Origin of the sequence: Halorientalis litorea (assembly GCF_023028225.1) — an archaeon.
Classification (GTDB): domain Archaea; phylum Halobacteriota; class Halobacteria; order Halobacteriales; family Haloarculaceae; genus Halorientalis; species Halorientalis litorea.
Genome location: NZ_CP095482.1, coordinates 656803 through 714473, shown reverse-complemented (window position 1 = coordinate 714473; position 57671 = coordinate 656803). Strand labels below are relative to the sequence as shown.

At 61.4% G+C, this 57671-nt stretch carries 51 protein-coding genes, 1 tRNA gene and 1 pseudogene (1 of these 53 running past the window's edge); 23 read left to right on the top strand and 30 right to left on the bottom strand.

Annotated elements, in window-relative coordinates; all coding sequences use genetic code 11:
• Window positions 1-233, top strand: the 3' portion of a protein-coding gene (locus MUG95_RS03860; protein WP_247009759.1) for a helix-turn-helix domain-containing protein. It extends 475 nt beyond the left edge of the window; the window shows 233 of its 708 coding nt (coding positions 476-708); its start codon lies beyond the left edge, outside the window; the stop codon is at window positions 231-233.
• Here the strand turns inward: MUG95_RS03860 and MUG95_RS03855 are convergent.
• From MUG95_RS03855 to MUG95_RS03825, 7 genes are all read right to left on the bottom strand, one after another.
• Window positions 225-1424, bottom strand: a complete 1200-nt coding sequence (locus MUG95_RS03855; protein ID WP_247009758.1) for a hypothetical protein — start codon at window positions 1422-1424, stop codon at window positions 225-227. The genes MUG95_RS03860 and MUG95_RS03855 overlap by 9 nt on opposite strands.
• A gap of 111 nt (window positions 1425-1535) precedes the next feature.
• Window positions 1536-2873, bottom strand: a complete 1338-nt coding sequence (gene hmgB / locus MUG95_RS03850) for a hydroxymethylglutaryl-CoA synthase (RefSeq protein WP_247009757.1) — start codon at window positions 2871-2873, stop codon at window positions 1536-1538.
• Between the two features lie 89 nt (window positions 2874-2962).
• Entirely contained in the window at window positions 2963-5026 is a 2064-nt protein-coding gene (locus tag MUG95_RS03845; protein ID WP_247009756.1) for a hypothetical protein, read from the bottom strand.
• A 62-nt stretch (window positions 5027-5088) separates the two neighbouring features.
• Entirely contained in the window at window positions 5089-5508 is a 420-nt protein-coding gene (locus tag MUG95_RS03840; protein ID WP_247009755.1) for a type IV pilin domain-containing protein, read from the bottom strand.
• Window positions 5509-5829: 321 nt separating this feature from the next.
• Window positions 5830-6411 (bottom strand): DUF2150 family protein, encoded by a 582-nt coding sequence (locus tag MUG95_RS03835; protein WP_247009754.1) that lies wholly within the window; start codon window positions 6409-6411, stop codon window positions 5830-5832.
• Window positions 6412-6485: 74 nt separating this feature from the next.
• Window positions 6486-7331 (bottom strand): TatD family hydrolase, encoded by an 846-nt coding sequence (locus MUG95_RS03830; RefSeq protein WP_247009753.1) that lies wholly within the window; start codon window positions 7329-7331, stop codon window positions 6486-6488.
• A 55-nt stretch (window positions 7332-7386) separates the two neighbouring features.
• Window positions 7387-7830 carry an NYN domain-containing protein gene (locus MUG95_RS03825; protein WP_247009752.1) on the bottom strand — a complete coding sequence of 148 codons (444 nt, stop codon included), beginning with the start codon at window positions 7828-7830 and terminating at the stop codon, window positions 7387-7389.
• 400 nt (window positions 7831-8230) lie between these two features.
• Between MUG95_RS03825 and MUG95_RS03820 the strand changes: the two genes are divergently transcribed.
• Window positions 8231-8890, top strand: coding sequence for a helix-turn-helix domain-containing protein (locus tag MUG95_RS03820; RefSeq protein WP_247009751.1), 660 nt, complete (start codon window positions 8231-8233; stop codon window positions 8888-8890).
• 5 nt (window positions 8891-8895) lie between these two features.
• Here the strand turns inward: MUG95_RS03820 and MUG95_RS03815 are convergent, their stop codons facing one another.
• Both MUG95_RS03815 and MUG95_RS03810 read right to left on the bottom strand, forming a co-directional pair.
• On the bottom strand, window positions 8896-9207 hold the full coding sequence (locus MUG95_RS03815) for a HalOD1 output domain-containing protein (RefSeq protein WP_247009750.1): 312 nt from the start codon (window positions 9205-9207) through the stop codon (window positions 8896-8898).
• A gap of 170 nt (window positions 9208-9377) precedes the next feature.
• Window positions 9378-9530, bottom strand: coding sequence for a hypothetical protein (locus MUG95_RS03810; RefSeq protein WP_247009749.1), 153 nt, complete (start codon window positions 9528-9530; stop codon window positions 9378-9380).
• A gap of 255 nt (window positions 9531-9785) precedes the next feature.
• On the opposite strand from MUG95_RS03810, the gene thiC reads away from it, so the two are divergent.
• The 6 genes from thiC (at window position 9786) to gcvPB (ending at window position 17602) form a co-directional block, all read left to right on the top strand.
• On the top strand, window positions 9786-11237 hold the full coding sequence (gene thiC, locus MUG95_RS03805) for a phosphomethylpyrimidine synthase ThiC (RefSeq protein WP_247009748.1): 1452 nt from the start codon (window positions 9786-9788) through the stop codon (window positions 11235-11237).
• A 58-nt stretch (window positions 11238-11295) separates the two neighbouring features.
• The gene (gene gcvT, locus MUG95_RS03800) at window positions 11296-12408 is read left to right on the top strand and encodes a glycine cleavage system aminomethyltransferase GcvT (protein ID WP_247009747.1); all 1113 of its coding nucleotides are present in this window, start codon (window positions 11296-11298) and stop codon (window positions 12406-12408) included.
• Window positions 12405-12788 carry a glycine cleavage system protein GcvH gene (gene gcvH / locus MUG95_RS03795; RefSeq protein ID WP_247009746.1) on the top strand — a complete coding sequence of 128 codons (384 nt, stop codon included), beginning with the start codon at window positions 12405-12407 and terminating at the stop codon, window positions 12786-12788. The genes gcvT and gcvH overlap by 4 nt, the downstream gene beginning before the upstream one ends.
• 85 nt (window positions 12789-12873) lie before the next feature.
• Window positions 12874-14724, top strand: coding sequence for a cation:proton antiporter domain-containing protein (locus MUG95_RS03790; protein ID WP_247009745.1), 1851 nt, complete (start codon window positions 12874-12876; stop codon window positions 14722-14724).
• 86 nt (window positions 14725-14810) lie between these two features.
• Window positions 14811-16148 (top strand): aminomethyl-transferring glycine dehydrogenase subunit GcvPA, encoded by a 1338-nt coding sequence (gene gcvPA / locus MUG95_RS03785; protein ID WP_247009744.1) that lies wholly within the window; start codon window positions 14811-14813, stop codon window positions 16146-16148.
• Complete coding sequence (gene gcvPB / locus MUG95_RS03780; RefSeq protein ID WP_247009743.1) at window positions 16145-17602, top strand: aminomethyl-transferring glycine dehydrogenase subunit GcvPB; 1458 nt, start codon at window positions 16145-16147, stop codon at window positions 17600-17602. Before gcvPA ends, gcvPB begins: the two co-directional genes overlap by 4 nt.
• Before the next feature lie 3 nt (window positions 17603-17605).
• Here gcvPB and MUG95_RS03775 read toward each other — a convergent pair whose 3' ends face one another.
• From MUG95_RS03775 to MUG95_RS03750, 6 genes are all read right to left on the bottom strand, one after another.
• Complete coding sequence (locus MUG95_RS03775; RefSeq protein WP_247009742.1) at window positions 17606-17908, bottom strand: amphi-Trp domain-containing protein; 303 nt, start codon at window positions 17906-17908, stop codon at window positions 17606-17608.
• A gap of 590 nt (window positions 17909-18498) precedes the next feature.
• Entirely contained in the window at window positions 18499-20109 is a 1611-nt protein-coding gene (locus tag MUG95_RS03770) for an ATP-binding protein (RefSeq protein ID WP_247009741.1), read from the bottom strand.
• Window positions 20106-21824, bottom strand: coding sequence for a PAS domain S-box protein (locus tag MUG95_RS03765; RefSeq protein ID WP_247009740.1), 1719 nt, complete (start codon window positions 21822-21824; stop codon window positions 20106-20108). The genes MUG95_RS03770 and MUG95_RS03765 overlap by 4 nt, the downstream gene beginning before the upstream one ends.
• An 890-nt stretch (window positions 21825-22714) precedes the next feature.
• Window positions 22715-22885 (bottom strand): DUF7838 family putative zinc beta-ribbon protein, encoded by a 171-nt coding sequence (locus tag MUG95_RS03760; protein WP_247009739.1) that lies wholly within the window; start codon window positions 22883-22885, stop codon window positions 22715-22717.
• Between the two features lie 150 nt (window positions 22886-23035).
• Entirely contained in the window at window positions 23036-23410 is a 375-nt protein-coding gene (locus MUG95_RS03755) for a hypothetical protein (protein ID WP_247009738.1), read from the bottom strand.
• Between the two features lie 58 nt (window positions 23411-23468).
• Complete coding sequence (locus MUG95_RS03750; protein WP_247009737.1) at window positions 23469-24044, bottom strand: rhomboid family intramembrane serine protease; 576 nt, start codon at window positions 24042-24044, stop codon at window positions 23469-23471.
• A gap of 76 nt (window positions 24045-24120) precedes the next feature.
• Here MUG95_RS03750 and MUG95_RS03745 point away from each other — a divergent pair, with 76 nt between their 5' ends.
• Window positions 24121-24657 (top strand): cob(I)yrinic acid a,c-diamide adenosyltransferase, encoded by a 537-nt coding sequence (locus MUG95_RS03745; RefSeq protein ID WP_247009736.1) that lies wholly within the window; start codon window positions 24121-24123, stop codon window positions 24655-24657.
• On the opposite strand, the gene MUG95_RS03740 is transcribed toward MUG95_RS03745, so the two are convergent.
• Window positions 24651-25601, bottom strand: coding sequence for an MBL fold metallo-hydrolase (locus MUG95_RS03740; RefSeq protein WP_247009735.1), 951 nt, complete (start codon window positions 25599-25601; stop codon window positions 24651-24653). The two genes, MUG95_RS03745 and MUG95_RS03740, sit on opposite strands and share 7 nt — an antisense overlap.
• 237 nt (window positions 25602-25838) lie before the next feature.
• On the opposite strand from MUG95_RS03740, the gene MUG95_RS03735 reads away from it, so the two are divergent.
• The 3 genes from MUG95_RS03735 (at window position 25839) to MUG95_RS03725 (ending at window position 26777) form a co-directional block, all read left to right on the top strand.
• Window positions 25839-26099: a DUF7553 family protein gene (locus MUG95_RS03735; protein WP_247009734.1), complete on the top strand. Its 261-nt coding sequence runs from the start codon at window positions 25839-25841 to the stop codon at window positions 26097-26099.
• 49 nt (window positions 26100-26148) lie between these two features.
• Window positions 26149-26223: transfer RNA gene (locus MUG95_RS03730), tRNA-Val, on the top strand.
• A gap of 407 nt (window positions 26224-26630) precedes the next feature.
• On the top strand, window positions 26631-26777 hold the full coding sequence (locus MUG95_RS03725; protein ID WP_247009733.1) for a hypothetical protein: 147 nt from the start codon (window positions 26631-26633) through the stop codon (window positions 26775-26777).
• A 177-nt stretch (window positions 26778-26954) separates the two neighbouring features.
• Here MUG95_RS03725 and MUG95_RS03720 read toward each other — a convergent pair whose 3' ends face one another.
• The gene (locus MUG95_RS03720) at window positions 26955-28604 is read right to left on the bottom strand and encodes a PGF-CTERM sorting domain-containing protein (RefSeq protein WP_247009732.1); all 1650 of its coding nucleotides are present in this window, start codon (window positions 28602-28604) and stop codon (window positions 26955-26957) included.
• 124 nt (window positions 28605-28728) lie between these two features.
• Here MUG95_RS03720 and MUG95_RS03715 point away from each other — a divergent pair, with 124 nt between their 5' ends.
• The 7 genes from MUG95_RS03715 to MUG95_RS03685 all read left to right on the top strand — a co-directional run bounded on the left by MUG95_RS03715 (window position 28729) and on the right by MUG95_RS03685 (window position 35879).
• Window positions 28729-29787, top strand: a complete 1059-nt coding sequence (locus MUG95_RS03715; protein ID WP_247009731.1) for a PGF-CTERM sorting domain-containing protein — start codon at window positions 28729-28731, stop codon at window positions 29785-29787.
• A gap of 60 nt (window positions 29788-29847) precedes the next feature.
• Window positions 29848-30123, top strand: coding sequence for a DUF8044 family membrane protein (locus MUG95_RS03710; protein WP_247009730.1), 276 nt, complete (start codon window positions 29848-29850; stop codon window positions 30121-30123).
• Window positions 30123-31211, top strand: a complete 1089-nt coding sequence (locus MUG95_RS03705) for a DUF4350 domain-containing protein (protein ID WP_247009729.1) — start codon at window positions 30123-30125, stop codon at window positions 31209-31211. Before MUG95_RS03710 ends, MUG95_RS03705 begins: the two co-directional genes overlap by 1 nt.
• 45 nt (window positions 31212-31256) lie before the next feature.
• On the top strand, window positions 31257-31832 hold the full coding sequence (locus tag MUG95_RS03700; RefSeq protein ID WP_247009728.1) for a metal-dependent hydrolase: 576 nt from the start codon (window positions 31257-31259) through the stop codon (window positions 31830-31832).
• 80 nt (window positions 31833-31912) lie between these two features.
• Window positions 31913-32932 carry an AAA family ATPase gene (locus tag MUG95_RS03695; protein ID WP_247009727.1) on the top strand — a complete coding sequence of 340 codons (1020 nt, stop codon included), beginning with the start codon at window positions 31913-31915 and terminating at the stop codon, window positions 32930-32932.
• Complete coding sequence (locus MUG95_RS03690) at window positions 32929-35109, top strand: hypothetical protein (protein ID WP_247009726.1); 2181 nt, start codon at window positions 32929-32931, stop codon at window positions 35107-35109. Before MUG95_RS03695 ends, MUG95_RS03690 begins: the two co-directional genes overlap by 4 nt.
• Before the next feature lie 281 nt (window positions 35110-35390).
• Window positions 35391-35879 (top strand): hypothetical protein, encoded by a 489-nt coding sequence (locus MUG95_RS03685; protein ID WP_247009725.1) that lies wholly within the window; start codon window positions 35391-35393, stop codon window positions 35877-35879.
• 9 nt (window positions 35880-35888) lie between these two features.
• Here MUG95_RS03685 and MUG95_RS03680 read toward each other — a convergent pair whose 3' ends face one another.
• The 3 genes from MUG95_RS03680 to MUG95_RS03670 are packed head-to-tail and all read right to left on the bottom strand — an operon-like array spanning window position 35889 to window position 38670.
• A complete protein-coding gene (locus MUG95_RS03680) occupies window positions 35889-36755 on the bottom strand; it encodes a DUF7982 domain-containing protein (protein WP_247009724.1) in 867 nt (288 codons plus the stop codon).
• A complete protein-coding gene (locus tag MUG95_RS03675) occupies window positions 36752-37246 on the bottom strand; it encodes a DUF8163 family membrane protein (protein WP_247009723.1) in 495 nt (164 codons plus the stop codon). Before MUG95_RS03675 ends, MUG95_RS03680 begins: the two co-directional genes overlap by 4 nt.
• The gene (locus tag MUG95_RS03670; protein ID WP_247009722.1) at window positions 37243-38670 is read right to left on the bottom strand and encodes a DUF58 domain-containing protein; all 1428 of its coding nucleotides are present in this window, start codon (window positions 38668-38670) and stop codon (window positions 37243-37245) included. The genes MUG95_RS03675 and MUG95_RS03670 overlap by 4 nt, the downstream gene beginning before the upstream one ends.
• Window positions 38671-38824: 154 nt before the next feature.
• On the opposite strand from MUG95_RS03670, the pseudogene MUG95_RS03665 reads away from it, so the two are divergent.
• Together MUG95_RS03665 and MUG95_RS03660 are read left to right on the top strand one after the other, a co-directional pair.
• Window positions 38825-38977, top strand: a pseudogene (locus tag MUG95_RS03665) (hypothetical protein); the annotation flags it as partial.
• A 176-nt stretch (window positions 38978-39153) separates the two neighbouring features.
• The gene (locus MUG95_RS03660) at window positions 39154-40389 is read left to right on the top strand and encodes a glycosyltransferase family 2 protein (protein WP_247009720.1); all 1236 of its coding nucleotides are present in this window, start codon (window positions 39154-39156) and stop codon (window positions 40387-40389) included.
• A gap of 1086 nt (window positions 40390-41475) precedes the next feature.
• Here the strand turns inward: MUG95_RS03660 and MUG95_RS03655 are convergent.
• The 9 genes from MUG95_RS03655 to MUG95_RS03620 form a co-directional block, all read right to left on the bottom strand.
• The gene (locus tag MUG95_RS03655) at window positions 41476-43968 is read right to left on the bottom strand and encodes a type IV secretory system conjugative DNA transfer family protein (RefSeq protein ID WP_247009719.1); all 2493 of its coding nucleotides are present in this window, start codon (window positions 43966-43968) and stop codon (window positions 41476-41478) included.
• The gene (locus tag MUG95_RS03650) at window positions 43965-45239 is read right to left on the bottom strand and encodes a hypothetical protein (RefSeq protein WP_247009718.1); all 1275 of its coding nucleotides are present in this window, start codon (window positions 45237-45239) and stop codon (window positions 43965-43967) included. Before MUG95_RS03650 ends, MUG95_RS03655 begins: the two co-directional genes overlap by 4 nt.
• Window positions 45240-45543: 304 nt before the next feature.
• Complete coding sequence (locus tag MUG95_RS03645; RefSeq protein ID WP_247009717.1) at window positions 45544-47199, bottom strand: hypothetical protein; 1656 nt, start codon at window positions 47197-47199, stop codon at window positions 45544-45546.
• Window positions 47200-47616: 417 nt separating this feature from the next.
• Window positions 47617-48885, bottom strand: a complete 1269-nt coding sequence (locus tag MUG95_RS03640; RefSeq protein ID WP_247009716.1) for a sulfatase-like hydrolase/transferase — start codon at window positions 48883-48885, stop codon at window positions 47617-47619.
• Window positions 48882-49820, bottom strand: a complete 939-nt coding sequence (locus MUG95_RS03635; protein WP_247009715.1) for an NAD-dependent epimerase/dehydratase family protein — start codon at window positions 49818-49820, stop codon at window positions 48882-48884. Before MUG95_RS03635 ends, MUG95_RS03640 begins: the two co-directional genes overlap by 4 nt.
• Before the next feature lie 7 nt (window positions 49821-49827).
• Window positions 49828-50973, bottom strand: coding sequence for a glycosyltransferase family 4 protein (locus tag MUG95_RS03630; RefSeq protein WP_247009714.1), 1146 nt, complete (start codon window positions 50971-50973; stop codon window positions 49828-49830).
• Window positions 50974-50990: 17 nt separating this feature from the next.
• Window positions 50991-51221: a hypothetical protein gene (locus tag MUG95_RS03625; RefSeq protein ID WP_247009713.1), complete on the bottom strand. Its 231-nt coding sequence runs from the start codon at window positions 51219-51221 to the stop codon at window positions 50991-50993.
• 57 nt (window positions 51222-51278) lie between these two features.
• The gene (locus MUG95_RS17015; protein ID WP_372608184.1) at window positions 51279-51779 is read right to left on the bottom strand and encodes a metal-dependent hydrolase; all 501 of its coding nucleotides are present in this window, start codon (window positions 51777-51779) and stop codon (window positions 51279-51281) included.
• Window positions 51772-52182, bottom strand: a complete 411-nt coding sequence (locus MUG95_RS03620) for an OB-like fold-containing membrane protein (RefSeq protein WP_247009712.1) — start codon at window positions 52180-52182, stop codon at window positions 51772-51774. Before MUG95_RS03620 ends, MUG95_RS17015 begins: the two co-directional genes overlap by 8 nt.
• Window positions 52183-52562: 380 nt before the next feature.
• Between MUG95_RS03620 and MUG95_RS03615 the strand changes: the two genes are divergently transcribed.
• Window positions 52563-53699: a glycosyltransferase family 4 protein gene (locus MUG95_RS03615; RefSeq protein ID WP_247009711.1), complete on the top strand. Its 1137-nt coding sequence runs from the start codon at window positions 52563-52565 to the stop codon at window positions 53697-53699.
• A 128-nt stretch (window positions 53700-53827) separates the two neighbouring features.
• Window positions 53828-55969, top strand: coding sequence for a DUF2206 domain-containing protein (locus tag MUG95_RS03610; protein WP_247009710.1), 2142 nt, complete (start codon window positions 53828-53830; stop codon window positions 55967-55969).
• A gap of 48 nt (window positions 55970-56017) precedes the next feature.
• Here MUG95_RS03610 and MUG95_RS03605 read toward each other — a convergent pair whose 3' ends face one another.
• The gene (locus tag MUG95_RS03605; protein WP_247009709.1) at window positions 56018-57349 is read right to left on the bottom strand and encodes an arylsulfotransferase family protein; all 1332 of its coding nucleotides are present in this window, start codon (window positions 57347-57349) and stop codon (window positions 56018-56020) included.
• Between the last annotated feature and the right edge of the window lie 322 nt (window positions 57350-57671).

Genomic DNA, 57671 nt, shown 5'->3' with positions numbered 1-57671 from the left:
ACGGTCAATCGACCAACCGCGCGCTGGTGTTCACCAGCGTCACGCGCGGCGAGTCACCCCTCGTGGCGATGCGCGTCGTCACGCCGACGCCCAACGCCGTCGTCCTCCACGGTATCTCCGAGGACGACCTCTGGGAACACGCGCCCGACTTGGCCCGCATCGACGGCTTCTCGCTCGCCGTCACGACGCTCGACCTCCCGGACCTGCTGGACGGCCTCGGGGAGCTACCGTGAGCAGAGTTCGTTCTGGAAGTACCCCGACCCGACGAACCCGTTCTGGTTCAGTTGGGACCTCGTCGTCTCGCTCATCTGTGTGTCGTCGCCCGACACCGTGGGGGCGAGCCATCCCTGCTGGACGTGGCCGCTCTGTGTGTGTTGGCCGACGACGTTGTGCAGGAGTTCGTGAGTGATGATGATGACCCGCGGTTCGAGTTCCGTCTCGTGTTCGCGACGCTCGTCCTCCACGACGGCGGCGTAGCCCGGCGTCGTCGCGATGCCGCTCACGTCGGCACGCCCGATGTCACCGAACACGACCTGCTGGTAGCGACACAGCCGCTGTCCCATGTACCGCCGGTTGTAGTACTGGTGAATCTCGCCGTAGTCGTCGCCGCTGATGGCCACCTGCTCTCCCACCGGGCCACCCCGTGACCCCGAATCAACGATGTGGAGGTCGATACCCTGTGACCCGTCGGGATTGTCGATGGACATGTTCCCCCAGATTGTCTGCAGTTGCCGTTTCTCCCTGTCGGTCAGTGGTATCGTCCCGCCGCCGTAGTTGAACTGCACGTACAGGTCCATCCGCTCTGGGTCCGCGTCGGGGAGCGGGACGCCTTGGGGCGTCTCCCCGGTCTCTTCCCACGAGTCTTTCAGCCTGTCCCCGTCGGTGTCGGGTGACGGCCGTTCGTAGGCCACCGCGTCAGAACTCGGACCGGACGGGGATGGCCCCGCCATCACGTCCCGCTGACTGAACGAGATGGGGTCTAAGTCGTTCGCCTGCTCGACGAGGTCGTCGGCCTGACTGACGGAACTGTTCTCGTCGAGGTCACCGACGGCGGCCGGGAGTCCCCAAATAGACCCGAACACGACGAACAGGAGCAGCATGATACCGGTCGCCATCTTCCCGATGGGCGTATCCGGCGTCACGAAGTCGTAGAACCGCTTCGTCCGTGGTCCCGCGTACTGCACGAGCGGGTAACACGCCCGGGCCAACGCGATGACGAAGAGGATGGTCGTAACGGTCAGCACCGCGAAAATCAACAGCAGAAATGCCGGTTGTGGCAGCATCTCGTTCGCCCACCTGATGCCTGCCACGAGTCCCGACGTGACCGGTGCAAACGCCGCGCCGACTTCCGCCGGGAGGACGGCGTACGCCACCGCAATCGCGCCGACGAGCGCGACAACCCCCTGTTCGACAATCCGACTCATACCCCGCTTTCACCCCCACCGGATTTGAATCCCTCGAGAGGCATATTTTAAATTACGTGTTGTTTCGAGGAGGGAAACGCATGTCGGTCGTCCCGCACAGCAAACACGTGGTTACTCGACGTAGCGATACTTCCGCTCGCCCATCCGGCCCCAGCCGTCGAAGACGAACTCACCCTCGGGCGTCGTGAGCGGGTCCGCCTCCGTCTCCTTGTCGTGGTTGTGGATGTCGTGGACGCGCTCGTACTCCTCGAAGCTGAGTTCGTACCGGTCGGCCATCTGCTCCTCGATGTCCAACTGTGCTATCTCCGCTTCCCAGCCGGGTTGGACGGTTTCGGCGTGGACCTCCGCTTGGGCACCGCTCCCGTAGGAGGCGACGCCGAGACGCTTGCCCGTCAGGTCCAGCCCCGCCTCCAGCGCGTGTTTGAGGCCGCTCACGCGGGCGACGTGGACACTCCCGGTGTACCAGTTGCCAACCTCTCGGCTGATGTCGAGCGTCGGGTCGACGGCCCGGTCGTACCACTCGGTGTACTGCTCGGTTTCGACTAGCTGGTCGGTGTACTCGCCCATCGCGTCGAGGTACGCTTCCTCGGTGTCGAACGCTTCCGGTCGGGGCTGGCGGCCGATGTCCTCGGCGAGCGTCTCCTCGATTTCGGTGTCGCGAATCATGTGCCGGTAGGCCAGCGCGGCGGCTTTCCGAACCATCCCGGGGAACGGCGTGTGGAACGGGAGCAACTCGAAGTCGTCGGGGTGGATGGTCCCGGCGACGCTCTCGAAGTCCTCCACCGCCTCGCGCATGCGTGCGAGGTACACTTGGACTGACCGCTTGCCGTCTACCGAGGGGAACTGCTGGTTGGGCTTGAGGAAGTCCGTCTCGTCGGCACTCCCGTAGCCCTGTTCGGTCGAGAGTTCGACCAAGTCGGGGTCCTCGCTGATGAGCATCGCCACCGCGCCCGCACCCTGCGTGGCCTCGCCCGGGTCACCGCGCGCGTACAGCGCGGTGTCGGTACAGACGACCAGTGCCGACCGCCCGCGGTTCCGCCCCGCACGAATCCAATTGTAGGCGTCGTCCAGACTCTGCGTGCCCGCGATGCAGGCGAACTTGCGTTCGCCCTTGTTGGCGTGGTGGAAGTCGCCGTCGAACACCTGCTCCAGACACCCGGCGATGTACGTCGAGACGGGTTTGGAGTTGTCGAACGCGCTCTCGGTGGCGACGTCGATGCGGCCGATGTCGGCCGGTTCGAGCCCCTTCCGCTCCATCAGTTGGTGGGCGGCGTTGGCACCCATCGTCACGATGTCCTCGAACTCGTCGGGGAACGAACTCGCGTGCAGTCCCAACCCCTTCGTGTACTTGCCGGGCTCCTCGCCCTTCGCTGGCGCGAACGTCTCGGCGAGGTCCAGTTTCAGCTTCCCGGTGCGTATCTCGACGGCGTCGATACCGACCCCTGTCATACCAGCAACTCACCTAGCCTCCTATAATATATTGTCGACTATACTATCGATGATTGTCGAAATAAACGCTTCCGGCCACTGACCACGGGTCAAGTCGACTGCTCGGCGGTGTCGCTCGCGCCCTGCGTGTCTGTGACGGTCACGACCACGTAGTAGGGGGAGCTTCCCGCGTCTGGCTGGTTCGCGCTGTCCGTATCGCTGACCGTCACCGTCTGGGAACCGCCAGTGTACGACGTCGAGCTAGCCGAGTCCAGCTGGTCCGTCTTGCTACTACTGTCGTACAGCTCGACGGTGTAGCTGTCTAGATTCCCGTCGGGGTCACTGCCGGTGAAATCCACCTGAACGTCTGCTGTCCGGGGACCAGTGGAGGTCTCCGTCACCGAGTCGATGGTCACCGACGGCGCGGTGTTGCCACCACCACCCGACGCGGTGGGCGTCACCGTGTAGGTCTTCTCCCCGGTGAGGCCGTTTTCGAGTCGGTAACTCAGGGTGATTTCGACGGTTTCGCCGTCCATGTTGACGTTCGTCGCGCCGTCGTAGAACTCGTACAGGTAGACGGTCAGCGACGACCCGGCGGAGACGACCGGATTCCCGTTGTTCAGGAAGCCGTCGTCGTCGACGTCGATGGTCGTGGGCAAATCGTATCCACCGTTGATGTCCACGTATCCGTCCTGTACGTCACTCCTGACGAAGAGTTCGTTCCGCCCCGGCGCGGGCGGCGTGTTCGTCCCTACCGTGTCGTCGAGTCCGTCGATGCTTGGGTTCTGCGGCACGACTCTGATGTCCGTCACGGTGACGTCCTGCCCGAATTCGTTGGTGAACGAGGCGTTGACGCCGCCGGGAACGGTTCCGAAGTCCTGCCCGTCGTAGGCTACCGCGCCACCGTCGTAGGTGAGGTCGCCGCCCACCCCGCCACCACCGCCCCCGAGTCCACTGTCGTCGGCGTTCCTGACGGCCAACTCGACGGTCGCGTTCTCCGGGGCGCGCCGGTCGAAGCCGGGTGTATCGAGTGCCGACTGCGGCGCGTCGAAACTCACGTTGAGCGTCTCCGTCCGCTGGGCGACGCCCGAGATGTCCACGTCAGTTGCGTTGTACGTCACGCTGAGTCGGCCCTCCCCGTCGGTCTCCTGTCGTGTCGGCGACACCGACGCACCCGGGAGCGAGACGCTCGCGTTCACCTCGACGCCGTCGACCGGGTTGTTGTAGCGGTCACGGACCTCGAAGACGACCCGCTGGGTGCCGCCCTCGGGGACCGTCGACTCGTTGCCGGCGACTGGGACGATGTAGCCCGTCTCGGCCGCCCGGAGGTTCGTCCCGAAGCCGACCTTCAGCATCCGGAGGTCGTACTCGACGCCCGATTCGAGGTCGACCGACAACAGGTCGACGTCACTGCCCAGCGACCGGTTCCGGATACGGGTCACGTGTCCTCCTTGGTCGACGAACTCGCCGTCGAGCAACGTCCGCCACTGGTCTCTCGGGAGCCGTGTCGGGAACGAGACGGTGACGTTGCTAGTGTCGTTGCCGACGGCGACAGTCGTCTCGGAGAAACTCACCGGTCGCACGTCGACGCCGACACTCGCGGACCGACCCCGACTCAGCGACCCGTTGAACGTCACCAGCGTGAGGTCCTCGTCGTCGACGAGTCGCTGGCCGGACAGTGGCACTGTCGCCCCCGGCCCCTGATTGTACAGCACGGTGTTCTCGTAGTAGGTTTCGACCCCGCGGTACTCGTTGTACTCGGGTTGGTACACGAACGCGCCCGTGGGGTAGCGGTGGCTCGTGCCGTTCCAGAAATCGCGCACCTCGCCGCTCGCCGTCGCGTTCCGGACGGTCAGGTTCCGTGACGCGTTGCCGGTGTCCACCGTCCGCAACGACCCCGACGGCGGGGATGGGTTCAACAGGAGTGCCCGGCTCGGGTACTGTGTCCCGAGTCTGACCGACACCGAGTCACCCCCGCTCCGTGGCGACACGATGGCGTTCCGGAGGTCGAGCAGGTCTCCTTGGACCTGTTGGCTGTGGTCGAACTCGACCTGTCGGTTCTGCTGCGGGACGACGACCGCTTGGTAGGTGGCGTAGGCGGTGATGAGCGCGGCGAACAGAAGCACCGCTCCGACTTGGATTGCCTGCCCGCGCGTGTCGGAACGGAACGTCACTACCGTGCCTATCAGCCCACCGAGTAAAACTCATGCGGCTGTTCGGACCGGCGATATCTGGCTCAGAAGTCCGGGTCGCGCAACGACACCGCCTCGTCGAGCAACACCGTGTTCGACGGCGTGTGGACGACGGCGACGTTCGCGCTGTCGCCGTCGAGTCCGTGGGCACGGACGATGCGGTCACCGAGGCCGAACTGCCCGTCACCGTTCCTGTCGGTCAGGTTGATTCTATCGACGGTGACGCGCCGGGACTCCGACGACGAGCGGAGGACGATAGCGAGGTCACCGACGGCGAGGTCGTCGCCGCCCCGGTGTTCGACGGTCAGGTTCGTCTCGTTCGCGCTCACGTCGAGGTCAGCGAGCGGTCCCTCGTCGCCGCCGATGTCCGAGAGTGCGACGGCACTCACCAGTCCGACGAGGGTGACGACGACGGCGACGAGCAACACGACGCCGACTGTCTCGGACTGTGCGCGCGTGGCCATCGCTCACTGGAGGTGAGCGGTCCACAGCAATAGGTGTGGCGGGCTCTCGGATTACAGAGTTTCGAGGCGAAAGCCCACGACTTCAGTCGTGGGATGAAGCCGACAGCCGGCGAAACGCTGATCGTGTCGGCGTTCGTTGGTTGTGATGCCGAGTCCGAGGTAAGGATACGCACCCTTCGCGGGGGTAGATGAAGCCCGCTATCTCGGCCGGGGGCCGTACTGGCACGGCCCACAACCCCACCGCGTACGAGTGGGGAACCTCCCGCCGTGGACTGCCCGGCCTGTGGCCGGGAACCCCACGGCTTTAGCCATGGGAGGATGTCAGGCGTCGTCCTCTTCGACGACTTCGGGGTCGCTCATGGCCGTCTGGAGGCTGTCGAGGCCGTTGACCCACTCCGCGACGAGTCCGAACTCCAACTCCTCGGCCACGTCCATCGGGAGGTCCTCGCCGTCGATGATGAGCGTCCCGGCCTGTGCGCAGTAGCCCAGTGCCGCGTCCGGGTCCTCCTCGCTCTCCGCGTCGGCGGCCGCGTGGATGTAGTCGGCGACGGTGCCCTCCTCGGCGACGCCACCGGCGACGTACTCCTCGGCGGCGTAGAACACCGGAACGAGCGACGTCTGGACGCCGTCCACCAGCATCACCTTCTCCTCGTCGGGGATGTCGACCTCCGCGAGGACGATTTCGCGCACGTCGGCGAGTTCTTCCAGCGTCTCCTCCTCGTCGATGTGGCCCTCGTCGTAGGCCGTGAGTATCTTCGCCACCGCGATGGCGGTGTCGTCCTGGAGGTTCAACAGAAGTCGCGCCGAGTCCTCGTCCTCGGGGTCGATGTCCTCCTCGTCGATTCTGTCGATCCAGTTCTGCCAACGGTCCGGCGTGTAGAACTCTCCCGGCGGTTCACTCATACCTCGCCCTATACACAGCCGGACCTATAAACGCCGCGAGGCAGAGATTGCCACGTCCGCCGCTCCCGAGCCGGTCAATTCGACAGCGTTGCCCGGGTGTCGATGCCGTAGACGCGTGCTGGCGTCTCGACGTGTGCGTTCTCGACGGCCGCCTCGTACCCCGAATCGAGCAGCCAGCGGACCCGGCGCGGCACAGTCTTGGGACCGAGGACCGCCCCGGGTCGGTCTGGGTCGTCGATGAAGTCCGTCTCCATGAGGAACGGGTCGCCCGCCTCGGCGGCGACTTCGAGTTCGTCCTCGTCGCTCAGGACGCTCGGCGTCGGCCCCGCCACGCGCCCCCCGGCGTAGTGTTTGACAACGCGCTCGCGGGCGAGGCCGCTGTTCTCGGCCCACTCGGCGACGTCGGTGAAGTCCTCGCCGCCCTCGGTGTGGAGTTGCACGGCACAGCCCGTCTCGGCACCGAGCTCGAAGGCGTGTCGCATCGTCTCGTTCGACGCCGCCCACACGTCCTCGGTCACCTCGTAGTGGGGTCGCCCGGATTTGAGCGCGAGAGCCGGCCCCTCGGCGACGTACTCGGCGGCGACGTCCAACCCGCCGCGCATCAACTCCCCCGCTTCCTCGGCGGTGAACCCACGGTCGAGCAGTTGCGAGATGAGCGTCGGGTGGACGCCCAGCACCGGCCACGCCCGGCCGTCGAGGACCTCCGTGGCGTCCGCCACGGCGTCGATAGTCATCTCGAACACCGCCCGGAAGTCCGCGGGCGTCTCCACCTCGACGCCGAGGTGCCACGAGGGTTTGTTGAGGACGAGCAAGTGCGTCCCGCCCATCGCCGCGAACTCCTCGACAGCCGCCGTGTTCCGGCCGTTCACCGGGTCCAGATGCATGTGGTTGTCCAGTACCGGCGTGTCGAGTTCGTCCATGTCTCGTGGCACACGCGGCGCGTCCAAAAGCGGTTCGTCTCCGCGGGCAAACCCCTCACTCTAGCGTCACGGCGTCGTGGGCGGCGGTTCGGAGCGCGTCCGACCGGCCGTACTCGCCGGGCGCGATGGCGAACGTCCGGACACCCCGCCGCGCGGCGGCTTCCACGACGGGCTTGAAGTCGGTGTCCCGGGAGGCGACGGCGAGTACGTCGATATCGCCGTCGGCGACGGCCGCCGTCGCGTCCACGGCGAGTTTCACGTCTACGTCGCCGCTGGTCGTCACCACCTCGAACCCGTTGGCCTCGGCGGCCTGTATCAGTCCGGACGAGGCGTGTTCGTCGAGGTAGAGGCGAGTGACCGCGAGACGCCCCTCTCCAGCGGCCGCCTCGCGGACGTCCGCGAGGTCGACATCGAACTCGGAGCGCAGGACGTTCGGTCCGTCCACGAACAGACCGACCCGGGTCGTCTCCCCGCCGAGCAGTCGACGCACGAATCCCATGCCGGCAGTTGGCGACGGGTGGGTAAAGAGGTGCGCGGTTCGCTCGAGGAGGTCGGTCGCCCTGACGCCACCACTCGGTCGGAGCCGGCCGCTCGGCAACTTAAAAACCTTCGAATACCAAGGGTTGTTTGTTTTGCGTTCGCGGCTATGGAGGTTGGTGTGACCGACATCGAGTCAGCTGGTCGTGACGAGAGTGCCGGAGACGCTGCGTTCGCCTCCCAACCGCCCGCCGGACGGACGCTTCGAGCAGGGCACCCGACTCCGCTCCTATGCCGATGAGACTCCGGGAACCGGCTCCGTGGTGGCGAGCGACCCGACCGACACTGAGGCGGATGTTTACGTGTGGTAACACACGACAGCCGTGTCGAGCGGTACGGCCGTGCTCCCCGACTGCGATGGTATGACTGTCGTCGCACGTATCGCGCTCGCGCCGTCGTCGTTCGCGCTCGGTCGGGCGTTCGAGACGATTCCCGACGTGACGGTCACGGCCAAGTGCGTCGTTCCTATCTCGTCGGCGACGATGCCCTACTTCTGGGTGGAGACGACGGACGGGGCGGGAGTCGCCGAACGTCTCTGTGAGGTCGAACGGGTCGAGGACGTGAGCGTCCTCGACGAGACGGAATCACAGTCGCTCCTGAAGGTCACGTGGGCCGAGGAACCCGACGACGTTCTCCCGGTCATGTCCGACACCGACGCGGTGGCCCTCGACGTGGCCCGCGAGACGGACACGTGGGTGTTCAGACTCCAGTTCCCGGCGTCCGACTCCCTGTCGACGTTCAACCACCGGTGCCGCGAGCGCGGTGTCGAGGTGTCCCTCGAGCGGGTGTATCAGTCCACCGGTGCCGGTGAGCCACGGGACGGACTGACGCCGGCACAGCGTGAACTGCTGGCCACGGCACTGGAGGTGGGGTACTTCGAGGTGCCACGGCAGACGACGCTCAGGGAACTCGGGGACGGCCTCGGCATCTCCGACTCCGCGGCCTCACAGCGATTGCGGCGTGGACTCTCGACGTTTCTCGCGGACAACCTCCGAACTGGCGAGAACGAACCGACGGAGTGAGCAGGTTATTCGGCGGCACGGACGGTAATCTGGCCGTCGTCGCGGGCAGTGACCTGCCGGTCGGCGAAGTCGAACGTGATGGTGATGTTACCGTTGCCTGCTCCGGAGGCGAGAACGTTTACGAGTGCGTCGGCGTTGAGCGTCTCGTTGAGTGGCGTGACGATACCCGTCGGGTCGACATCCTTCGTTGTCGCGACGGCCCGGACGATAGTACTTGAAATGGTGTCGGGGTCCGAGCGGTCCCAGTTGGTCTGATACTCTAGGGACTGATGTCCTGACTCCTCTGTCTCGTCGTCGGGGGTGTCCCCTGTCCCCATGTTGCTTATAGTCGGGGGCCTTCGTAATCAAAGGCTTGGGTTTTTTGAGCGATGAAATCAATTGAAAGTTTTGCCGAAACTTTCTGAAAACAGGCGTGTCGCACCGCTGTGAACTCCGCTGACAGCACCGGACTGCCCTGCCGCTGGCAGTCCGAAACGAGTGAGGAGTGTCAGGAAACGTCGGGAACGAGCGGTGCATCGGCCTCGACTGCCCGCTCGTCGGACGTGTCGGCGTCTACACGAACGCCGCCGTCCGGTCGGTACGTGGTGGTTGACAGTTCGGGCACCATCGGGTCGATGTCGTCGCGTCGAGGCCGGTTCATTGTCGGTCGGGACTGTGTGTCCTCGTTCCCTCCTTCCACTCGCTGAAACATAAACCTTAATGATTTATACTGAACTAACGCGCGGGCAGAGATAGTAGACGAATGGAGAATTATGGCTCTCTAACGCCGCAAAAACTTGTGTCACTAACACAGAAGTAGATTAAACCAAACGAACGGTCGGTCGGGCCGTGGTCCGACTAGGCCCACCTTCGCGCCCACGCAAGTTTTATGACTAAGTAATATAACCTAGTGGTTATGGCGACACAACTCGAACAGGCGCGTGAGGGAACGGTCACTCCGGCGATGGAGCGGGTCGCCGAGCGCGAGAACCGTGACCCGTCGTTCGTCCGCGAGCAGGTGGCGGCGGGGCAGGCGGTCATCCCCGCGAACCACCATCACGAGGCGTTGGACCCGATGATAATCGGTCGGGAGTTCGCCACGAAAGTCAACGCGAACATCGGCACCAGCGAGACGACGAGCGACCGGGCGGGCGAACTGCAGAAACTCCACGCCGCAGTCCACCACGGCGCGGACACGGTGATGGACCTCTCGACGGGCGGCGACTTGGACGGGGTCAGGGAAGCGAACGTCACCCACTCGCCGGTGCCGCTGGGCACCGTCCCCATCTACGAGGCAGTCACGCGCGTCGAGGACGTGACGGACATCACGCCCGAGATACTGCTCGATGTCATCGAGAAACAGGCCCGGCAGGGCGTCGACTACATGACGATTCACGCGGGCGTCCTCGCCGAACACCTGCCGCTGACCGACGGCCGGAAGACGGGCATCGTCTCCCGCGGCGGGTCCATCCTCGCACAGTGGATGGAGGAGAACGGTGCGCAGAACCCACTTTACACGCACTTCGAGGCTATCTGCGAGATACTCCGCACCCACGATGTCACCGTCAGCCTCGGCGACGGCCTCCGACCGGGGTGTCTCGCCGACGCCAGCGACGCGGCGCAGTTCGCCGAACTGGACACGCTCGGCGAGTTGACCCGGGCCGCGTGGGACGACGGCGTGCAGGTCATGGTCGAGGGGCCGGGCCACGTTCCGCTGGACGAGGTCCGACCGAACGTCGAACGCCAGCAGGAGGTGTGTGACGGCGCGCCCTTCTACCTGCTCGGGCCGCTGGTCACCGACATCGCCCCGGGATACGACCACATCACGAGTGCCATCGGGGCGGCCGAGGCGGCGCGGGCGGGCGCGGCGATGCTCTGTTACGTCACGCCCAAGGAACACCTCGGCCTGCCGGACGCCGAGGACGTGCGCGACGGCCTGGCGGCCTACCGCATCGCCGCCCACGCCGGTGACGTGGCCACAGGCAAACAGGGCGCGCGCGACTGGGACGACGCCCTCTCGGAGGCCCGCTACGAGTTCGACTGGCGGCGGCAGTTCGAACTCGCCTTGGACCCCGAGCGCGCCCGCGACTACCACGACCAGACGCTCCCGGAAGACAACTACAAGGAGGCGCGCTTCTGCTCGATGTGCGGGGCCGAGTTCTGCTCGATGCGCATCGACCAGGACGCCCGGGACGCCGACGGCGCGGGCGAGATGGGCGACCGCGACACGGAGCGGACGGACCTCGACGGGTCTCCGGCCGCCGAGGTCAACCTCCCGCCGGCGGGGACCCACGACGCCAGCGACGTGCCGGACCTGCCCGACGCCCTGAAATCAGACAGCGGCGGCGTCAGCGAAGCCGACGACTGAAGGGACGACGGCGGACGGACTGCCAAAGAGTTACGTCCATCGACGGCCCCTCTCTGGTATGGCATCACGGGAACCGCCCCTGCACGCGGTCCACGCGGACCGGGGGGCCTCGTTCACCGAGTTCGGCGGGTGGGACATGCCCGTCGAGTTCGACTCCATCCGCGCCGAACACGAGGCCGTCCGCGAGTCGGCGGGCATCTTCGACGTGTCGCACATGGGTGAAATCGAGGTGACCGGGCCGGACGCCCGGACGCTGATGCAACGACTCACGACCAACGACGTGGCCGAACTGGACTCCGGCGAGGGCCAGTACGCCTGCATCACCGACGCGGACGGCACCATCCTCGACGACACGGTGGTGTACAACCTCCCGCCGGAACGCGACGCCGACTACCTGTTCGTCCCGAACGCCGGCCACGACGCGGAGATGTACGACCGCTGGGTCGCCCACCGCGAGGAGTGGGGCCTCGACGCCACAGTCGAGAACCGCACCGACGAGTACGCGATGTTCGCCCTGCAGGGTCCCGACGCGGAGACACTGCTCGGCGAGGCCGTTCCCGAGGACGAGCGGCGGGAGGTCCGTCGGTTCTCCCGGTTCGGCGCGATGGCCCTCACCGTGGCCGGCGTCGACTGTCTGGTCGCCCGGACGGGCTACACCGGGGAGGACGGCTTCGAACTCGTCGCGCCGTGGGCGGACGCCGAAGCGATATGGACCGCCTTCGTCTCGGCCGGTGCCACGCCGTGTGGTCTCGGTGCGCGCGACACGCTCAGAATCGAGATGGGTTTTCTCCTCTCCGGACAGGACTTCGACCCGGCGGAGAATCCCCGCAACCCCTACGAGGCGGGCGTCGAGTTCACGGTCAAACTCGACACCGAGTTCGTCGGCCGGGACGCCCTCGAAGCAGTCGCGCGGGAGGGGCCGGACGAGAAAATCACCGGCGTTCGCCTCGTGGACCGGGGCGTCCCGCGCCACGGGTACACGGTGACGGACACCGACGGCACCCTCATCGGGACGGTCACGAGCGGGACGATGAGTCCGACGCTGGGCGAACCCATCGGGCTGGCGTACCTGCCCGTCGAGTACCGCGACCCCGGGACGCGCGTCCGGGTGGTCGTCAGGGACGAGCCGAAAAAGGCACAAATACGCGCGTTGCCCTTCCTCGATAGATGAGTTTCGATATTCCCGAGGACTGTCGGTTCATGGAATCCCACGAGTGGGCGCGCCGCGAGAACGGGACGGTGCGCGTCGGCATCAGCGACTTCGCACAGGACGAACTCGGCGACGTGGTGTTCGTCGAACTCCCCGGACAGGGCGAGACGGTCGCCTCCGGCGACGACTTCGGCGTCATCGAGAGTATCAAAGCCGTCTCCGACCTCTACGCGCCGGTGTCGGGGACTGTCGTCACGACGAACGAGGACCTGTTCGACGCGCCGGAACTGGTCAACGAGGACCCCTACGGCGACGGCTGGATGCTCGAAGTCGAACTCGACGACGCGGACGAACTGGACGACCTGCTCTCGCCCGAGGAGTACGACGACCAGATAGCCTGAGCGACGGATACCGTACTGCCGTCCAACAACGTAGTCCGGAGGTCCGCCACGGTGTGACTCGGTGGACGTCCGGGCCATCACAGCTGTGTCAGCAACAACCGAGGTCATCGCGCTGGTCGTCATCATCGTGGGGCTGGGTGTCGCGTCGCAGGTTCTCGCGGACCGGCTCGGCGTGCCGAGTGTCCTCTTTCTCGTTCTCGCGGGCGTGGTCGTCGGGCCGGAACTGCTCGGCGTCGTCCGGCCGTCGGTGTTCGGCGACGCCCTCCCGGCAATCGTCGGCCTGTCGGTCGCCATCATCGTCTTCGAGGGGGCGTTCAGCCTCCGGGTCGACCGACTCAGGCAGGCACCTCGCGAGACGCTCCGTCTGGTGACCGTCGGCGCGGTGCTGTCGCTGGTCGGCACCGCCGTCGCGGTCAAATTCGCCCTCGGGACCGACTGGGACCTCGCCATCGTCGTCGGGTCGTTGCTCGTCGCGACCGGACCGACGGTCATCACGCCCGTGACGAACGTCGTCGCCGTCCGCGAGCGGGTCGCTTCGACCCTCGAAACGGAGGGCGTCATCAACGACGTGACGGCGGCCATCCTCGCCGTCGTGACCTTCGAGTACTTGCTCGTCGAGTCCCGCGGTGCGACGCGACTCGTCTCCGAGTTCGCGACCCGTCTCGGGACCGGCGTCGTGGTCGGGTGTCTCGTGGCCGGGGTCGTCTGGTGGCTCCTCACCACCGTCGAACTCTCCGCCGACAACGCGCCACAGAACGCGCGGCTGGTGATGTTCGCGGCCGCGCTCGGTGCGTACGGTATTGCCGAAGTACAGGCACCGGAAGCCGGCATTGCGGCCGTCGCCGCCGCCGGGTTCGTCCTCGGCAACGTCGACCTGCCACACCGCGCGGAAATCGCACAGTTCAAAGGTGACGTGACGCTCGTCGTCCTCTCGTTCGTGTTCATCACGCTCGCGTCGCTCCTCTCGTTCGGCGACCTCCGGACGCTCGGACTCGGTGGGGTCTTGGTCGTCGTCGCCGTGGCTGCCGTCGTCCGCCCCGCCCTCGTCATGCTCTGTACGGTCGGTGGGAGCTTCGAGTTCCGGGAACGACTGTTCATCAGTGCGATGGGGCCGCGCGGTATCATCCCGGCGTCCGTGGCGACGCTGTTCGCGCTCGAACTCCAGTCTCAGAACCAACCGGCCGCCGCGACGCTCGTCGGGACTGTCTTCCTCGTCATCCTCGTAACCGTGGTGTTTCAAGGGGGGCTAGCGCGACACATCGCACAGGCACTCGACGTGATTCCGATGCGTGTCATCATCGTCGGCGGTGGGCGAGTCGGGCTATCGCTGGCCGAACGCCTCGACGACAGGGGCGAGGAAGTGGCCATCGTCGAACCGGACCCGGACCGCGTCGCCACGCTCCGGGAGTCCGGGTTCCGGGTCCACGAGGGCGACGGCAGCGAGACGGACACCCTGCGAGCGGCGGGTATCGAGAACGCGAAAGTCGTCGCCGCCGCGACCCGGGACGACGACGTGAACCTCTTGGTCGGGCAACTCGCGACGAACACCTTCGACGTGGAAACCGTCGTCAGCCGCGTGAACGACCCGGGCAACGAGGACGCCTTCGACGATTTGAACATCCAGGCCATCTCGGCGGGGATGTCGGTGGCGTGGTCGATGGACAACGTCATCGAACGGCCGGCCATCTCGCGCTGGATGACGGAACTCGACCGGAGCGGCGACGTTCAGGAGGTCGAGGTGACCGCCGACGCAGTCGCCGGCCAGACCGTCTCGGCACTCGCGTCGGACCTGCCCGACGACTGCTACGTCGCACTCATCAGTCGCGGGAACAGCAACCGCATCCCACACAGCGACGACACGGTCGAACGCGGCGACCACCTCACCATCATCGGACGCACGGACGCCGTGCGCGAGGCAATCGACTACTGCACCTGACCGCCGGAACCGGGAGACCCTTATGCGAACGGCCGTTACAGCCGGTTATCACACCGTCGCCGGCCAGTCCGGCGATACCAGACACCATGACCGGAAACGACACACGCGGGAGTCCGTACGCACCCCACACCGACGCCGAGACGGCCGCGATGCTCGACGCGGTCGGTGCCGGCACCGAGGAAGCACTGTTCGACATCCCCGACCCGGTTCACTTCGACGGCGAGTTCGACATCGACTCGCGGAGTGAACGGGAGATTCGGGCCGAACTGCGCCGACTGCTCGGCCGCAACGACGACCTGACCGAGTTTCTGGGACGGGGCCACTACGACCACTACGTCCCGTCGCTGGTCGACCACCTCGCCGACCGCTCGGAGTTTCTGACCTCCTACACGCAGTACCAACCCGAAGTCGCACAGGGCTTTCTGCAGGTACTCTTCGAGTATCAGTCGCTGCTGGTCGAACTCACGGGACTCGACGTGGCGAACTGCTCGATGTACGACGCCGCGACGGCACTCGGGGAAGCGGCGACGCTCTCCCAACGCGTCCGCAGCGTCTCCGGTGACCGCGCGCTGGTCCCCGAACTGCTCGCCGACGGTCGCCGTGAGGTGCTGGAGAACTACGCCAGCGGCGTCGGAATGACCGTCGAGACGTACCCGATGACCGACGGGACCGCCGACGTGGCTGCCCTCGAAGGAATCACCGACGACGACGTTGCGTTCGTCTACGCGGAGACGCCCACCGTCCGGGGGGCGATAGAGGAGCGACTGGCCGCCGTCGGTGCGGTCGCCGACGCCCACGACGCGCTGTTCTGTCTCGGGTCGGACCCGGTGGCCCTCTCGCTCTTGGAGCGACCGGCCGACGTAGGTGCGGACGTGGTGGTCGGTGACGCCAGCACGCTCGGGATGGGCACCGCTTACGGGATGGGACTGGGGATGTTCGCCTGCCGCGAGGACTACCTCCGGCAGGTCCCCGGCCGACTGGTCGGTGCCGGCGAGGACGCGAGCGGCCGCCGCGCCTACACGCTGACCCTGCAGACACGTGAACAGCACATCCGCAAGGAGCGGGCCACCTCCAATATCTGTACGAATCAGGCGTGGGTCGCGCTCCGGGCGGCCATCCACGCGGCGTGGCTCGGCCCCGACGGCCTGGTCGAGTTGGCCGAGGACTGCGTGCGGGCGGCCGAGTCGCTCGCTGCCCGCGTCGACGACGTACGGGGCGTACAGGCTCCGGTCCACGACCGGCACCACTTCCGGGAGTTCTGCGCCCGGACCGACCAACCGGCACCGGCGGTCGTCGCCGACCTCGAAGCCGAGGGGTTCGCCGTCCACGCCGTCGACGACCACCTCGTCCAAATCTGTGTGACGGACACGACGGCCGACCGGACGGACGGGTTCGTCGCCGCGCTCCGGGAGGTGGCCCGATGAGCGACGACGAGGCAAACGACGCGCTGACCTACGACCAAGCGCGCTGGACGGCCGACGAGACACGGTACGAACCGCTCCTCTCGGAGAAGGACACGACGGCCGTCGACATCGAGGACAGTCCGCTTCCGGACGACCTGACGCGGGACTCCCTCGAACTCCCCGCGCTCTCGGAACCGGAACTGGCCCGCCACTACACGCGCCTCTCACAGATGAACTACGGCGTCGAGAGTGGCCCGTTCCCGCTGGGGTCCTGTACGATGAAGTACAACCCCAAGTTCACCGAGGACGTGGCCGCGCTCCCCGCCGCCGGCGTCCACCCGGCCCGCTCCGAGCGGTCGGTTCAGGGGACGCTGGAACTCTACTACCACTTGCAGGACTACCTCGGGCGCATCGGCGGGATGGACGCGGTGACGCTCCAACCGCCCGCGGGTGCGGCCGGCGAGTACACGGGTATCCTCGTGGCGAAAGCCTACCACGAGGCCAACGGCGAGGACCGCTCCGAGGTGGTCGTCCCGGCCGGCGCGCACGGGACCAACTTCGCCAGCGCGGCACTCGCGGGCTACGACGTGCTCGAACTGCCCGCGAGCGAGGACGGCCGCGTCGACCTCGACGCCCTCGACGCCGCCGTGGGCGAGGACACCGCCGCGCTGATGCTGACCAACCCCAACACGCTCGGCCTGTTCGAGCGCGACATCCGCGAGATAGCCGACATCGTCCACGACGCGGGCGGCCTCCTCTACTACGACGGGGCCAATCTCAACGCCCTGCTGGGCCGTGCCCGGCCCGGCGATATGGGCTTCGACGTGATGCACTACAACGTCCACAAGACGTTCGCCACGCCCCACGGCGGCGGCGGCCCCGGCGCGGGACCGGTCGGCGTCACCGAGGAACTCGCGCCGTTCCTCCCGAGTCCACACGTCCGACCGGCCGACGGTGCGGGTGACGGGCTGGCCTTCGAGTTGTACGACCCCGACCAGTCTATCGGGAAGGTCCACGGGTTCCACGGCAACTGGCTGGTGTTGGTGAAGGCGTACGCCTACATCGCTCGCCTCGGGGACACGGGGCTTGCCGACGCCAGCGCGAAGGCCGTCCTGAACGCGAACTACCTCGCCGAGCAGGTGGACTACGAGATACCGTTCGGTCCCTTCCACCACGAGTTCGTCGCCAGCGCGGGCGAACAGGACGCCGCCGACGCCGCAAAGCGGATGCTCGACTACGGCGTCCACCCACCGACGACGAAGTGGCCCGAAGCCGTGCCCGAGGCACTGATGACCGAACCGACGGAAGTCGAGACCAAGCGGTCACTCGACCAGCTGGCGGCCGCGTTCAACGCCGTGGCGGGCGAGGACGCCGAGACTGTCGAGGACGCGCCTCGACGGACCAGTGCCCGCCGTATCGACCAAGTCGCCGCGGCCCGCACTCCCCGACTGTCGTGGCAGGCTCTTGAGGACTGACGCCTACTCGATATTCGGTGCCTGCTCGTCGGTCCGGCCCGGCAGTTCGAGTTCGATTTCCAGTTCCGGGTCGCCGACACCGTCGAAATCTATCTCTAGCCCGACTGGTTCGCCGAACGCGAACGGCAGTGTCCACTCGTCGGTCGCGACGGTCAACTCCTCGTCGTTCTGAAGTTGTTCGCCCAACTCGACGAGAAACCGGCCGGCCTCGCTCGCATCGAGCCGATACTCCCGCTCGAAATCCCGGCCGGCCCGGATAGTCGTTCGCTCGTCCGCCGTCGCCGCTGTATCGTCCGATTCCGACATGGCTCCACCTACGGCGTCGCCGTTCGTGTCGTTTGTGGTCGCGTCCGCGTCACAGATTTCATATCGTGAAAAGCAGTTTATACCGGCCAGACCGACTCGGTCGGTCCCGAGTGGGTGTGTCCGGCCGGCGTGTCCCCGCACGCACGGCTGTCCGTGTCCGTACTCGCTGGGAGGAATTTGCCAACTCGGCCAGTCACACCGAACGCACTACAGTGGTACTCATGCCCACCACTCACTGTTCAATCCGGTGCTGTCTTTCAGGAACCACAGGAGGATGTGGAAGCCGAATGCAATCAAAAACACCGTGGTCAGGGCTACCTCAATCGGGCTCATATTCGATTATTGTACCCAACCGGTGTTAGTTCGGGGTGGCCTGTTTCAGGGTCAAAAACACGGGTAGCTGTGTGGCCGTGCCGGAGCTCGGTGCCGCCGGTACGCAACCGCGCTGGCCGGCCGAGCGGACGGCCACCCGACCGCCGCACTCGCGCGGGACGGGCGTCGTGTGCTGCGGTTGTCGACGGGACACGAACAGCCTCCACGGCGGACCCATCGTCGACGTTCGACAGGGTCCCTGTCACCACCAGCTCCAATTACAGTGAAGCGTCGGGCACGGTGAGCGTAACGACACTGCCGACACAGCCGTCCGTCTGAACTTCGAGGGTCCCGCCGAGACGCGACAACCCCCAGTCGACGAGCCAGAGACCGACGCCGCTCCCGTGCTGGAGCGGCGTCTCCTCGCCGTCGAGCAGCACGGCGGCCTCTCGGTCGGGAATACCCGGGCCGTTGTCCCGGATTGTGATTTCGGCTCCCTCCGGGGACCGCTCCAGTTCGACCACCACGCGGGCCTCTGCCCCAGGGCCGTGTTCCAGACCGTTCTCGACGACTTCACGGACGACAGCCTCGACGATGCTGGGGTCTGTCCGAACGGTCGGTGCGTCTTCAGCCTGCAGCACCCCGGAACCTGGAAACTCCTCGGTGAGCTGGCCGAGTACGTCACGAACCAGCGAACGGGTATCGAGAGCGACTGGGTCGAGTTGTTCGCGGCCGAGTAGCTGTTCACTCTGCTCGACAGTCGAACAGGTGTCGGACAGGTCCGACGCCGTCTCTCTGATTCGGGCCCCAAGCTCGACGGGGTCGACGGTACTCGCCTCCGTTTCCAGTGCCTCCGCGAACCCGCGAATCGCGTCGAGGTCGTTGCGGAGGTTGTGCCGGAGTACCCTGTCGAGCACCTCCAGTCGTTGCTCGTGGGTCCGACGGTCAGTCACATCCCTGATCCGGTACGCCGTGCCAATCGACGTGCCGTTGGGGGCGGTCAACACCGTTCGCTCGACAGCACACTCCCGGTGCCCGTTGCTCGTCACGAGCGAGGCCGTTTCACCCGCGGAGAGCGAATCGACGTCAGCATCGATTGATTTCCCAACCGCCTGTCGTCGGCCGACCTCGAACATCGCTTCGAACGAGCCGTTGCAGTCGACTATCCGGCCCGCCCTGTCTACGATGGCGACGGCGTCGTCCATCTCCTCAAGTACTTGCTCGCGCGCGCGGTACCCGGTACTGGAACCACCAGTGAACACCTGAGACCGGTAGGTAGCGACGAGGACAGACAGTGCAACTACCGACAGCACTGCCAGCGAGACGTCCAGTGTGGCCCGCTGCCCTACGGCTCTCCTCAGAGTGAGCAGGATGCTGAGTGAGACGAACGCGACCGCGAGTGAGCCGACGAGTACCACTCCGCCCGACGTCAGGTCGTCGTAGACGAACACCGACCGACTGGCGATGAATAGGCCATACAGTCCGAACGCGACCGCGAGTGACTGGAGAACGAAGTTCGCCACGAAGATGAACGGACGGAACTCCAGTGGCGCGATCGTCCCCACTCCGATGCCGAGGACGACTGCAACCGCGAACCCAAGCGCTCCAGCGAGAAGCGGACGGGAGATAGCTGGTCCACGCCCGGTGTACGTGCTCGCAAAGAGCAGCCACGCCACGGTCAAGAACTCGAGGACGACGATTCGGAGACCTGCCAACCCGGTGATGTCACCGAAGGGAACGGCAGACAGGAGCGCGAATGCACCGAGCAGGAGACACAGGACCGCGAACGAGTACGTACTCGGGCTGTCGCGACGGTCCACTGCGATACCTGCTGCGACAATCAACGTGACACAGACAGCGGTCCCTACGAGCAACCGAATCACGTTCATTGTGGCTCCTCCTCTTTTTTCTCGGGCCGAGTCCGTGCTTGAGTTCCGGAAGTCCCGTCTCCTCGACCGTCATCTGAGACGAGACTACTCGTGGCTCCCGGACTGTCCGTCCGGAGCTGTATCCTGAGCGACCTTTCGTCTCGCTGTTCGACGGTCCCCCCCGCGTGTTCGAGGGCGAGCCGACTCAACACGATTGCCGGCTCTGTACGCGACGCCGACTGTGACATCGTTCCACCTCGGTCGTCGGACGGTCCGACAGCGTCCTGCCCCGTTTCACGTCCGTCACCGGACGGAGACGGCTCCTCACGGAGTTCTATCACTGGGCCGGGGTCACGGGACGGCCGAACTGTGAGCTGGAGGCTGCTCACACCTCGGGTGAGCAGGTCTTCGAGCAGGAGGTCGAGAACGGCCAGTAAAACCTCGGAATCGACCGCCGCGGTGGTTTCCGAACCGGCACCTTCGACGGTCAGTGTTACCTGCGCCCGCTCTGCAGCGAAATCTCGTGCCAGAGTTTCCACATCGCTCGGCCCACTCCCCCGGGTCGACAGTGCGCGGTCGAGGCGACGTGTCGTAGCGGCCAAGCGGTCCAGTAACGCCGTTGTCTGGCGGATATCTTCGGCGACCGCTGTCGAGGGGGCGTCGTCTCGCACCCCGGATGCACCTCTCTCGCTGTCGGTCAGTCGGTCCACTTGGTCTACGACTCCCACTGCTCGCTGCCCCACAGTTTCAGCGAGGAACCGCGTGAGTACTCGGAGGCGACGGTCGCGTCGCTGCCGGTCAGTCACGTCTCTGCAAACGAACAGGTGCCCGACGGATGCTCCATACTCGCCGACCACCCGGCTGGTAGTCACTTCGATACGGCGTCCTCCGAGTCGGAACACAGAGGGGGTATCAGCCGCAGCGAGTTCAGCAGGAGGTGGTGCGGCAGGGAAGACCTCGTGTAAACTCCGCTGTAGGGTGTCGGCGGAGTCGATACCGAACAGCGACTCTGCCGCCGGGTTCAGTTCGACCACACGGGTTTGATCGTCGACGAGGACGATGGCGTCGTCCGTCTCGTTGAAGAGTCGGTCTCGGGCGGCAATCCGTGCACGCGGCAGTGTCTCGAACACCGGGTACCTCTCGACTGCAATCCCGAAAGCGAACGACGCACCGATGAGGAACGTCGGGACAGCGACCGGCATGTCGAGGTTGAACGCGACGATGGGTGCGTACACGAACAGTACCCCGCCGGCGGCGAGCGTCACGCCCTCCTGCAACGGAACGGCGTTCCGGCGAAGCGCGGCCTCGATGACTAGGACGGTTCCGAGGCTCGCGAGTGGTGAAACGAAGAACAGCCCGGACGCGAAGACACCAGCAACGAGGGTCGCGACGGACTGCCCACCGTCCGTCTGGAACACGACGTACACTGCACCCGCGTAAAACGAACCGATCACGGCTACAGTCAGGGCACCGACTTGACGACGGAGTCTGCTGCCACGACCGGTGTACTGTATCGAGAAGAGTAGCCACAGTCCACCGGCAGGGAACGTGAGGCCTAGCGCGATTGCGACCCAGTAATCGCCGGGCAAGCCGACGCCAGTCGTCGCCGTGAGTGCTTCCCTGAGCGGTGACGGTGTGAGCACCACTACCTGAGAGACGGCCACGGTGACGAGACAGACGCAGACACCTGCGAGCAGCTTGGCGGTCGGGGCCGCGAACCGCCGAGCGACCAGCACCGCTGTCACTCCTGTCGCGAGGACCGATAACAGTCCGATCGGCAAATAACCGGACATCCAGAATTCCTTGTTACCGTGTTGCCGTATCGAACATTAAACGTTGTACATCATTCTCTCGGTCACTCGTACGTCGGACCAGTGTGTGGGCTGCAAACGCCACTTCAGTACGACTTCGTCGGTACCGAGTGTTCGCGAAAACAGTGTGACCGTTCCGGTATCGCCACTGTTTTCTCCGTCTCCCAGAGAACTGGCCCGTAAGAAACCCGAACGAGTCGAACTGTGTCACGTGGCTCGGGAAGCACTGTCGGAGAGCCGAACGTACGAACCCGAAGTCGAGCCAGTCGGAACGGCATTCAGTAACTCGGCACAGAACAGGGGGCACGCTGACCGGCGGTCTCCTGACGACCGCCTGCGTCATGGGTGTGCTTGTACTCGCTGTCAACCTGCTGATTGGGTCGTTCGGGCCGTTGACTGGTCTCAGGGTCCTCTATGCGTATCTCTCCGCAGTCTTCGTACCCCCGTCTGTACTGTTCGGCACTGCGCAGTTAGTTGGGGCGGCGCGCTGTTTCGGCGCGACAGCGAGGGTCGTTCCAGCGTGGTGCCGACCGACGACTAACCTGCCGGCCGACACGCCAATCCGGCCCCGGTATGCTCGACAAACCCGACCGTCACAGGACGTGCCTTGCGGTAGAACCCACTGGCCGTAGCCGCGTCGGATGGGGTGTTCGTCGGGCCGCCGTCTACGCGTGGACTGGCCACGTCGGCACTGTGGGCCGGGAGGAAAACAGACGGCTCTCAGGCCCGTTGTAGAGTCCTGCTTCGAATCCGACGTAAGTACGTGGGCAACACACGTGTCGAGTTTCTCACCGACGAGAGACCCCTGCGGTGAGTCACGCAGTCACGCCGGTGTCCACGGCACCGTCGATGGTGACGAACCCGTAGTCACAGTCCGGGCAGTGCCACTTGACCTTCTCGCCGAGGTGCAACTCCGTACTGGCGGCCCGGTAGAACGTCTTCGTCTCTCCGCACGTCGGGCACTCGTGTTCGCGTTCGAGACTCATGCTTCGCCGTTGGTCGCCCCGGTAATTCAACGTCCCGGTTCCCGCGACGTAAACGACCACACGCTATACAGAAGGGCCACTTCGTGGGGGTGAACTCTTCACCGTCTCCGGGCGGAGACGGAACCCGGACGAGCGGTCGCCGCGCCCCTCTCAATCGGGAGTCCCGACGAGGACGACTTGGTCGGGGGCGTCGAGGCCGGCGGCGTCCGCCGCCTCGGTGTGGGCGACGCGGGCCATCGACTTCTGGACGCAGTCGCCGAGCCCCATCGCATCGAACACGGCGTCGAAGGTGTCCGGGCCGAGGTACGCGACGGCGTCGCCGGTGGCTGTCTCGACTCGCTCGGTCCGTGCCGCCCGCTCTCGGAGCGTCTCACGGATGCCGACGGCCTCCGCTTCGACGGTGGCGAGGAGCGCGTCGATGTCGTCTGTGGTGAGTGCCGACGGGTGTGACGTGTCTTGCTTTCGCACGCGGGCAGTCTCGACGTGTTCGCTGGGGACCGGATGTGTCCGTGTCGATTCGCTCATACCCGTCTACTGGACACTGCCCACCATATTTCGCCCGGTCCGTCTCGCCCGCGGCCCGTCACTCACGACGGAGGAGGTGCGCCCGGCCAGCGAGCAAGCCAACGAACAGGCCCGTGAAGTGGGCGACGAGGGCCACGCCGGGCGCGCCCGTGGCGAGGGTGACTGCGACGGCCACGACGGCGAAGACGGCCACCTTCACTCGCCCGGAGACGGCGACGCCGCCGACGGCCGCGTCGGTCAGGCGGTTGCCCGCGACGACGTACCCGATGACTGCGAGGACGGCCCCACTCGCCCCGAGGACGCCGGTCGGGGTGCCGACGAGACTCCCGACGGTGACCTCCGCGACACCCGAGAGTGCCCCCGCCGTCACGAAGAACGCGTGGAAGCGGACCGCCGTCGTCTGCCGTTCGAGGAGGAGTCCCGGCAGGAGGAGGGCGACGGCGTTCGCCAGCAGGTGGCCCACCCCGGCGTGTGCGTACACGCTCGTCACGAGTGTCCACGGATTGGCCGTAATCGGGGGCGAGAGGACGAACAGTCCCGCGAGCACGCCCCCGACGCTCGCGACGGACTGGAGCAACAGGACCACGACGAACAGGGAGAGGGTAGTGAGTGTTGGACTCCGGGTGAGTGCCATCGTTCTTGTCTGGGGGCGGGGGACTCAAAACCTCCGCGGGTGGGGCTATAAGACGCTGGCAGCCCTCCTGTTCGATATGAAAATCTACACTGGCCGCGGCGACGAGGGAATGACGGACCTGCGGAACATGGACCGCGTCTCGAAGGCGAGTCCCCGCATCGAAGCCTACGGTACGGTGGACGAACTGAACGCCCTCGTCGGCACGGTTCGGCCCACGGGCTACGACGACATCGACGACCAGTTGCGCGAAGTCCAGAACCACCTCCACGTCGTGCAGGCCGACTTCGCCAACCCCGCGCCCGAGGACGACGACCCCCGGATTCAGGACGAACACGTCGACGAAGTGGAGTCGTGGATAGACGACTACGACGACGAACTCGACCCGCTCGAACGCTTCATCCTCCCGAGTGGGTCCGAATCCGGTGCGCGACTCCACCAAGCGCGGGCGGTCTGTCGCCGCGCCGAACGACGCGCCGTCGCGTTCGCCTCCGAGGAGGCGGGCGTCAACGACGCCGCAATCGTCTACCTCAACCGGCTGTCGGACTGCCTGTTCACGCTCGCCCGCGCGGTGAACAAGCGTGAGGGCGTCCCCGAGGAGAGTCCAACTTACTGAGGCCGCTCGTAGACGAGGACGCCACCTCTGTCCCGGCACGCCACCTCGCCGCGGGCCTCCAGCACGTCGAGGTGACCGACGGCCTCGCTCATCCCGGGGAAGTACTCGGTGATGGGCAGGTCGCCGAACAGTCCTTCCATCACGTCGAGTGGCGTCGTCGGCCCATCGACCAGTTCGCGGACGTTCTCGGTTCGCTCCTCGTGGGCGTCGAGGATTTCCCCGACCCGCTGGCTCGGCGCGTCGAGTATCCCGCGGTGCCCCGGGAGGAACCGGTCGAAGTCAGCCGTCCGTAACTGTCGGAGCGATTCGTTGAACGCCGGGAGGACGCGGGGTCGCTCGCCGCCCGATTCGGCGGGCGGGAGCAGGAACGGGTTGGGCGTAATCTCGGCGAGTACGTGGTCACCGACGAGTGCGCGCCGTCCACCGTCGTGTTCGTAGCAAAAGAGGAGTTCCCCTTCGGCGTGCCCCCGGACTGCGCGCCCAGTGACCGTCGTCTCCGCGACGGTCAGTGAGTCTCCATCGCCGATTTCGCGGTCGGTGGTGACGCTCGGCCCGTACTGGAGGAACGTCTCCGGGAGGTCAGTAACGGTGTCGGCGGTGGACGCCGCCATCCCACACCGCTCGAAGAAGTCGGTAAAGAAGGCACGTTCGCGCTCGAACTGTGCCGGGAAGTCGGCCATGATGGTCGCGGCGTCGGGACTGGCCACGATTTCGGCCCCCGCATCCCGGAACCGCGCCGCCAGCCCGAAGTGGTCGGGGTGGGGGTGGGTCACGAGGATGCGTTCGATATCCGCCGGCACGAGGCCACGCTCGTCGAGTTCGTCCAGCAGGTGTGACCACGCTTCCTCGCTATCGGGTCCGGGGTCGACGAGTGTCCGCTCTGTGAGATACGCGTTGACTGGTCCGACCTGAAACGGCGTCGGAACCGGGAGCCGAGTGAACATACGACTCGTACTCGGCCGGCCGACAAACAAGTTCGGACGCCGGGATGCCTACAGGGCCGACGACCGGTGGGACAGACGCGTGGCCCACCCGCAGTGGTACCACGACGTATTTAGGTTAGCCTAAAATAATGAAAAACGTTGCGGTTCGAGCTAGTCGTGTAGAAACACCTCTGCTGTCCGGTGGTTCGGGCCACCGTCGCCACAAACGCTTTATCTGTCCTCTGCGTAAGGGCAAATATGAACAAACACTTCGAAGACGCGCGGTACTATCTGAAGCGAGCGGGCGAGACGGCCAAGAAAGGCGTCGAGGAGGAGCTCGAACCGGTCGAACAGCGGTTCAAGGAACTGACCGGCGACGACGGCGCGGAACCGGAAGCGGGCCGATTGGCGGACGTGCGGTCGGACTTGGCCGAGATTCAAGAGCGGGCCGAGGGCGAAGCCAAGGAGGCTATCGCCGACGCCCGCGAGCGAATCGACCAGTATCGCGACGACGAGTAATCGCGGGAAAGCAACTCTTAAGTCTCGCGGCAGGGAATCGTCGTGCGCCGGGTTGGTGATCTAGTCCGGTTATGATACCTCCTTCACACGGAGGAAGCCGGCGGTTCAAATCCGCCCCAACCCACTAACTTCCTCGCTGACGCGAATGGACGGTAGCGGGATACACTGTTGTTTCGACTGCTGTGTCACAACCACCGCCAGCCGTCGCCACACCCGTCTGAGCATCTAACGGAGTGGATGCTGACCGCCGCCCTACCGTGCCGCTCCCCCCCCGCACAACATTTTGAGTACGCATCTCGGTCCGGTGACTGAAACTCGCACCTGCATCACGCAGAGTCCTTTCGAGTCCGCACCCCGGTCGCCCCACCCGGTGAACAAAAGCTAAATATTGGAATAAAATTCCCGATATAAAAACAACCCGCCTGTATTGCGGGTGAGAAACCCGTCGAAACCAACATTCCGATTCTCCACCAACCTGCAGGTATGTCAGAACAACCGAACCTGTTTCACAATCCGGTCTTTCGGTGGGGAATGCCTGCAACAACAGCCATCTTGGTTCTCGGGATAGCGTTTTTCTTCGTCGAGGACCAGACGCTGCGACTGCTGATGGTCGGTATCGCCGGGCTGGACCTCGTCGTTACGCCACAGATACTGAAGCGAGCGGCCCAGGCCGACTGACCGCTCGCCGGGTTGCTGTAGACAGCACTCTTCTCGTTCGTCTGTGGTCGGTCGACGAGTCGATGCCGGCCGCAGTCGACGGACGCATCGGTGGGGTTTCCTGCAGAGCAGAGCAGTCGAACGTACGGTCGCAAGAAGTGGTGTGGAGTCAGTTACCGGCCGGTGAACCGCAGTGTGTCAGTCCCGCCGCCGCACGAAGAGGGCGGCAACCAGGACTGCGACGAAAGCGACAGCGATGCCGAATCCGGGGCCACTCGTCTCCGTCGTGGTTGGGGGTTCGGTCTCGGTGTCGCCAGCCGTCTCGGTGTCGGGTTCGGTCTCGGTTTCGTCGGCCGTCTCGGTGTCGGGTTCGGTCTCGGTTTCGTCGGCCGCCGTCGTGGTGCTATCACCGGAACCGGGTGTGTCCGTCTCGGTTGCCGTCTCGGTCGGTGAGACGGGGTCATCGACGCCGCCGTCATCGCCGCCACCGCCACCGCCGCCACCGCCGCCGCCACCACCGCCAGTGCTGGCAGCGGCCAGCGACACGGTGCCGGTGGCGGTACTCGCGACCGACGAGTCGTCGTCGCCCATCGTGTAGACGACGTACCGGTAGTCCCCGGTGGTGAAGTTACTGAACGTCTCGACGCTCACCGTCGCCGTCGGCGAGGAGTTTGTGACACCGGTGACGGAGGCATCGAGCGTCTCGAACTCGGTGTTGCTCTCGCCCCCGCGACGGATTGCGTTCGTCGCCGGCGGGTCGCCAGTTATGTCCTCCACGATGAAGTCGACAGTCTGTCCGGCACCGACCGTCCGGGCGACGCGCCCGTCGGCGAGTTCCTCACCGTTGATGGCGATGCCGTCCTCGACGTCGGCGACACCGGTTACGTTCCGAATAGAGTGGTTGAGCGTGCTGTCAGTCGAGAGGTCGAAGTTCGGGCCGAGTGCGGTTTCGTCGACTTTCAGCTCGAACCGACTGTTCTCGAACCGGTCGCGGTCGTAGAGTGCGACGACGTGGGTCACGTCCGGCGACCCGGCGAACGCTCCCGAGGCGTCGACGTTGAAATTGAGCGTCGAGCCGACGGTGTTGTCGGCGACGGAGACGGAGTTCTGCTGTGCCTGCACGGAGAGCTGGTCCGTTCCCAAGATGACGATGTCACCGTCGACGGAGATGTTGTCGCTCGCGATGCCGAGCGACGGGTCCGACGCGCCCGTCTCGAACCCGTCCGCGCCTGCCTCGTGTGATGCGAGCAACAGGACGTACTGTCCGGACTGGCTCGGCGTGAACGACGTCGACAGTTCGCCGTTGGGGTCGAGCGAGACTTCGTTCTCGACCATCTCGAACGACGCGTTCTCGTTCGCGTTGTCGATGTCACTCAGTAGGTCGATGGTGTCGGACGCTGAGTTCGGGAACCCTTCACCGCTCCCGGTAATCCGGGCGGCGACGACGTCGACGCGGGCTTGCCCGTTCAGGTCGCCCGAGTTGGCTCGGCCGTCGTCGAAGGTCACCGGAACCGAGCTCCCAGCGGTGTGTGTCCCCGCGGGGTTCCGATTCAGCCCGAACGTGGCGATGAGGGACTTCTCTCCGAACCCTGTCGCACCGATCACATCAGTGGGGTACGGGACCTGTGTCGCCGCGCCCGTGTCCTCGGTGCGGAGGCCGAAGGCGAACCGCTCCCAGACCTCTATCTGTCCATCGCTCGTCCCCTCGAAAACCTCACTATCTGGGGCTTGTGAGGGGTTCTGAATGCCGGGAGTTGCGGCCGCGACAGATGCTAACACCAGTACACCGCCGACCAACGCCAACAACGTAGCGACCGCAAGTCGCCCGTTGTGCTCGAAGTTACCCATAGCTTGAGAATGATATCATCGGCCCGCCGTATAATAGTTTTGAATATGACAACAATAGATGTCAGGTTGGGTATAACCAGATGGAAGTCATAGAATTGAAAACGAACCAACGAGACGGTACCGTATGCGCAAACGACTTCTGGCCTGTGCCGCTGTGGCCGTCCTGATATCCGTTGTGCTGTTACAGCCAGTAGCCGGCCAGTCCTCCGAGTACGGCATTTCCGTTGCCGGTAGCATCGACACGCCCGACCGCACCGTAACCTTCGACGGGGAGTCGTATCACGTGTCGGAAGTCAAACAATCCGACCCCGGTGATACGGTGACAGTCGACGTGACTGCCCCGTCGGACCAACTGGTTACGGTCTACATCTACAACGCAGACAGACAGATAATGGACTCTGAGCGGGTTGGTGGGTCGGGGTCGGTTACGTTCGACCTCAGCGGATACAGTGCTGGGTCGTACATGTTCACCGTCGAGAACGACGGCGACACCAAAGTCGCTCATCCGCTCGTCGTCCGGGCCTACGACGTCTCGGTGTCGGCACCGTCGACGGCCACCGCCGGTGACGACATCAACCTGTCAGCGTCGCTCACCCAACTGCGTGACGGCGACACGAGCGGCGTCGAGTTCGTCCTCCTCAGCGACGACGACAGCCTCCGCGTCGACGCCACCCAAGATGGCGACCAGTACACTGCGACGGCCGACACGGCCGGCTTGAGTGCGGGCGAGTACTCCGTGTACGCGACCGTCCGTGGCACGGAGGAAGTCGAGGGGAACAAGGAACGACTCGGCATCAGTAACTCCGCGTCGCTGTCGCTCGAATCCGACTCGTCGAGCGACGACGGCGGCGACGGCGGGAGTAGTGGTACCGGTGCCACCGGCGACGGTGAAACGACGACGGAGACAACGACTGAGTCGACGACGGAGACATCAACCGAGACGGCGACGGAAACGTCGGCCCCGTCGGAGACGGACACGACGACGCAACAGTCGACCGACCGTGCAGACGACACCGACACCGCTGTCACGACGACGACGGACAGTGACGCCATCACCCCCCAACAGACGACCAGCGACGGGGTGACGACGACGAGCAGCACCGGGCCGGGATTCGGTGCCACAGTCGCCGTCCTCGCCGTGGTGTCGCTCTCGATGCTGGCCCTGCGTCGTAAGCAGTCGTAGCCGGACGGTCCGTTCCCCACCTCGAAAGGTGTAAGAGACTGCACGAGTGCAGTGTTCAGTATGACGACAGGGCGGAGAGAGCGGTTCGTCCACGCACAGATGGCGTGGATGCTCGCGGCTATCGTGGTCCTCGCGCTCCTCGGAGCCCTGACTCTCGAGTTGTTCTTCGTCGTATCGCTTATCGGGTTCCTCGTGGTGGTCGAACTCACGGCACCGTTCGAGGTCACGCCACGGTGGCGTCGCCGCCTCAAGTGGCTCATCCTCGCCGGGTTGGTCGGGTTCGCCCTCCTCGTAATCAGGCGTGTGCTGGCGATTCTCCCGCCGGGTGTTCTCTGATGGTCGAGGACCGCTCGTTCGACGTTTCGCTCACTCGCGGGCTTGCCTATGCGTTCGCGCTCGTCCTCGCGGTGACGCTCGTCTACGCCGCGAGTACGTCGGGGGCCGCGTTCAGCGCGTACAACGCCGGATGGGACGGCGGGTCGGAACTCCGGTCACAGGCGGACGCACTCGACAGAGACCTGACGGTTGCCCGTGACACGCAGGCCTACGATGCGGTGCCGGCCAGCGGCACCGTCGCGTTCGTCCTCGCTCCGTCGGGGAACTACACGGGCGACGACGTGGCGGCCATCCGGTCGTTCGTCGGCGCGGGCGGAACGCTCCTCGTCGCGGACGACGCCAGTTCGCCGACCGCCGGGAACCGGTTGCTCGCGGCACTCGGCGTGAGTCCCCGCTTCGAGAACGCCACGCTCCGGGACGAGCGGTACAACTACCGGTCGCCGGCGATGCCGGTGGCTCGCGAGGTGGCGGACCGACCGCTCACCGACGGGATGGACGAACTGACGCTGAACTACGGCACCGCGGTGCGGCCAGCGAACGCGTCGGTGCTGGTGTCCTCGTCCGGCTACGCGTACCTCGACCGGAACGGGAACGGGTCGGTGGACTCCAACGAGACACTCGGGGAGTACCCCGTCGCCGTCAGCGAGACCCTCGGTGACGGCCGCGTCGTCGCCGTCTCGGACCCGAGCGTGTTCATCAACACGATGCTGGAGCGACCGGGGAACGAACGGTTCCTCCGCAATCTCGTGGCCGGCCACCAGCGTGTGGTCATCGACACCTCCCACGCCGAGACGCTCCCGCCGCTCGTCGCTGGCTTGCTGACGCTCCGCACTTCGCCGCTCCTCCAGGTGACGGTCGGCGGGGTGGCACTCCTGTTGCTGGTCGCGTGGGGGCGGAGTCCGGCCGGGTGGGTGTCGCGACTCCGGGCGAACCTGCTCGAAGACGAGGGCGTCCCCGACGGGACGCTCGCCGAAGCGAGTGCCACGGACCTCGCCGCCCACCTCCGTGACCGACACCCCGACTGGGACGAGGAACGCGTCCAGCGGGTCGTCGAGGCGGCGATGGTCGAGCGTGACGACCAGTCCTGAGCCCCGACCGAAGGACATAGGTCCGGGCACGCGCTCGCATACGGCATGTGGCCGTGGGGACACGCCGGCGTCGGCTATCTCCTGTACGCCGTCGCCGTGCGGGCGACCGGGCGTCGTGCGACCGCTGGGGGGAGTCTCGCGGTGGGGTTCGGGACGCTCGCGCCCGACCTCATCGACAAGCCGCTGGCGTGGTGGGTCGCAGTGCTGCCGAACGGCCGGTCGTTCGGCCACTCGCTGTTCACCGCCGGGTTGCTGGTCGGTGCCGTCGTCGCGTACTGCTGGGTGACCGAGCGGAGACACGTCGGTGCGGCGTTCGGCTTCGGGTACGCGTCACACCTGTTCGCCGACGCGCTCTACCCGCTGGTAGCGGGCGACTGGTACTATTTGGGCTTTCTCGCGTGGCCGCTCGTCCCGCCGATATCGTATCCGACCGGCAAGAGCTTCCTCGCACATCTCGCGACGCTCGAAGTCGGCTGGCAGTTCGGACTGGAAATCGGGCTGGCACTCCTCGCAGTGGGCGTCTGGTGGCGTGACGGTCGCCCCGGCCTGCGGGCGGTCACGACGGCTGTGCGGTCGGCGGTCATCGCGGCCGGACGCACCCTTCGGGCACAGACTGACTGACCGTGACGGCCAACCCAAAGAGTGCGGGGGGACGAGCCGCGAGGAAAGTTGTTTTACCCCGTCCCTACAACACTCGACCAATGAGTGGACCAGCGTCGGTCTATCGCGAGATACAGGACGAAGTCGGCGGCGTCTTGGTCGGGAACGAGGACGTCGTCGAACAGTTGACGGTGGCTCTCCTGACTCGCGGACACGTGCTGGTCGAAGGCGTCCCGGGTGTCGCGAAGACGACCATCGCGCGCCTGTTCGCCGGCGCGACCGGCTTGGAGTACACCCGCATCCAGTTGACCCCGGACACGCTCCCCGCGGACATCACCGGGACCACCGTCTACCGCGAGGAGAGCGCCGAGTTCGTCGTCCAGAAGGGGCCGGTGTTCTCGAACGTCGTCGTCGCCGACGAAATAAACCGTGCGACGCCGAAGACCCAGAGCGCGCTGCTCGAAGCGATGCAGGAACGCAACGTCACCATCGAGGGCGACACCTACGAACTGCCGGACCCGTTCCTCGTCGTCGCGACGCAGAACCCGCTCGAAATGGAGGGCACCTTCGAGCTCCCGGAGGCACAGCGCGACCGCTTCATGTTCAAACTGAACGTCGGCCTCCCCGACAGAGCCCAGGAGATGGAGATACTCGACCGGTTCGACGCCGACCCGGAACTCAGCCCGTCGGCGGTCGACCCAGTCGTCGGTCCGGACGACCTGCGTGACGCGCGCGAGTCGGTGGCGACAGTACGCGTGGCCGACGCCGTCAAGGAGTACGTTCTCGACATCGTGGACGCGACTCGACAGGCGGCCGGGGTCGAACACGGGGCCTCTCCGCGTGCGTCGATAATGCTACAGAACGCCGCGAAAGCCCGTGCGGCGATTCACGAGCGGTCGTACGTCCGACCGGACGATGTCAAGGCCTTGGCGGAGCCATTGCTCGCACACCGGCTGGTGCTCTCGACCGACGCAGAACTCGGGGGGACGGAGACACGGGACGTCGTTCGTGACGTACTGGACACGGTCGCACCGCCGAGCGTCGACATCGAACCGAACGACACGACCGAAGCCATCGGCGACGGTGGGAACGTCGATACCGCGAACGACGGCGGACCGTGACGACCGTCTCACACTTGTTCCGCGTGGCCGCCGTGGCCGCCGTGGTCGTGGTCCTCGCGTCGGGCATCGGCGGCGCGGTCACTCTCACGGAAAGGACCGGCCAAGCCACCAGTGAGGCGGCGACGGACCGTCTGACGCTGGCACAGACCCAGACCGGTGTCAACAACAGTACCGTCCAACACGTCGACCCGGAGACTGTCGACGAGGAGGGGAACGTCTCGGGGGTCCAGTCGTGGCTCGGGCAGAGCATCGCGCGACGCCTCGGGAACAGCAGCGTGCAGGTGAGTCGAGGCCAGTACGAACAGGCCGATTCCGTCGTCGACAACGACGTGTCCACTCTCCTCGGCAAATACGTCGACGTGGCTGGCGACACCGACAGCGGGGGCGGAGGCGGGGGTACCGACGACGGGGGCGCGGGCGACGGCGAATCCAGTTCGACGACCGAGGAGGGACAGGCACTCGAAGCGGCGAGCGAGCGCCAGGACAGGTACGTGAACGCCACGCGGCGGTACAACCGGCTGTACCGTAACTACACACGGGCACGGGAGAACGGCGAGGCCGAGCGCGCTCGGCGGCTCGCCCTCCGACTGGGCCTCGCGGCCGAAGAGGTCAGTACTGTCGGACGAAACTTGACACGCAGTTACGCCGGCGTGGCACGGACCACCGGCGCGAACATGACGCGCGCCACGCGGTCAGTCGATGCGGTCGTGACCAACGTCACCGAGCGACAGGCCGAAATCAGGGCCACGGTGTTCACGCGGACGACTTTCGTCATCGAGTCGGTCGACGAGCGGTTCTCGTTCACGTCGCCGCTGTCAGTGCGTGCGCGTCTGGTGACGGACGACGGGGACGCTGTCTCGAACCAAACTGTCCCGATTCAGGTCGGCGACCGGCGGTCCCGCGTCGAGACGGACCGGAACGGCACGTTCACCGTCGCCTACCGGCCTGTCCTCTTCCCAACGGACCGCGACCGTATCGGCCTCGCGTACCGACCGCGCCCGACCGCACCGTACCTCGGGACGCGCACTACCCTTCCGGCGTCGGTCTCACAGGTGCGGCCGAACGTCACGGTCGAGACGAGCGGTACCGAACTGCGGTATCGCGACCGGTTCACCGTCAGCGGACAGGTGGCGGCCGCGGACCGAGCGGTCCCGGGGGTGCCAGTCGTCGTCAGCGTCGGGTCCTACCGCGTAGGCCGGACGCAGACGACGCCTGATGGGGAGTTCACCGTGGACGGCCGCCTCCCGGCCTCGGTCACCGTGGGGGCCAGCGAAGTGACTGCCCGCGTCGCCGTCAGTGGCCGGGCGGTCGGTCCCGCGAGAGGCACCGCGAACGTCACTGTCAGGAAACGGGCGACGGACCTCACGCTCGCCGTCGATGGCGGCGACACGCTCGGTGTCCGTGGCCAGTTGACGACGGCAAACGGGACCGCTGTCGGCGGACAGCGCGTCGCGCTGGTCCTCGGTGACGAGCGCGTCGGGACGGTACGGACCAACCGGACCGGGGGCTACACCGTGGCCGTCAACGCCACGTCGCTCCCGCCCTCGTCGGACGGGGAGACGCTCGTGGCGCGGTTCAACGGTACGGGGACGAACCTCCAATCCGCGAGAGCAGAGGCCACGATACCGACCAACAGCAACAGCGTCCCGTTGCCACTCCTGCTCGCGGGGCTCGTCGGCCCGGGGTCGCTCGTCGCCGCCGGGTGGTGGATTCGCCGGCGGGACGACGGCGTGTCCCGGCCCGAGCCGACCGGAGCGGCGGCGACCGAACCGGAACCGGAGCCGACGACGACGGCCACGGCCACGCCGAGCGAGCGACTCTTGGACAGCGCGCGAACGCACCTCGACGCCGGCGAGACACGGCGGACGGTCGAACTCGCGTACGCGGCCGTCCGGGTCGCACTGGCCGGCGGGCAGGACTCGGCGGCGACACACTGGGAGTTCTACGACGAACACGCCGACGCACTCTCCGAACGACACCGTGCCCGCCTCCGTGACGTGACGAGTGCGTACGAGACGACGGTCTTCGCCGGGGACGTTGCGGACGCGGAGCAGGCAGTCGCCGACGCGGCGGCGTTCCTCCGCGGCGTGTCACAGCCACGGGACGCGAGCGACGAGCGAGGCCCGGAGCCGACCGGGACAGCCGGCGAAACCGGGACGCAGACGGCGACCGAGTGACTGCGACGCCGGACGACCCGCCACTTGGGTGTGGGTACCGACACCCCTAGGTGATGGATACTGACTGGCGGGGCCACCTCGACGCGGGCGCAATCCGTTTGGCATTGTGTTACAGTCACACGCATAGAGATAACGCCCGAATAACTACCCTGTGTTGCCCGTTGTGTAGGTATACATCCTCGAAGCACCATGATTCGTGCACTTTCCAAACGACTGCGGGCCACCCACCGCTCCCCGAGCAGTCACGTCGGCTGGCACCGCCGACGGCCACGGCACGGACGATGAACAGACGGACGTTCATGGGCGTCGCCGGCGCGATGTTCGCGCTCCCGGACACGTCACCGGTCAGCACCGACACCGACCGGCACGAACTGTCGACGGAGACGCGGGACGGGTCGTGGCTGGCGACGCGGCTCCGGCGGACGCTCCCGATGGACGACGTCGACTGGGTACAACTGGACGACGAGTACACGCTTCCGGCGTCGGAGGGGGAGGCGAGGACGTACGCGAACGTCCTCAACGCACTGGTCGAGACGCCGTACCGACGCGACCACTACGACTGTGAGGACGTGTCGATGCAGTTGATGAACCTCTTCGCGCGTGCCGGGATGAACGCGGGCGTCGCCATCACCGACTCCCACGCCTACTGTGTGCTCGTTGCCGCCGACGGCACCCTCCGAAAGTGGGAGCCACAGGTGGCGACGGACGTCACCGGCCGAAACGACGACAGGTACACCTTCGACGACGGGGCCGGAACGCTCCTCCTGTGACCCCGACGCTCACGCCCACCGGAGCGTCACGAGATACTCGAACCGGTCGTCGCCCGTCTCGACTTCGACCGTGACGGGGTCGCCGACTGCCCGTGCGGTGGCCGTGGCGAGGAACGAGACGACGGGGTGGTCGAAGGCCGCCACGTCCCCCTCGACGGCCGTGTCGAAGGCGACAGTCAGCCGGCCGGCCTCGCTGTCGACGTCGGTGCGGTCGAGGAGTTCGAACTGTTCGACGAGCGCGTCGGTCAACTGTGGTCCGAGCCGGTCGGGGTCGTCCGAGAGCGCGTCAGTCAGCGACCGCTCGAACGCCCCGACGAGGTCACGGCCGGTCGGGACCAGCGAGAGGCCGCGTGCCTCGTCCGTGACGACGAACGGCGTCGTCAGTGCCTCGGCGTCGGGCACGTCCGCGGACGCGGTGGCCGGGACGAACAAGCGGACGGTACTCCCGTCGGTTCGCGGGACGTAGACGCGCGTCTCCGTGAGGCCGAGCGCGTCGACGATGGCCGCGAAGTTGTCGGCCGTCGCCCGGGACACTGCGTCGCTGACCGTCGCCGTGACGACTCGCTCGGGCGTCAGGTAGTGTATCAGCACCGCCCCGAACACGCCCGTCCCGCCGAGGGCGACGAGCACCTCCCGGACTGCCGGAAACAGCACGGCACCGACGAGTGCCACGGCCCCGAGCGCGAAGAGCGCGAGCGCGGTCTGCCGGTACTGCGACTGCGTCGCGCGTGCGTACTCGGCGCGGAGTCGGTCGTTCTCCGCTTCGAGGAGTTCGAGGCGGGCGCGTAGCGACGCGTCGTCTGCCCCCGTCTCCTCCGTAGCTGTCTCGCTGTCCGCCGTGTGTGACGGCTCCCCGTCACCGCTGTCGGTACTCACGACTCCACCTCCGCCAGGCGACCCATCTGCAGGAGCTCGTAGCGATGGACGCCGTACGCTGCCAGCGCGGCGACGAACACGAGGCCCAGCGCGACCACCCACGTCCCGACGGTGGTGGTGGCCCAGAGTGTGACGAGGCCGCCCACGCCCGCAGTACAGAGGAAGGCGACGACGGTCCACTGGTCCGGGGATTCGTAGACGAGTTCGGCCAGCAAGAGCGCGGCGAGTGCCCCCTCGACGGCGACTGCGGTCGGGAGGCCGGGCCACCCCGGGATTGCGAGGAGGACACCCAACTGCGCCAGCGCGAACCCGGTGACGGGGGCGAACAGCCAGAGGCTCGCTCCGAAGAGCCCGACGACGGCCCCAGCCGGCCCGGACACGAGGAGCAGGCACACCGGGCACAGTGCCGCGACGGCCACCTCGGGGACGCGCAGTAACTGGAGTCGCTCGGTCGTCGCCCGCGGGGTCAGCCGGTCGAGCGGTCCCGTCACGCTCGCCGCCTCCGTTCTGCCCGCTCGGCCAACACCGCCGCGACGCGGTCACCGGGGCCGACTTCGAGTGCGGTCACGCGGGAGAGGCGGTCGAGTCGCTCGCGGAACGACTCGAACGACCGGTAGTCGTCGTATGCCGTCCCCACGTCCGAGAGCGCGCCCGGCCCGAAGAGGACGCCGGGAGTGAGGAAGACGACGACGTGGTTCCCGCCCTGCCGCGCCAGACGGACCGCCTCCAACACCTCGGCACGGTTCGTGTCGTCGGTGAACAGCATCGTCCAGACGGTCCCCTGTTGGGGTCTGACCCGTGACTGGACCGTCGCGAACAGCGGGTCCTCGGTAACGCGGTCGACGTACGTCACACCGGACTCGAAGAACGGGCGAAGCGTCCGTGTGAACTCGCTCTCGCCGGTCAGTGCCTGTGACAGGTCCGTCCCGGTCCCCGCCGCGTGCGTTCCCGTCTCCGTCCGCCCGCTGCTGTCGGTCGGCGTGGCGTCGACGAGCGTCCGCCGCACACGCTCGTAGTGGTCGTTCGTCGCCGCCGGTGAGACGGTGGCCGTGATGCCCTCGTCACCGACGGTGTAGAGTCCGACGGGGTCACTGGCCGCACTAGTGCTGTCGAGGACGGCGAGCGCGACCTCGCGGGCGTAGGCGACCTTCGTCCGACCGGGGACTCCCGTGGCCATCGACTCGCGGTGGTCGAAGACGAGGACGGTGGTCCGGTCGGTGTCGACCTCGAACTCGCGGACGTGGGCGTCGTCGAGGCGGGCCGTCGCCTTCCAGTCGATGCGGCGGGCGGCGTCGCCCGGCTGGTACTCCCGCAACTCCTCGGGTTCCAGGCCGGCACCGCCGATACTGCTCGTGTGGTCGCCGAACCCGGTCGCCACCTCGTTCTCTCCCTGGCCCACGTAGACGTCCTGTGGCGTCGGCGGCCGTGCGAACAGCGTCGCGGAATCGCCTCGCCGGAGCGTTTCGGTGAACCGCCCCGCCGACTCGGTGACCGTGACGGGCGGGGTGTCGAACTCGTGCGTGCCGGCGACGGGTGCGGTCACCGTGACCGTCGCACTCGCTTGCGTGTCACCGACACCGAGCGTGACCGCCGACTGGCCGTCCTCGACGCGGACCCCTGCCGGGACGGACAGCGATGCGGTCACGTCGGCGTCGACTGGGGCCGTCGCCGTCACGTCGAGGGTCACTTGGGCCGGTTCTTCGACGCCGGTCTGTCCCGGCGTCACGCGCTGGGTGACGGACAGGGCGTCGTCGAGATGGCCGAGCGACCGGGCGAAGTCGTACTGGGTCGTGAGGAGGTACCCGGCGACTGTGGCCGCTCCGCCGAGAAGGAGCGGGCGGTCGAAGACGACTGCCCCGCCGGCCAGCACCAGTCCGACGAGTGCCGTCTGCCAGTACCGGCGCGTCGCGTCCATGTGTGGACTCCAACGAGGAGCCACATTGAACCTGTTGGTCCGGTTAGGGGCACGTGATATTTCCCCGAGGTGAAGAGAGAAGGGAACGGACCGCTTCGAGACCGGCACGGTCCAGCCGAACGCGTCGTGGCAACGCCCGTACGCCGTCACCCCGACGATGACGGGGACGCGCCTGCGACTCATGTACCTCCTGTACCGGGGCCACCCCCGTCGAAAACGCCTACCAAGAGAACCACCTCTGGGTCAACGTCACCGCTGGATAGCCGTCTCCGCTCGCCGCCGCTTTCGTGTTGTTAGTCAACGATAACTTATTTGATGACGCAGAGACCCAATTAATACGATGAGTAGGAGGTTTCTACTGCCCGAAACAGAACGGGCACATCGTCGCCACGAGTCCGACAGCAACCGTCCCATTGCTGCTACCAGTCGGAATCTCCCGGTAACCAACCTGGCAGTCCACACAGCACAGAGCGTCCGCTGAGAATGTCGACGGACAAGGAGTCTGTCGAAGCCGCCGGGGCCGAATCCGAGCAGGCCGGTTCGACGACCGAATCGGGTACGGAGGGTTTGTTGCTCGGCGCGGACAGCGAGCAGACACCGACGTTGAGCGTCGTCATGCCGACGCTCAACGAGGAAGACGGGGTCGCGGAGTGTATCGACCGCATCAAATCCGCAGTCGTCGAACTCGGCGTCCCGAGCGAAATCGTCGTCAGCGACAGTTCGACCGACCGGACACCCGACATCGCGCGCGAGATGGGTGCGGTCGTCGTCGAACCCGACGGGTCCGGGTACGGCTACGCCTACCGCTACGCGTTCGAGCGGGCCCGCGGCGAGTACATCGCGATGGGCGACGCCGACACGACCTACGACTTCGAGCAGATTCCGCGCCTGCTGGAACCGGTTCGCGAGGGCGACGCCGACATGGTCATGGGGAGCCGTCTCGACGGCGAGATACGGGCCGGTGCGATGCCCACGCTCCACCAGTACGTCGGCAATCCGCTGTTGACGAAGTTCCTCAACGCGTTCTACGACGCCGGCGTCAGCGACGCCCACAGCGGGTTCCGGGTGTTCCACCGGGACGCCCTCGCGGAGATGGACCTCTCGACGGACGGGATGGAGTTCGCCAGCGAGATGATCATGGAAGCGGGCTCGCGCGACCTGACCATCGAGGAGGTGCCCATCGTCTACCACGAGCGCGAGGGTGAGGAGACGCTGGACAGTTTCCGCGACGGGTGGCGCCACGTTCGGTTCATGCTGCTGAACGCGCCGGGCTACCTGTTCAGCGTTCCGGCACTGGGGCTAGGCGTCGTCGGAACCACCCTGTGTCTACTCGCGCTGTTCGACATCTCCATCGGCCAAGCGTCGTTCGGCATCCGAACGATGATCGCGGGGAACCTTTCGCTGCTCGTAGCCTTCCAAGTCGGTAGCTTCGGCGTTTTCTCGACGCTCGCGAGTGACCCCATCCGCCGACAGGAAGACGCGGTAACCGAGTGGATAACCGACAGACTGACGCTCGAACGGGGCGCGATGTTGGGCGGTGTCATGCTGGTCAGCGGCCTCGGGTACGTCGCCCTGAGGGTCCTACAGTGGAGCACCGAAGGGTACGGCGCGCTGTCGTCTGTGCTCCCTGATATCTTCGGTGCCACCGTTATCGTCCTCGGCATTCAGATCGTGTTTTCTGCGTTCTTCATGAGTGCTATCGCTGGGCAGAGTCGTTAAGTATCGACTGGTTCTTCGGTGAGACTGAGACCCTCGATATCGTGAGTTGTTGTAATTATATTATTTCTTTTAATTGTATACACAACCGATAACCGATAGAGGGGAATGGTTGAGTAGAGCTACGGATATCATGAATGTACCTGAGAAGACATACTCTTCTATTTCATCTCCTCTTATCAATACGCCCGATGAATCCCTGTCACCACCTACGACTCCATCCGTGGACCACAGGAACACATCGACTGTACCACTAGTCTGACTCACCTTGATACTCCTTGGTGACTCTAACAGCATTTCTAATATAGACACCGCTCAGACTCCATATTGACAATAACACGATCGAGTTACTCTCCGAAACTAGTGTCCAGACATACTCGAACCGGTTGAGCGAGCATCGAAATATACTGAGCGATGCGGAATCGTTGTATCACTGGGTAGGCTCACGTCCGATAGTTTAGCAGAGAACTCGTGTTATCATCACAACTGCATACGAAGGGCGATTCCGATATTTGTGTTCGGAAAAGGTCTGCTGAGAAAGTTAACTGACTGACAGCGTCACTCACGCGGCCGCATCTACGTACAAGCGTTTATAAGGTGGAGAGGTCGTCACTCCGCTCTGCTGTGTCGTGTTTACTCCAACTTGAAATTATAGATAGACACGATCTGTATCGGGGTGCGTGTTTAATACCTGAACGTGACAACTATCACGGGAGAGAACACTGACAAAGTCAGAACAACTACAAAGCCTGCCGAGGGTAGATCAATCATATCTTCTAAAACGGGACATCCTTAGCGAGTGAGTCTCAGACACGTTTCGATTTAGGGTGGTTACCAACACGTAACGTCCGGACAGTAGGTTGGTTGTGCATTACTGGATAGTCGGGGCAGTGCTGCTGAATCTGACGATTTTGCTGTCCTTATCGGTCGGGTAGTGCTGCGGTTGCTACGCTCTGGTTCAGGAGGAAATTGCAGTGCTACGGCTGATAGGATGCCCTTGCTTTGGGAGCAGACAGTATTGCATCAACAACGAGGGCGTGTCGATTGTGGCTGCTTGAAAAGGCGCGGTACTGCTGGCTCGTCCGGTGCTTAGTCACTGAGTGATGGCTTAGATAGTTCCTTCCGAAGGCTATTCAGCGTCTTGATTGCAGTCAGTCCGGCAGAATCGATTTCACTGATGTCACTGATTCGGGTTCTGGACGTGAACGAAGTGGGGAGGCGCGGCGTGTCATCCTCGATGCCTGCGATATCAGCTGCCGGGTCTTGGAGTGGTTGGAGAACTGCTTCGTGGCCATTCCCGCTGCTTGAGACAGCCCAGATTGCTTCTTCGGGGTCGATTGCCGCGAGTTGGTCGAAGTCATGGATCGGTGCGACCGCTCGGTCGTTGTTCAGTCGTTCCGCTTCACCCACGACATGGATCTGGCCTGTGGTATCTAGGCCGACGACGTCGAGCCGTGCTTGGCTTTCGAGACCGTATTCCGCCAGTTGCTCCGTATTGAGTTCGAAGTATTTGTTGACGTCTTCGACGGGTGAGTCTGGGTCTGGGATGGCAGTCTGTTCCAGATAGCGGGCAAGTGCGTCAACCATCACGATATGCAGGAGTGATTCAGTCTGGTCGCGTTTTTTGTGTCCCCAATCGATGCCGCGACGATGCGGCTCGTTCAGCAGGTCGCGGCCGTCTTTGGTGACGTCGTAGTAGACGAATTCGCGAAACTGGTCGTCATTGTTGAGGTAGCCGGCTTCGGCCAATTCCGACAGGTGTGCCCGGTCGATGCTTAGTGTGTCGAACACCCGTGGTAGCGGGTCGAACACCGGATCGAGTACTCGTGGGTCGTACCGGCCGGCCTTGACATTGTACAGGAGTTGGAGTGCAAGTATCTGTACCGGCGGGACTGGCGCGGCTGTGAGTTCGTCGGGGGTCATAGACAACCCGAGCTCGACCGGTACTACTGAACTGCGGTCGAGCGCGTCAAGGTCACTATGGCAACGGATCGCGTCACGCAGGCCGGTATCCGAACAGTCGTGGGTACTCCCGCAGGAGCGACAGCGGAGTGCTGTTCGGTCGTGGTCGTATTCGACTGCTTCTGGCAGGTCGACAAGCGGAAGCAACGTGTTGAAATTCGTGTCCCGAAGCTGCGTCCACGTCTCAGCTGCGAGATTGGGTGCCGGGTTGGCCTCGGAGGCGACGCCGTCCGGTGCGGTATAGTCGTCGTACGGAATCCCGTGTTGGGTGCTTGTGTGCTCGCGGCAGTTGCTGAACGCAGTATCGAACTCGGTTTGCTCGCTTTCGGCAAGTGGTGTCGAGCCGTCGGGATGGCCGGGTGGGAGTGGGGGGTCTGCGATGGTATGGGAACGGATGGGTGTCTCATTTCTGGGGACGGCCGGGTCGAACAGCCAGTGCCCGCTGGGCAGGTTACGCAGTCGGTTTTCGACTTCGGCTTGGCTCATGTGACTGCCGGAGAGTCGCGCCGTGAACTGGTCGTCGCTGGGGACCGCCCCGGTGACAACGCTGTGAATGTTGTTCAGGAGTTCGTCATACGCGATGGTATCCTCGGTGGCGGCGGTGTCGCCTGAGCGGTCGAACTGTGCGGGGTACTGGACCATCGGGATGACACCGAGATTCTGACTGCGGCCGAGTGCGAGAAGTGACTCGAGATGTGAATCGATTCGTAACTGTGGTGCCTCGTCGATGAATAAAAGTGACTGCGGGGGGTTTGTGGCTGACTCACGGGTCCGCACTGCGCGCCAAAACAGTGACAGGATGAGATTGGCGAGCACCCGCCGTGCTCGCGTCGACGGCCCGCTCAGGTCAAGCAGGATGAGTACATCCTCAGTGAGCCAGTCGTGGAAACTGAACGCCTCTGAAGGCGCGGACGGTGAATGGTCGAACAGCGGACGCAGATACCCGTCGCCATAGAATTTCTCGATACGGGTGACCGCCCCCTGTGCGATGGTATCGATATCTCGGGCATTCCCGTGGGTAATGCTGTCGAGGAGGCGGTCGCTCCACTCCGGATGGACATCTGGCGTCGTCTGGGTCTGCCGGTACGCGTAGACGGCGGCGGCCAACGTTGACAGCTCGTACGAGTCTGCACCGTGGACGGGATCGAATAATGCCATGATGAGATACCGAATTACGTCTGGCGACCGAATTGCGTCGAAGTCAGCCGGTTTTGTATGGTCCAGCAGTCTGATGAAATGGTCTGCGACATCCTGCACTGCGCGCAGTCTGTCCACCCCAGCAGCTACGTCACGCCTGATATCAAAATAGGAGATGGCGGGCAGGAACTTGGACACGTCGAAATACAGGACGTCATCGAGCGAGCCAGTCCGAGCGTAGTGGGCACGGGCAACCTCGCGTAGCCAGCCATCCCCTTTCGGATCGAGTACGACCGTCGGACCGGACGTCGCGGGATGTGCCGATGCGATGGCGGTTGTTGCCATGGTGGACTTCCCGGATCCGGTCCGGCCACTAATCAGGAGATGCCGGTTCCAAACGTCTTTCTGTAGCCCGATTGGGTCACCGACATCGCCGTCACGGGTGACCTCTCGCCCCAGAATCATTCGGTGCTGGTCGCTCATCTGGTCTCCTCCGCGTCCGAATTCGGGGTGCCGGACTGGTCGGTTGCCTGCCTAGCATTGTCGTCGAATGATGAATCTGCGCGCAACCGCTCGGACTGCTCTCGTGGTGGGCGTCCAGTCGGTGCTTGGTCACGCGGAAACGACCCGTGAGCGCGGCTAGTGGTGTGATGGCCACTCCCCGTGACAGCCAAGTACGCATAGATTTGCTCGCTATCGGCGACACAGTTCACTCGCCGACTGCGCCCGTGTCCGAGGAATCTTGACGGGGACGTGTACGTAACTGCGCCCCGATCCAAGCGTCGGGTGACGCGCTCGTACTCCGTCTGCATGCCGGGCAGCAACGACCCTGTTCGTGGCTCGAACTGTCGATGGTCAATGTCACATCGGTTGTTCGTGACCGTTTCAAGATGCGACTCGACCGAGTTAGCGAGCGACTGAACGTCTCTGTACTCAGCAGTGTCTGGAATCGCGACTAAATGAACGTTAACGTCGAACAATTCATCGCCCTTCGTGGCACGTAACTGCTGAACGCGCTGGCGTTCCGGTTCAGTGAGCTCCTTGTCGGGTCGCCGCTCGGGCGGCGTCTTGGCGATCCAGAAACGAACGAACTGTGTCAAGAGCCCGCAATCCAGTCGCTTTCTGATCGCCCGAACACGCTGGTCGAGCCGTGACTGCATCTTTCGACGACCACTTACGGTGACTTGCACGAGTGCCGGAATCTCGGCTTGAATCAACTCCGCACCGAGTTCGTCCAGCAATAAGCCGACGTCCGTGTCGGTACGAGCCACATCCTCTACGGTCGGCCCCTTCAGTAGCCCGTCCAGTGGACGATCTTCACGCATCGTGAACTCGATAACAACTGGTTCGCAGCTGGAATCTGTCTGTGTGTCGCAACCGAGCATCGACGCATAGGACGCAGTTTGCTCGCTGAACTGCCCGCTATCGAGTGCCTCTCTGTGGGTGGATTTCACCACCGAGATGCCGACAGCATCAGTACCACTGTCATCATCGCCGTCAGTGGTGGTCTCGTGGCTTGAGGAGGCCTCATCAGCAGTGGCGTCGCCGGAAAAATACGCTGCCTGCAGGGCTCCATCACCGGTTGTCGACAGAACGACACCCGTCGAACGCTCGTGATCTGGACTGTACCGGTACGCGTAGATGCCGGTATAAACTATGAAGCCACAGACCATCGATACTAGCCCTGCTATTATTATATCGATGATAAAAACGAACAGTCCGGAACCCGAGGTGGTGTTCTCAACTACTTGCACCATGTCAGGTACGATTGACGCGATACCTACCTGCCACCCGATACGGTAAGCGAGATCAGAAAAATACACGAGTGGTAACCCGATGAGTACCGTGACGATCAAGATGAAATACCGAGGCGGGTTGCGTTCCAGCCAATGACGCTTGACGTATTCCACTGACTTCTTAGGATCAGTAACATCACCATGCAGGACAGACCCTGCCCTACTCAATTGGTCCGGATCTGTTGGGTGTTGTTCGGGCTGATACAATAACATCTCTCGAGGACGATATAGCCACGACCCTTCGGTGGTAGAGTCATCACCGTCAGTCTCGGGTGTCATGGGCACTCTCCGTCGATAGTTCGTGGTCAAGACCCACCCGGTCACCCCGAATGTACGAGACAATATCGGAACTGTAACACTTCTCAGGCACGCCCTCGTCACCCCTCAGACTGACCCCCAATGATTCTATTTGCGAAACCAGCTCCTCCTTGCTGACAGGACCACTTACTCGAACTCGCTCCGTGTCAGTAGAGATAACCACCAGCGGTAGGCGAAGGCTCTTCGTATCTGGCACGTCCAGAGATGAGGCATCAACTGGAGTGTACTGTGACTGCTCGGCGCGATCTTGGTTATTCGACGAATGCTGAGATGTAAGCACTCGCTCAGGAACTGTCTCTTTTACAAACAGTTCATACTGTGTACGGTAGAGTGCTTCTAAGCCGGCAGCGGGTCGAGAGCTCTGAACAACAGACAGCAACTGTCGCGCATCGGGTAGACCCTCTTCAGTCCTTAGCGATTCCGGGGGCTCCAAGTCTCGACCCGCAAACTCAGAACGATGATCCCACTGATCGAGTGCCAGACCGATTGTTTCGTAATCAGCCGCACTGACGAGGTGATAAGAAACCGACTCAATTGCACCTCCAGCATCACGGAGGGTGCCTTCGATAGGGGAGTGTATGTCCCATAGGACGGGGTCAGCGGGGTGACCGTAGATATCAATCTGGACCTTCTTTCCGGAGGGCGTCTCGAACTGTGCAGTAACTGATTGCTGGCTCGTATCAGTTTCATTGCTTGTCCCGTAGTCGCGATGGGATGTTTTGCCACCCTTTGGTGCTAGTCTTTCCAGCGGTATTCCACCAAACTGTGAAAGCTGCGTTAATTGCTGTTCTGCCCGCGCAGCGAGACCCTGCTGAAGATCATCCTCAAGCGGAGCTGTATCTACTACATTATCCTCAATGACAGCAGGGTAGGACCTCTTCAGCTTGCTGATCCCAGCCACCGTCTGCACTGAGTTGGGGTAGTACTTGATTTCGGACGGAGCAACACGACCGATGAGCAAAATCTGCTCTGGGTCAAGCACCTTGTCAACTAGTGTTAGATGTGAGACAAGACTTTGCCTGTCATTGTAGGAACGCGCGTAGAACCCTAAGAGCTGAAAATCAGAGAGAGATACGCCGGCCACGGTTGACATTAAAAGGTGGAACTCGACGGTCTTCACTAGCGGCACCATATTAAGCTGAATCCCTCGGTCTGATAGAAGGTCTCGAACGCGTCCTACGTGCTTTATATACTGTACGAAGTAATCGACCTTTTTCTGGAGTGGATCGTCGAGGCGGAGACCAGGTCCATCGAGTACGAGATATCCCTCCTGTAGCGGCGCGATTGCTGTGATTAGTTCCTCTTCCGTTCTGGCATCGAGTGATTCATCTAGTGAGATCTCAGTGATTATTGGAACTTGGTCCTCGCGAATGAGTGAGTCAATGCTCTGTTGCTCATTACGTTGCCAATGGAGCACCTCCCTGACTGAAATCATAACCACCTCTGCGTCATATTCCCATGGAAGGGGCTCGTCAGACCGTGAAGGGTAACACCGCGGGATATAGGCCTGTCCACTGATTGCAGATACGGCACTCAATCCGAGATTACCGCTCCCGTTTTCCTCGTAACCTGCTTGGGAGAGAGTGGTCTGGTGTGACATAACGACCCACACTAGTTACCAAAATATTCCAATTGGGGTGTTAAACAATTTGTGTTCTGTATACTTGAGTTCAGAATTAGATAGAAATAGAAACTATATATTGAAGATATAGCTACTTGCTTGAACAAAGGTTCGATAAAGTTAATAGGATGCACTATAGCGGGGGCAAATTCGGAGCTATCTGTTTTGATGGTCTTCCGTATTGTATGTCAGTGAAGACTACAAAATATCATGAAAACAGGCTTATGATGTGGGGTACCTTTCAGGATAGTGCCTCAGATCCTGATGAATGGACGATTATTCACCATACCGAATTATACCTGTCTCCTTACGACTGATAGTGGCTTATAGTGATAAAATAGAACACTCTGGTTCTTTAATAACCCAGACTCTGCGTCTTGTGGACCTTAGACACCGTCAATTGAGGCTGGCGACACTTGACTGGATCGAGAGGACTTCTGTTTCATGATTATGACGTCGTTGGACCACGGGTTGCAAGCAAGCCTGCAGCGCGCTTTCTTCAGCTACCGGCGTCTCCTCGATCATTCTCCCCTCCAAATTGTATGTTTCAGTCATGATTTGCTGCCCGTTCTGCCAACAGGCAATCTGCTTAGCCGTTTTTGTACGCACAGCGATTAAGTTCCGATCAGTTCGACCATCGTAGTCGGTTGCCACGGTCCACGTATCAAGACGCGGTTGTGTGTCACGCTCGGTGAAATGGTTGACAATGCTAGGAATCTGGGTTAGCGAGATTGGTCTGGAAAAATCTTCATCTGAATCGATTGGCTCCGAGACAACTAGTGGGACGTGAATGTTCTCTTCATACAATGAGGGATAGAAGTGTCCATAGATATCCCGTTCACCGAATGCCTCCCCGTGATCGCCAAAGACGACATATACCGGATCAAACTCGGCTAGCCGCTCCTGTAGTTCGTACAGCAAGACATCACCAAATCGGATAGAGTCGTCATAGATGTCGATTATTTTTCGAATTTCCCGGTCAGAGAGATTTGGATCCAGTTCATCTATTAGCTGATTGCATCGCCAGTTGTAGTAGTACTGCTCGAACAGTGAACTCCATTCTCGGTATTTCCGGGGGGTGAGATGAGGGAAGTGTGTATCAAGTGAAAAAATCCAGAGAAAGAACGGCTCAGACTGGGTATGAACCCATTCTTCGATCTCGTCGATATACCGGTCCCAGGTCTTGAATGCCTCTTCCCGGCGAAGATAATTCCGGAAATTCCGAACTAGGGTATATATTGTGGAGTCTGAGAGGTGCTTCTGGAACACTTTCTGATATTTATCAGTCGAAAACAGGAAATCCTCAAAATGATCAAACCCGCGGTTAAACCCGTAATGCCGGGACGCGTATGCGTTCGGATTGAACGCTCCAGTAGCGTACCCCTGCTCAGTGAGGTCTTCTGCAAGAGTTCCGTGCCGACCTAGATGCCGACGAGAATGAGACGGATCAGCCACACGGTCTCTGGCAACCATCGGCTCGCCTGTGAATGTTCCAGCCATCGACGGGTTTGTGCGCGACGCTGGCGCGATCGCGTTGGGGAAGCCGACTCCCTCTGACGCCATTTGATCTAGGTATGGAGTAGTGTTCCGCTCGTAGCCCATGTATCCGCAGTGATCCGCACGCAGACTATCGTAAGTCACAAGAACAATATTCCTCTGTGTCATGTCACGAGTACCTCTTCTTCTTGCTGAAGCAGGTCCCGGAGCCCAGTTACGAACTCAACTTCAGGCTCCCATCCGAAATCTGACTGGATTTTCGAAATCGCTGCTTTGAGATGCGGACGATCACTGTCGCGGACCCGTTCCTCATCTTGGACAATTTCGATTTCTTCCCCGAGCGCGTCGCTTGTCTTTTCAACGACTTCCCGCACTGAATACTCGACTCCGGTACCGACATTATACGTTGAGTAGCCGTCATCAGACTGTGTTAGTAATGTGATTAGGGCCTTCGCCACATCCGAAACATGAATGAAGTCCCGTTTGGGTGTGAGATTCCCGAGCTCGATATTCCGGCTTCCACTTCGAACCTGACTTACGATCGCCGGGATTAGGTGTTCATTCGTTTCGTTCGGTCCATATACGTTGAATAACCGGGCTGTCGTCGTGCTAACATCCGTCTCCTGATTAAAAAGACGCATCAGATCCTCGCCGATTAGTTTTGTCTCGCCGTAGATATCCATCGGGCCGGTTGCTGATGTTTCGCTATTCGCCTGATTTCGAGGTGGATATACGGCAGCTGACGAGGTGAAAATCACGGACTCCAGACTGTCTACCTCCCGTGCCGCGGCTAACACATTTCGGGTGCCCATTACGTTTACTTGAAACGCTTCCTCGGGGTTCGCATTACAGTATGGAATATAATGGAGTGCAGCTAAGTGGATAAGTGCGTCCGGTTCAAAATCTGAGACGATTTCAGGGATTTGTTCATCACGTATATCGATGTTCTCAAATCGGACACCGTCTGGTACAAGTGCTGAGGAGCCTGCGAACTCATTGTCGAGGGCAAGAACATCAGCACCCCTCTCTGAAAGAGTTTGAACCAGACACGAACCAATAAATCCTGCTCCACCAGTAACCAGAACCTTTTGATCGGATAACATCAGTTGCTTACTGCTCTGCTTGCAGGGCACTTGAATATACTCGTTCCAGTTCGTCGACAATCACATCCCAATCGTGTTTTCGACCAAATTCTTTAGCCGCCTGAGAGAGGTCACTAAGTAACTCTTCGTCGGTTATACAGTCAACCAAACAATCAGTGATTCCCTCCGCAGATACATCGGTGATATAACCAGTGACTCCATCCTTGACCACTGCCGTCGACCCGTTCTCTTCATGATCCACGACAATACTCGGAACACCACACGCGTTAGCCTCGAGAATTGTATTTGGGAAGCCTTCACGGATTGAAGGCAAGATGAATACAGACGCTGACTTAATATTCGCTATGACCTCGTCATCACTCTCAACAAATCCCAAAAACTCAACATGATTTGTTACTCCGACCTCGGCAGCGTACTCTTCTAGGCTTTCCCGTTCTGGGCCATCACCAATGATACAACACGACAGTTCTGTATCAACCCGCCCAGACGCCTGTGCAATTGCATTGAGCAGTAAGTCCACATTTTTATGTTCAGAAAGTCGGCCCACGTAGATAACGTCCCATTCGGTAGCTGCTTCCGATACTGATTGTAGCCTATCATAATCTACTCCGTTTTCCACGACGCTGAGGCCCTCTGAACGTCCGAGATCGTGGATGTCTGCCTCTATATATTCGGAGATTGGAATCACAGTATCTGCCAGTTTCATTGTCGCCCGCTCAATTATCTGTCCGAATATTCCTTTCTTTCCCAAATAATCATACCAGTAGTCGTCCCAAACTTCATACCACGTAATGACGAGCGTAGAATCCCTAAAGAGTTCATGACTCTTCGACACAAAACAGGGGAAGTATGGAAATTCTTGACAGTCAATTATGTCGAAATCTTCCCTAAATAACGAAGGCACGAGATGGGCAGCGAAATATATAGCCTGAGGAATCGAACGACGGCCGTCAACGTAGAGTTCTTTAGGTTCGCAAACCCCGTGTAATGTCACTCCCTCTCGCACAACTCTTGCCGGTCCATCCCAGTAGTGCATTCCGTAGAGGTGTACTTCGTGATTACTCGCGAGTCTCCTCGCTAGTTCCCATATCCGCTTCTGTGCTCCTCCCTTCTCATAAGGGTAAACAGCATCGTAAACGAACGCGATCTTCATTTTATAATATGATACAGCTACTCGTTTAGATAGCCGAGAGATTCGAGTCTTTCCTCGACTTGGTGTTCATCAACATCACTATTATGACTTAGTTCTGTTTCCTGCTCAGTCGAGTGGATCACTTCTTCAAGTACATATATAATATACTGGTTAGCATCCTCGAATTCGGTATAATCAACACGGTTTTGTATTCTTAGCAGTAACTCGGAAGGTATGTCAACCGATTCAAGATCTGGGGTATCGCTCATATGCCAAGATGAAGCCCACAATATAAAAGTGGTATTGATGCAGTCTCTCAGCCATCTTCAGTTGCATTCATTTTTATAACGGGTGCTCTGAATAGCCCAAACAAGTGCAGCAACACAGCCAGTCACAACTACTGGCCAAACCTGTGTACTGAGATACAGACCCGGACTGGGGACGCGATATTGTAGGAAAGGCCAGAAAAGTTGTTGAGTGTGTCCTGTGGGGGTGAGAAGCAGGCTATCAGTCAAAAGATGAGTCCCAGACCCGACTCCTAAAAGGAGACCACTACGGTAGCGTTCTTCAGGTGAAAGCAGAATCACCCCGACGAGTACACTCAAAATAACGCCTCCACCAGTGTGTAAACTCCCCCATCCAAACGGATAGCCAACAATCTGCTCAACAATTCTACTCGGCAAAACTAATCTGACTTTCATCAAATCAGGAATAAAAGCCCCCATCATCCCGATAGTGATGTACTGCTTGGTAATCCACTCCCAATGAAATGACATAGTTCGGCATACTGTATACGCTATAAGTACATGTGCTAACAAATCAGGCATTATCCTCGCCCTCAACTTTTTTATTCGCATAGGCGGGTTCCGGAGTACGCTCACAGAAATGTAAAGTTTCCCTGTTTATTTTCCAATGTCGGATGAATCTAGTAAAAACCCAAATGCCAGCAAACAAAGAGATACCCCAAGTGTACCACAAATTCTCGTTTGGGACTGCAAAGGCGTGAATTACTCGAATACTATTTTCGCTTGCTAAAACACCGTATACGCGGATCTTGTCTCCCCTCTCCAGATTTCTCCAATCTCTGCCAGTTATGTCGATCTCATGCGGTCCCGTGGTTGTTTGGACACGAATGGCTGTTGGATCAACACTCTGAACGTATCCCCCAAGCACAACCCGATCACCAAGATACTCCACAGGGTCCTCAGTAAATTCATCAGGCCCTGGCAAGACCCAAGCGTCCGCATTTGTCGGCTGCTGAGCATAAAGCGAAAACAAAAACACTTGGCAACAAACTAGGATGACCAGAATAAGTACTCGTGCTGAGATAATTTTCATAATTTTTGGTTGCTATGTCGTACTCGAATTATTTCTGCTGATCAAGTATCAATTGTGCGGTTTTTAATGTCAGAATCATCACAGCAAGTCCGATCAATGCAGTTCGTGGATTCGTTCAGGGGGCACTTTGATCCCTGTAGATTTAAGCATGGGTCTGTTAAAGGGAGAGATACAACATAGCTTAGACGCAACGCGTTACCCCTATTAGTGTAATATAACTCACGAACTAGGATGACTGGGGATTAAGAATATAGCCAATTCAATGAGAACACATGACTGAGTCAGCGGCGAAATATGATATTGAACGTTTCCGTGGATGCTCGACCGTTACCGAACTTTCCAGTGAAATCATAGGTGAGAATAAAAAGCAAGAGATAGCGATTCTATCGCTGGCGCTACGTGGGTCAGCAGGGGTGAGTAGAGAGATCGAGCAACAGGCTAGAGAGTTGACGAACAATGGGTTTGAGGTGACGCTATTCGTTATTGAATGTGACATGGAACCACCAGAAGGAGTCTCTCTAGAGGTTCTTGGAACCCCGTCAAATTTTTATCTCAACAAACTTCATCAGATATTGCTCCCACTCTATGCTCCAAAATCAATTCCAACAGTTAAGAAACTCCAGTCATACGATCTCTTGATTAGCCACAGATATCCTCTACATTTTCTTGCATGGGCTGCTAGCAGGCAATCTGACATCCCCTATATCACCTGGCATTATCACGTTCCAGAACCGGAAGCTATGCCAGATATTCAGCAGCAGGCATTCATGCGAGTCTTAGAATATTTTGAAGAGGAAAGTTGGTTAGTCAAGCAGGCTGATGTCGCCTGTTCAATTAGCCAATCATCGCGCGAGATCCTGCGACAAAAATCAGGAGTTGACAGTCTTGTAATCCAGAATAATACGGAAAGCGAACGTTTCGATGGTGTTGAACCGGATGTCGAAGGCGTAAAAAAAGAATACGGCATTGAACTGACGGACCCGGTCGTTTTGTTTGTCGGTCGACTGACTGCAACGAAAAACGTTCTGGAGCTGATTGAAACATTTGAATCAGTACGAAAAGAAGTCCCAAAGGCGAAACTCGTGATTGCGGGGAAACCGACTGTTGACGAGTACTTTGAGAAACTTCAACAACGGGCTGGAGAAAACGTTATATTCACTGGGTTTGTCTCGGACGAGCACCTCGTCGCACTATACGAAATCTGTGATGTATATGCCACTTGCTCAACGCGAGAAGGCAGAAACCTACCACCGGGGGAAGCACAAGAATATGGAGCGACGGTGATTGGTTTCAATGTACCGGGGGTTCGTGATATCGTGCAAGACGGAGAATTGGTCGAACCTGAGAATTACGAACAGTTTGGTAATAGGATGACTGAACTTCTAACAGTGAGTGCTTCATATCAGTAATGAACACATTTGAAGGGTGGTGCAAGCGGCGATTTCTTGATTCGACCGCTGGACAGTCTATTGTAGGCTGGCTATCCTCGTCAAGTAACAATACAAAGCTGACAACAACTATTGTCGCCGTGCATCTGATGGTGGTCGCTGTTGTGGTTCTGAATCTCCCGCTGTTACGGCCATTGATTGTAATTAGTTACCTGCTGTTGGTTCCCGGAACACTTGTACTCGGACTCGGCGGTAGTACGCTTAATCGAGTGAGTGATTTATTATATGCAGTTGCTTTGAGCCTCGTCGTCATCATGCTTGTCGGGGCCACGGTGAATACCGTCTATCTCACAACAATAATCATCAGTACTCCCCCATTCACTGAAGAGATATTGCTAACAGTATTCCTGACAGTCACCGGGATTCTAACCGTCGGGTTTCGATATTCAGATGCTGAACCAGAACTTCCGACCTGGAATGATTTGGCTCGCCTCTACACACCGTATCCGCTATTTTTGTTATCACTGCCCGCGATCGCGGTCTTCGGTGGGTTACTGCTCCGGTGGTATGCTGATAATCGTCTTCTGCTGGGATTATATCTCATTATCGGCCTTCTTACAGTCGTGATCGGGTTCCAGCAGAGTGAACCCAAATTCCCGAATTTCACAGTTTGGTGTGTCGCAATTGCGCTGTTGTTACAGAATCACATAGCACTTCCAGCTCTGATCAATCCGACTGAGTACTACGTCGCGAATCTCGTGATTAGCCACGAGTTCTGGAATCCGGATTTAATGTTGAATAAAAATGGAATGTTGCAAATTGTCATTACACAACCCGTCGTCTCGATCCTCGGTGACGTGCCACTCATGTGGGTGTACAAACTCGTCTTTCCGCTCTATTTCTCGCTGGTTGTGGTCGCGCTGAACAAGGTTAACACGCGTTGGCTGAGCGTAAAGGGCGGAATGATGGCGACGCTCCTTTACGTGTTTTCGTTCCCATTTTTTACTAAGCTTGGACACATCATCCGGACTGGTTCAGCAATCTTGTTCGTCGGTATCTTTCTAGTTGCGTTGCTCGATGATGAACTCCCGGACCGTCTATGTAGTGTGGTTTTAGTGGCGGCAGTATTCGGTGCGACCGTCTCTCACTACGGTGTTGCACCCATCTTTCTGTTCATCCTCATCATCGTGTTTATATTCCGAATTATCGATGGTTTCGTTGGAGATGGTCTGTTCCCAAATAGGCGGCAACCCAGTACTTCACTTGTCGTATTCTCAATCGTCGTATTAAACCTCTGGTACAACCTCGTAGCTTCAAGTCGACCGCTGCGAGCAATCTGGGGAATTCCGATTGCGGTGATCGTTGAACTCCAAGAGTTCTTCACAGCCACGTCGTCAGCCGGGCACGCCATCTCAGCTTCTTTACCTAGTCTGACTTACCAACTTATTCAGTACGAATATATCTTAATTACGCTACTGGCAGGGATTGGTGTCAGTATGGTCTGTCTGGAGATACTGCGGCGAAGCAGAATTTCGAAATGGCTTCCAGGCACCGCAAACCGACTCTTGAATTTGCTGCCCTCGATTGAGACGGATGCGCTCCACATGTCACTCGGTGTCGGGGGAATGTTGCTTTTCGTGTCCGCTTTCGCACCGACGAGTGTCTTCGGAATTTCCCGGATCTACATGATCGGCCTCTTCTTTGTCGCCTCGTTCGCTGTGCTCACCAGCGTTTTGATCTCGAAAGTGACGTTCAACTCCGAGAGCGGCGGGATCTACGTCTTTAGTGTCATCTTGTTCGTGACCCTCCTATTGAATACAGGATTTATTTCCGCGACAGTGACACACGGTCGTTCACCACAGGCGTCGCTTGAACAGGATCGCATCCTGAATGAGGGGAGTGATAGACAATTGTACAACTTCTTTGGCAGATACGAGTCCGAAATCGAGGTGCAATCCACCAAGTGGTTGATAGAACACAAGCGCACAAATCTGATATATACCGGCGGCCGTGGCATATCGAGTCAATACTTTTATACGGGGTACGATACGTCCAAACCGCCCGGCGTCACGGTGAGTGAAATCGAAAGTCGATCGTTCATTTCCCCATCGTATATCTACCTCAACGAGTTTTCGACTCGTACTGGAAAAGTACTCAATTTCAAAACCGGATTCTCAACGTACACTCAAAAGAACACCGAACCAATCTCGTTCATCCGAGCGAATGAGCACCAACGCATCTACGACGCCGGAAGCGTAGTGATACTATTCAATGACGTGAGAGGCGAGTGAATGTTGAAGAAGAGCGGTCCGTAGTGATTATTAGGCTGAACTATCCTCTTATTGTCGGACCACCGGATTCCGGAATTTCCAACCAGACCACCATATCTCAAGGAATATCCAACTAACAAGTGTAACAAAAGCTAACGCCACGAGTCCGACTTGTTCAAAACCCATCCAATAGGGAGTGACAAAAGCAATTCCATGAATGAGCTTTGCTGGAAGCCAGTCAGTGAATTGCGCTCGGAATTGCGGCCACAAGCCTTGTTTTGCTGTTCTTTCAACAGTTTTGGACTCTAATCTAGTGCTTGAAGCCGCTGGCCCGTTTTGGCTTTCATCACCCGTCCCTAACCTTTCCGCCTCATAGGGACTTTTCACTGACACGCTCCAAACAATATCTCCAGAAGCGTTAACCTCCAGAATACGCCCACCACTTGTATCCGTGATCAAAGTATGGCCGTTCGGTAATCGATCCGCATCTCGCGGCCAATTCATTTGTTCGTCTTGCCATACCCATGTTTGCTCCCACTGGCCGTTCTGCCGCTCATATTCAATAACACGGTCATTTTCACTATCCGAGACGATTACAGCTGGTCCCCCCTCCGAGCGAGGGATGTAGTCTGGGTTGTGCTGTTCATACAAAATTGAGTGATTACCATCTTCCCCCAAAGTCCATTTTTCCTGAACACCACCGCTACGGGTCAGGAACACGACTTCATCCTGATTTCGCATACTCGCCATGAAGCGACCATCAGGAAGAACCTCCACATCATTCAAATGCGTCCATGTCTCTGGGAAGTCGCCACCAGATCGTGTCGAATAGTGACTCTGCGCCCGCCATTCCCACACTATCATCTGATTTGAAATGTTCATGAGGGTAACAGCATCGTGTTGAATGTCACCGACCAAATAATGAGTCTCGTTCACCCGGTCAACATCGTGCCAACGAGGATCGTGTTGTGTCGGTCCCGGCCGAACCTCCTCATACAGGCGGGTAGTTTCGTCAGTAGTAATGTTCACTCGTTCAATGATGTTTTTATAACATATTCGGGCACCTCCACACTCTTCTGCAGGCAGCTGCTCGACTGCGACGTACTGGACAGTGTACTTTCCTTCTGGACTAGGATCAACATCCATGTAGGTGTGATAGGTGTTATTGAAATATTGCACCCGCCCATCGTCCCCAATAGCGGTTAGCGAACTATTCGTAGTCTGAGTGAAGCCATGTGAGGTAAAAACGGTCCAATTATTATTGGATGGTGCTACTTCCGATCCAGAAATATCTGATTGATATTGGACGGGTGGCTCTGCTGTTACATAACTTATTCCCAGCATAATAATCGAAATAGCCAACAACCCAAAAAAAGCAACTCGCAAATAATGTTGGCGCATACTAGATGGTGTGTTATAATAAATAAAAAAGTTCCGAGAACCTCTCCACAAAGAGGTTATTTGTTTGTTTAGATGCTGTTGATGTAATCTCGTCGCTGTTCGACCTTTACCTACTCGTCCCGCTTGTCGTAGTGCTTGTCGAGGATGTCCGGCGATACTTTCATGCGGTCCGAGACGACATCCTCGGAGACATCTTCGTTCGGGATGTGAGTGATTGACCCTCTCCGGATGGAATGGGGGCTGACGCTCGACGGGCACTTGCTCCGATAGCCGTACACCGTTGCTTTGCAATCGCTCTCCCGTCTATCGTGGGGGCAGTGCT

What these genes read in the sequence shown, in the direction of transcription:
- MUG95_RS03855 (WP_247009758.1), bottom strand. Translation starts at nt 1,424, where the DNA reads ATGAGTCGGATTGTCGAACAGGGGGTTGTCGCGCTCGTCGGCGCGATT.
- hmgB (WP_247009757.1), bottom strand. Translation starts at nt 2,873, where the DNA reads ATGACAGGGGTCGGTATCGACGCCGTCGAGATACGCACCGGGAAGCTG.
- MUG95_RS03840 (WP_247009755.1), bottom strand. Translation starts at nt 5,508, where the DNA reads ATGGCCACGCGCGCACAGTCCGAGACAGTCGGCGTCGTGTTGCTCGTC.
- MUG95_RS03835 (WP_247009754.1), bottom strand. Translation starts at nt 6,411, where the DNA reads ATGAGTGAACCGCCGGGAGAGTTCTACACGCCGGACCGTTGGCAGAAC.
- MUG95_RS03830 (WP_247009753.1), bottom strand. Translation starts at nt 7,331, where the DNA reads ATGGACGAACTCGACACGCCGGTACTGGACAACCACATGCATCTGGAC.
- MUG95_RS03825 (WP_247009752.1), bottom strand. Translation starts at nt 7,830, where the DNA reads ATGGGATTCGTGCGTCGACTGCTCGGCGGGGAGACGACCCGGGTCGGT.
- MUG95_RS03820 (WP_247009751.1), top strand. Translation starts at nt 8,231, where the DNA reads ATGACTGTCGTCGCACGTATCGCGCTCGCGCCGTCGTCGTTCGCGCTC.
- MUG95_RS03815 (WP_247009750.1), bottom strand. Translation starts at nt 9,207, where the DNA reads ATGGGGACAGGGGACACCCCCGACGACGAGACAGAGGAGTCAGGACAT.
- MUG95_RS03810 (WP_247009749.1), bottom strand. Translation starts at nt 9,530, where the DNA reads ATGAACCGGCCTCGACGCGACGACATCGACCCGATGGTGCCCGAACTG.
- thiC (WP_247009748.1), top strand. Translation starts at nt 9,786, where the DNA reads ATGGCGACACAACTCGAACAGGCGCGTGAGGGAACGGTCACTCCGGCG.
- gcvT (WP_247009747.1), top strand. Translation starts at nt 11,296, where the DNA reads ATGGCATCACGGGAACCGCCCCTGCACGCGGTCCACGCGGACCGGGGG.
- gcvH (WP_247009746.1), top strand. Translation starts at nt 12,405, where the DNA reads ATGAGTTTCGATATTCCCGAGGACTGTCGGTTCATGGAATCCCACGAG.
- gcvPA (WP_247009744.1), top strand. Translation starts at nt 14,811, where the DNA reads ATGACCGGAAACGACACACGCGGGAGTCCGTACGCACCCCACACCGAC.
- gcvPB (WP_247009743.1), top strand. Translation starts at nt 16,145, where the DNA reads ATGAGCGACGACGAGGCAAACGACGCGCTGACCTACGACCAAGCGCGC.
- MUG95_RS03775 (WP_247009742.1), bottom strand. Translation starts at nt 17,908, where the DNA reads ATGTCGGAATCGGACGATACAGCGGCGACGGCGGACGAGCGAACGACT.
- MUG95_RS03770 (WP_247009741.1), bottom strand. Translation starts at nt 20,109, where the DNA reads ATGAACGTGATTCGGTTGCTCGTAGGGACCGCTGTCTGTGTCACGTTG.
- MUG95_RS03760 (WP_247009739.1), bottom strand. Translation starts at nt 22,885, where the DNA reads ATGAGTCTCGAACGCGAACACGAGTGCCCGACGTGCGGAGAGACGAAG.
- MUG95_RS03755 (WP_247009738.1), bottom strand. Translation starts at nt 23,410, where the DNA reads ATGAGCGAATCGACACGGACACATCCGGTCCCCAGCGAACACGTCGAG.
- MUG95_RS03750 (WP_247009737.1), bottom strand. Translation starts at nt 24,044, where the DNA reads ATGGCACTCACCCGGAGTCCAACACTCACTACCCTCTCCCTGTTCGTC.
- MUG95_RS03745 (WP_247009736.1), top strand. Translation starts at nt 24,121, where the DNA reads ATGAAAATCTACACTGGCCGCGGCGACGAGGGAATGACGGACCTGCGG.
- MUG95_RS03740 (WP_247009735.1), bottom strand. Translation starts at nt 25,601, where the DNA reads ATGTTCACTCGGCTCCCGGTTCCGACGCCGTTTCAGGTCGGACCAGTC.
- MUG95_RS03735 (WP_247009734.1), top strand. Translation starts at nt 25,839, where the DNA reads ATGAACAAACACTTCGAAGACGCGCGGTACTATCTGAAGCGAGCGGGC.
- MUG95_RS03725 (WP_247009733.1), top strand. Translation starts at nt 26,631, where the DNA reads ATGCCTGCAACAACAGCCATCTTGGTTCTCGGGATAGCGTTTTTCTTC.
- MUG95_RS03720 (WP_247009732.1), bottom strand. Translation starts at nt 28,604, where the DNA reads ATGGGTAACTTCGAGCACAACGGGCGACTTGCGGTCGCTACGTTGTTG.
- MUG95_RS03715 (WP_247009731.1), top strand. Translation starts at nt 28,729, where the DNA reads ATGCGCAAACGACTTCTGGCCTGTGCCGCTGTGGCCGTCCTGATATCC.
- MUG95_RS03710 (WP_247009730.1), top strand. Translation starts at nt 29,848, where the DNA reads ATGACGACAGGGCGGAGAGAGCGGTTCGTCCACGCACAGATGGCGTGG.
- MUG95_RS03705 (WP_247009729.1), top strand. Translation starts at nt 30,123, where the DNA reads ATGGTCGAGGACCGCTCGTTCGACGTTTCGCTCACTCGCGGGCTTGCC.
- MUG95_RS03700 (WP_247009728.1), top strand. Translation starts at nt 31,257, where the DNA reads ATGTGGCCGTGGGGACACGCCGGCGTCGGCTATCTCCTGTACGCCGTC.
- MUG95_RS03695 (WP_247009727.1), top strand. Translation starts at nt 31,913, where the DNA reads ATGAGTGGACCAGCGTCGGTCTATCGCGAGATACAGGACGAAGTCGGC.
- MUG95_RS03685 (WP_247009725.1), top strand. Translation starts at nt 35,391, where the DNA reads ATGAACAGACGGACGTTCATGGGCGTCGCCGGCGCGATGTTCGCGCTC.
- MUG95_RS03670 (WP_247009722.1), bottom strand. Translation starts at nt 38,670, where the DNA reads ATGGACGCGACGCGCCGGTACTGGCAGACGGCACTCGTCGGACTGGTG.
- MUG95_RS03660 (WP_247009720.1), top strand. Translation starts at nt 39,154, where the DNA reads ATGTCGACGGACAAGGAGTCTGTCGAAGCCGCCGGGGCCGAATCCGAG.
- MUG95_RS03655 (WP_247009719.1), bottom strand. Translation starts at nt 43,968, where the DNA reads ATGAGCGACCAGCACCGAATGATTCTGGGGCGAGAGGTCACCCGTGAC.
- MUG95_RS03645 (WP_247009717.1), bottom strand. Translation starts at nt 47,199, where the DNA reads ATGTCACACCAGACCACTCTCTCCCAAGCAGGTTACGAGGAAAACGGG.
- MUG95_RS03640 (WP_247009716.1), bottom strand. Translation starts at nt 48,885, where the DNA reads ATGACACAGAGGAATATTGTTCTTGTGACTTACGATAGTCTGCGTGCG.
- MUG95_RS03635 (WP_247009715.1), bottom strand. Translation starts at nt 49,820, where the DNA reads ATGTTATCCGATCAAAAGGTTCTGGTTACTGGTGGAGCAGGATTTATT.
- MUG95_RS03630 (WP_247009714.1), bottom strand. Translation starts at nt 50,973, where the DNA reads ATGAAGATCGCGTTCGTTTACGATGCTGTTTACCCTTATGAGAAGGGA.
- MUG95_RS03625 (WP_247009713.1), bottom strand. Translation starts at nt 51,221, where the DNA reads ATGAGCGATACCCCAGATCTTGAATCGGTTGACATACCTTCCGAGTTA.
- MUG95_RS17015 (WP_372608184.1), bottom strand. Translation starts at nt 51,779, where the DNA reads ATGCCTGATTTGTTAGCACATGTACTTATAGCGTATACAGTATGCCGA.
- MUG95_RS03615 (WP_247009711.1), top strand. Translation starts at nt 52,563, where the DNA reads ATGACTGAGTCAGCGGCGAAATATGATATTGAACGTTTCCGTGGATGC.
- MUG95_RS03610 (WP_247009710.1), top strand. Translation starts at nt 53,828, where the DNA reads ATGGTGGTCGCTGTTGTGGTTCTGAATCTCCCGCTGTTACGGCCATTG.
- MUG95_RS03605 (WP_247009709.1), bottom strand. Translation starts at nt 57,349, where the DNA reads ATGCGCCAACATTATTTGCGAGTTGCTTTTTTTGGGTTGTTGGCTATT.